This window comes from Roseateles sp. P1_C1_2, from assembly GCF_056406535.1.
Map to the genome: position 1 here is coordinate 57,363 of NZ_JBFUAB010000028.1, position 55,718 is coordinate 113,080.

Sequence of the window (55,718 nt, forward strand, 5' to 3'; positions counted from 1 at the left end):
CCTCGATCAGCGCGACGCCCTCGCCGGCCTCGGCCGCCTTGGCATTCTTGGGCGCGACGACGCCGAGCAGACGCAGCCGCGTCGACGCCGCGACTTCGGGCTCGGGCGCGGTCTCGGCCGCCGTGACGCCGAGCAGCCGGCTCAGGTCGACCTGGGCGCCGCGCGCCTCACCGGCCGGCAGCACTGAGGCCGGCATCGGCAGCGGCCGGGCAAACAGCTGCAGGCTCCAAAAAGCCACCGAGCCGCCCAGCAGCAGCCACACCGTAAACGCCATCGTTCGAGCAAGCATGGCCCATTATGATGGCCCGCTCACCGCAGCTCAGCGCTCCCACGCCCCCAGACATGCGTCGCTCCTCTTTCACAGGCACCGTTGCCCGCGGCTTCACGCTGATCGAACTGCTGGTGGTGCTCGTCATCATCGGCGTGCTCGCCGCCCTCGTCGTGCCCAATGTGCTGGACCGTGCCGAAGACGCCCGCGTCACCGCAGCCCGCACCGACGTCAACAACCTGATGCAGGCTCTCAAGCTCTACAAGCTCGACAACCAACGCTACCCGAGCTCGGAACAAGGCCTGGATGCCCTCGTGCACAAGCCCAGCGCCGGCAACCCGCCGCCGAACTGGAAGCCCTATCTCGAGAAGCTGCCCAACGACCCCTGGGGCCACCCCTATCAATTCGCCAACCCCGGCGTGAAGGGTGAGGTCGATGTCTACAGCTTTGGCGCCGACGGCCGCGCCGGCGGCGAGGGTCGTGACGCCGACATTGGCTCCTGGCAATAAGCCGCGCCGCGCAGCAAGCGGCTTCACGCTGATCGAACTGCTCGTCGTGGTGGCGTTGATCGCCATCACGAGCGCCACGATCACGTTGGCCCTGCGCGACCCGCAGGAACTGCAGTTGCAACGCGAGGCCCAGCGCCTGGCCGCACTGCTGGAGACGGCACGCGCCGAAAGCCGCGCGTCCGGCCTGGCTGTGCGCTGGATTCCCAAGGGCCTCAAGAGCGGCGACGACTTCCGCTTCGAGGGCCTGCCGCGCACCATCCAGTTGCCGACGCGCTGGCTCGGCGAGCCGGTGGCCGTGCAGATCGAGAACGCGACCGCCGCCAATCCCGGCCTCAGCCTCGGCCCCGAGCCTGTCATCCCGGCCCAGCGCCTGCGCCTGCAACTGGGCAACCAGCGCCTCCTGCTCGCTACCGACGGCCTCGGCGCCTTCGACGTCATCACGCCATGAAACACGAGCGCGGCTTCACGCTGATCGAGGTGCTGGTCGCCCTCGTCATCGTCGCCATCGCCCTGGGCGCCGGCATCAAGGCCGCGGGCGCCCTGACCAACAACGCCGAGCGCCTGGGCCTCGTCAGCGCCGGGCAATGGTGCGCCGAGAACCTGCTGACCGAGTTGCGCCTGTCGCAGCAATTCCCCGACATCGGCGAATCGCCCTTCGCCTGCGAGCAGCTCGGCCGCAGCTACACCGGCAAGCTCAGGGTCAGCCCCACGCCCAACCCGCTGTTCCGCCGCGTCGATGCCGACGTCATCGACGACCAGGGCCGGCCCGTGTTGTCGCTGTCCACCATCATGGGGAAGTTCTGATGCACCCCTCGCCCAGCCCGGCGTCGCTGAACGCGAGCCAGGCCAGTCGGTCCCCCGAGGGGACGGCGATGCTTGCCGGATCGACCGGCAAGCACATCGTCAGTGCGGGCCGGCTAGGGAGCGGCCCGGCGCTCGGCCCGCGAGTTTCATCAGCCGGCTTCACCCTCGTCGAGGTCCTCGTCGCCCTCGTCATCATGGCGACGATGGCGGCCATGGCCTGGCGCGGTATCGACGCCCTGGTGAGGAGCCGCGAGATCGCCCAGGCGCGCCTGGCCCAGACCGCCCGGCTGCAGACCGTGCTGGCGCAGTGGGAGGTCGACCTGCGTGCGCTGCAGGACAGCCACAGCAGCGTGCAGCCCATCGCCTTCGACGGCGGCAACCTGGTGCTGACCCGTCAGGCACCCACCGGTTTGCAGGTGGTGGTGTGGAGCCTGCGCGAGGGCAGCCTGTGGCGCTGGGAAAGCCCGGCCCAGCGCACCGTGCAGGACCTGGAAGACCAGCGCCAGCGCGGCCTGCAGCAGCTGGCGCAGCGCAACCCGGCCCTGCGCGCCTTCGACGGCGTGGCCGGCTGGCAGTTCTATTGCTACTGGGGCAATGCCTGGAGCAACTGCCAGTCCACCGGCGACCAGGGCCCCCAGAAGCCCGTCAACGGCCCGCCCGCCGGCCTGCGCGTGGCCATGCAGTTCGCCGAGGGCAGCGGCCTGGTCGGCACGCTGACGCGCGAGCTGGAGGTCACCGTCCGATGAAACCGCAGCCCATGAAACCAGGCATTCCGGGCCGAGCGCTGGGCCGCTCCCGAGCCGGCCCGACTGAGGCGGCTTGCGGCTCAATGCCGCGAGCAGCCTCGTCCCCGCAGGGGACCGGTCAGACGCACCGCGTTCAGCGGTGTGCGGCTGGACGAGGGGCTTCACTTCAGCATGGCGCCGCGCTGCTGACGGCCATGATCATCGTCACGCTGATCGCCAGCCTGGCCGCCGGCATGGTCTGGCAGCAGTACCGCGCCGTGCAGATCGAGGCCGCCGACCGCGCCCGCGCCCAGAGCGCCTGGATCCTGCAGGGCGCCCTCGACTGGGCGCGCCTGATCCTGAAAGAAGACAAGAAAAACATCGACCACCTCGGCGAGCCCTGGGCCGTGCCGCTGGCCGAAGCGCGCTTGTCCACCTTCCTGGCCGCCGACAAGAGCGCCACCAGCGACGACGAAGGTCCCGAGGCCTTCCTGTCCGGCAGCATCGAGGACGCGCAGAGCCGCTACAACCTGCGCGCGCTGACCACCGGCACCAAGGTGCCCGAGCTGGAACAGCGCGTGCTGGAACGCCTGTGCAGCCAGGTCAACGCGCCACCGGGGACAGCGGCGGCGATCATCACCGGCCTGCGCGCGGCCTTTCCGGCCCAGGCCGCCAGCGCGGCCAGCGGCCCTGGCGGTCAGAGCAGCGGGCCCCTCATCAGCGAATCCGGCCCCCTGCAACCCGCCGGCGTGGATCAACTGGCCTGGCTGGGCCTGGACGAAGCCACCATCAAGCGCCTGCAGCCCTATGTCGTGCTGCTGCCCAAGGCCACGCCGGTCAACCTGAACACCGCGCCGCGCGAAGTCATCGCGGCGCTGTTCGACGGCGTCGACCTCGCCTCGGCCGAACGCCTGGTGCAGGGCCGCAAGGCCCAGCCGCTGCAGACGGCGGACGACGCCAAGAAGTTCCTGCCTGCCAGTGTCGACATGGGCAGCGACCGCGCCTCGGCGAATTCCTTGTACTTCATCGTCACCGGGCGTTTGCGCCTGGACGAGCGCCAGCTGGAGCAGCGCTCGCTGGTCGTGCGCAACAACCAGAGCATGGACGTCGTCTCCCGCGAGCGCATCAACCAGCTGCTGGATCGGTGATTCCTTGAACTTGAACCCGGCTACAGACTTTCACCGCTCGCCCCACGCCCGGGCCGGGAAGGTCGCGTCCCCCTCCTAGAATGCGCCGCCTCCTGATTCCCCAATGAGCACCCTGCTGCTGTTCCTGCCCCCGCGGACGCGCCTGCGCGCCCTGGGCAAAGCCGCGTCCGCCGCGGCCGAGCTGCCGCGCGCCGACGCGCAGCGCGAGTACGACTACGCGCTGACGCCGGACGGCCGCCAGATCACGGCCGAGGGCCGCGCCGCCCCCGCGGGCCTGCCGGCGGCGGACAGCGTCATCGCCCTCGTGGGCGAGTCCGAGGTCAGCTGGCGCCGCGTCGAGCTGCCGCGCGCCGGCCGCCAGATGCGCGCCGCCCTCGCCGGCAAGCTCGAGGAAGCCCTGCTCGACGACCCCGATACGCTGCACTTCGCGCTCGAGCCCGACGCCCTCGGTGGCGACACCGCCTGGGTCGCCATCACCTCGCGCCCCTGGCTGGCCGAGCACCTGGCCCAACTGGAAGCTGCGCAGATCTTCATCGACCGCATCGCGCCGCTGTCCTGGCCCGACGAACTGGCGCGCGGCCACTTCTTCGAAGCCAACGGCGCGGGCGTCGCCCTGCGCTGGAGCCACACCGAAGGCGTCGCCACGCTGCCGCTGGACGGCGGCCTTGCGCGCCAGCTCTTCCCGCCCGGCCTCGTGCACGCGGCGCAGTGGACGGCCACGCCGGGCGTCGCCACGACGGCCGAGCGCTGGCTGGGCACCACCGTCACGGTGCAGACACCGGCGCAGCGAGCCCTGGCCGTCGTCGACAGCGCCTGGAATCTGCGTCAGTTCGATCTCGCACCGCGCGCCCGTGGCGTGCGCGCGCTGCGCCTCATCAGCCGCGGGCTGATGCGCAAGCCCTGGCAACCGGTGCGCTGGGGCCTGGCGGCCCTGCTCGTCGTGCAACTGCTCGGGCTCAATCTCTGGGCCTGGCACCAGAACCGCGAAGTGGCCGCGCGTCGCGAGGCCGTCACGACGACGCTGACCAGCGCCTTCCCGCAGGTGCGCGCCATCCTCGACGCGCCGGTGCAGATGCAAAAGCAGCTCGATCTGCTGCGCGCCAGCGCCGGCAGCGTCGGCGAACAGGACCTCGAAGCCCTGCTCGCGGCCGCGGCCAGCGCCTGGCCGGGCGACCGCCCGCCCACCGAGGCCCTGGCCTTCGAGCCCGGCCGCCTGACGGTGTCGGCCCAGGGCTGGGCCCAGCCCCAGATCGACAACTTCCGCAACCAACTGCGCAGCGAAGGCTGGCAGCTGGACGCCAGCGAGGGCAAGCTGACCATCAGCCGCGCCAACGCCCAAGGACGCCCCTGATGGCCCGCTTCAATTCCGGCAACGCTGACGGCCTCGCGGCCCAGCTGCAACAGGCCAAGGCCCAGGCCGCCGCGCATTGGAAGGCCCTGGGCGAGCGCGAGCGCCTGGCCGTCGGCGCCATCGGCGCGCTGCTCGGCCTGCTGCTGGCCTGGAGCCTGCTGCTGGCGCCCGCCCTGCGCACGCTGAAGACCGCACCCACCGAGCTCGAAAAGCTCGAGCTGCAACTGCAGCAGATGCAGGCCCAGGCCCAGGAGGCCCAGGCGCTGCGCGCGGCGCCGCCGGTGCCGCCCGACCAGGCCCAGGCTGCGCTGAAGGCCTCCGTCGACCACCTCGGCCCGGCCGCCCGCATGAACCTGGCCGGCGACCGCGCCGTCGTCACACTCAACGGCGTCGCACCCGAACTGCTGCAAGGCTGGCTGGGCGAGGTGCGCGCCGCTGCGCGGGCCCGCCCCGTCGAGGCCCAACTGACCCGCGGCCCCAAGGGTTATTCCGGCACCCTGGTGCTGAGCCTGGGAGGCGCCTGATGGCCTTGTTCAAGAAGCGCAGCGGCCACACGACGCAGCAGATGTCGGACTCGGTGCTGGGTGGCAGCAACTATGGCGGCCGCGCCGTGCGCCACCGCACGCCGCGGCGCTGGAGCGTGGCCGGCGCACTGGTCGGCATCCTGGCCGCGCTCATCGTCTTCGCGCCGGCGAGCTGGCTGGCGCGAGCGCTGGCCTCGGCCACCAACGACCATCTGCTCATCGTCGACACGCGCGGCAGCGTCTGGAACGGCTCGGGCGTGCTCGTGCTGACGGGCGGTACCGGCAGCCGCGACGCCTCGGCCCTGCCCGGCCGCCTGCACTGGCGCATGGCGGTGAAGGGCCTGGGCCTGCAGCTCGCGGCGCGCCAGGACTGCTGCATCAACGGCGACCTCCTGCTGGGCCTCAAGCCCGGCCTGGGCCGCATGGAGATCAGCGTCGACAACCAGGCCGACTGGCTGGTCCGCCTGCCCGCCGGCCTGCTGGCGGGCCTGGGCACGCCCTGGAACACGCTGCAGCTGGGCGGCTCGCTGCGGCTGTCGGCGCGCGAGCTGAAGCTGGAGTCGGTGCAGGGCCGCTGGCGCCAGTTCGGCGAGCTGCAGCTCGACCTGCTCAACCTGTCCTCGCGCGTGTCCACCGTCGCGCCGCTGGGCAGCTACCGTTTCACGGTGACGGCCGACACGGCCAACCCCGGCGTCAGCACGCTGCGCCTGTCCACGCTGGAGGGCGCCCTGCAGCTCTCGGGCGTCGGCACGCTGAACAGTGGTGGCAAGAGCCGCTTCACCGGTGAGGCCGGCGCCGCGCCGGGCCGCGAGGAAGCGCTGAACAACCTGCTGAATATCATCGGGCGCCGCCAAGGGGCGCGCTCCGTCTTGACGATCGGATGATCATGAATCTCCAACGCACCGCCGTCGCGTCGGCCACCGCGCTCTCCGTGCTGCTGACCTCCACGGGCAACGCGTTCGCGCAGCCCGACAGCGCCACCGTGCAGCGCGGCCGTCCTGGCTCCGGCAAGGGTCCTGCCGTCCGCGCCAGCTCACCGGTCACGCTGAACTTCGTCAACGCTGACATCGAGGCCGTGACGCGTGCCATCGGCGTCATGCTGGACCGCCAGATCATCATCGACCCGCGCGTCAAGGGCACGATCACGGTCTACAGCGAGCAACCGGTGTCGGTGGCCGAGGCCTACCGCAACTACCTCGCCGCGCTGCGCGGCCTGGGCTTCACCGTCGTCGACACGGCGGGCCTGCTCAAGGTGCTGCCCGAGCCCGACGCCAAGATGCAGGCCGGCTCGGTGGCCATCGAGACCAGCACCGTCCGCGGCGACCAGATCCTGACGCAGATCTTCCGCATCCAGCACGAGAACGCGAACAACCTCGTCGCCGTGCTGCGCCCGCTGATCAGCCCCAACAACACCATCAACGCCAACCCGGGCAACAACAGCCTGGTCATCACCGACTACGCGGACAACCTGCAGCGCATCGCCAAGATCATCGCGGCGATGGACACGCCGGGCACCAGCGACATCGAGATCGTGCCGCTGAAGAACGCCGTCGCGGCCGACCTGGCGCCGCTGGTGCAGCGCCTGGCCGATGGCGGTGGCACCGTCGGCGCGGCCGTTCCGGGCCAGAGCAGCAGCGCCGTCAACGTCCTGGTCGACCCGCGCTCCAACGGCCTCATCCTGCGCGCCAGCAACCCGGCCCGCCTCGCGGCCGTGCGCTCCATGGTCGACAAGTTGGACCAGCCCAGCAGCGACGGTGGCGGCAACAACATCCGCGTCGTCTACCTGAAGAATGCCGATGCGGCCAAGCTGGCCACCGTGCTGCGCGCGGCCTTCGGCGCCGCCTCCTCGGGCGGCAGTGGCGGTGGCAGCTCCTCGGGCACTTCCAGCCTCAGCGGCAGCGGCACGCTGACCGGGGCGTCGCCCTCGCTGACCGGCGGCAACAATGCCAACGCAGGCGGCAACAGCGGCATCTCCGCGGCGGCCACGACGCCCCTCAGCGCCTCGGCCAGCCCCTCCACCGGCGGCTTCGTGCAGGCCGACCCGTCGACCAACTCCCTCATCATCACGGGCCCCGAACCGCTGTACCGCCAGGTGCGCGCCGTCATCGAGCAACTGGACGCGCGCCGTGCCCAGATCTACGTCGAGTCGCTGATCGTCAAGATCGACAACGCACAGGCCGGCCAGATCGGTGTGCAGTGGCAGAACCTGTTCGGCAGCAAGGGCGACTCCACCATCACCGGCGCCGGCACCAACTTCGGTTCCGGCCTGGCCAACATCATCAACGGCACGGTGGCCGTGGCCGGCGGCCGCACCGGCGTCGGCTCGGCCCTGGGCTCCGGCTCGGCCCCCGCAGGCCTGAACATCGGCATCCTGAAGAAGGTCGGCAACTTCTACACCCTGGGCGCCATCGCCAACTTCTTCGAGAGCCAGACCGGCACCAATGTGCTGTCCACGCCCAATCTGGTGACGCTGGACAACGAGGAGGCGCGCATCGTCATCGGCCAGAACGTGCCCTTCGTGACCGGCTCCTACGCCAGCGCCGGCGCGAGCACGGGCGGTACGGTCAACCCCTTCCAGACCGTGGACCGCAAGGACGTGGGCCTGACCCTGAAGATCAAGAGCCAGATCGGCGAAGGCGGCACCGTCCGCATGCAGGTCTACCAGGAGAATTCCAACGTCGTCTCGGGCATCAACAGCACCACCGGCCCGACGCTGGACAAGAGCGCCATCGAGACCAGCGTGGTCGTCGATGACGGCGACATGATCGTGCTGGGCGGGCTGCTGAAGGACGAATACACCGACGGCGACGACGGCGTGCCGGGCCTGTCCAAGATCCCGCTGCTGGGCAACCTGTTCAGCAGCAAGAGCCGCAAGCGCGTGAAGACCAATCTGATGGTCTTCCTGCGCCCCGTGGTGCTGCGCAGCGCCGACGGTGCCAGCCAGCTCAGCCTGGACCGCTACGAGAGCATCCGCGCCCTGCAGCAGAGCGGCCAGCCGCAGAAGAGCTTCATGCTGCCCGACACCGGCGCACCCGTGCTGCCCGAGCCCAAGACCGCGCCGTCGAACAAGGCCCTGCCGCAGCCGTCGCTGCAGACACCCCCGCAAAAGCAATCGCCGCAGTAAGCGAACCATGGCCGCGATCCGCCACCCCCTGCCCTATGCCTTCGCCAAGGCCAACACCGTGCTGCTGGAGGACGACGGCAGCACGCTGACGCTGTGGGCGCCGCCCGAGGTGGGCTGGGCGACGCTGTCCGAAGTGCAGCGCCTGTATGCGGTGGACCGGCTCGAATCCGAAGCCGTCACGTCGCTGGCCGAACGCATCAACGCCGCCTACGCGGGCAGTGAATCGAGCGCGGCCGTCGTCGTCGGCGAGGTCGAGAGCGCGGTGGACCTGTCGCGCATGATGCAGGACCTGCCCGCCGTGGAAGACCTGCTGGAGGCCGCCAACGACGCGCCCATCATCCGCATGCTGAACGCGCTGCTGACCCAGGCGGCCAAGGACGGCGCGAGCGACATCCACATCGAACCCTATGAGCGCGCCTCCTCGGTGCGCTTTCGCGTCGACGGCACGCTGCGCGAAGTGGTGCAGCCCAACCGCGGCCTGCATGCGGCGCTGATCTCGCGCCTGAAGATCATGGCCGAGCTCGACATCGCCGAGAAGCGCCTGCCGCAGGACGGCCGCATCTCGCTGCGCATCGGCGGCCGTGCCATCGACGTGCGCGTGTCCACCCTGCCCTCGGCCCACGGCGAGCGCGCCGTGCTGCGCCTGCTGGACAAGAGCGAATCCAAGTTCACGCTCGAAGGCCTGGGCATGGACGGCAATGTGCTGTCGGCCTTCAAGAAGCTGGTGCAGCAGCCCCACGGCATCGTCCTCGTCACCGGCCCGACCGGCTCGGGCAAGACGACGTCGCTGTATGCCTCGCTGCAGACCGTCGACACCAGCACCACCAACGTGCTGACCGTCGAGGACCCGATCGAATACGAGTTGCCCGGCATCGGCCAGACCCAGGTCAACGGCAAGATCGACCTGACCTTTGCCAAGGCCCTGCGCGCCATCCTGCGCCAGGACCCGGACGTCATCATGATCGGCGAAATCCGCGACTACGAGACCGCGCAGATCGCCATCCAGGCCTCCCTCACCGGCCACCTGGTGCTGGCCACGCTGCACACCAACGACGCACCCAGCGCCGTCACCCGCCTGACCGACATGGGCGTCGAGCCCTTCCTGCTCAGCAGCTCGCTGCTCGGCGTGCTGGCCCAGCGCCTGGTGCGGCGGCTGTGCCCCGTCTGCAAGCGCCAGGACGACCACGGCCGCTGGCACCCGGTCGGCTGCGACGCCTGCGTCCACACCGGCTACAAGGGCCGCACCGGCGTCTACGAGCTGATGGTGGCCGACGACGCCGTGCGCAGCCTCATCCACAACCGCGCGCCCGAAAGCCAGCTGCAGGCCGCCGCCGAGGCCACCGGCCTGCGCTCCATGCGCGAGGACGGCGAGCGACTGATCAATGCCGGCGTCACATCGCTTGAAGAAGTGCTGCGCGTGACGCGCGAATAGCCGTGCCCGCCTACAAATACGAAGCCCTCACCGACGCCGGCCGCCAGAGCAGCGGCCTGATCGAGGCCGACAACCCGCGCGCCGCACGCGCCATGGTGCGCGCGCAGGGATTGACGCCGCTGAGCATCGAGGTCGTGCAGCAGCACGGCGCCCAGGAGAGCAGCCGCTTCACGCGCCGCGTCTTCAGCCCGACGGCGCTGGCCGTCTGGACGCGCCAGCTTGCCGGCCTGGTCGGCTCGGGCCTGCCCATCGAGCGCGCATTGACCGCGCTGGCCGACGAGAGCGAGGACAGCAAGCAGCGCGAGCTGATCAGCCAGCTCAAGGCCGAGGTCAATGCCGGCTCGGCCTTCGCCCGCGCGCTGGCCTCGGCACCGCGCGAGTTCGACGAGGTCTACCGTGGTGTCGTCGCCGCCGGCGAACAGAGCGGCGCGCTGGGCCAGGTGCTGGAGAAGCTGGCCGACGACCTGGAGGAACGCCAGGACCTGAAGGCCAAGCTCATCGGCGCCATGGCCTATCCGGCCATCGTGTCCTTCATCTCGGTGCTCATCGTCATCTTCCTCGTCACCTATGTGGTGCCGCAGATCGCGACGGTGTTCACCAGCTCCAAGCGCGCCCTGCCCGCGCTGACGGTGGCCATGCTGGCCGTCAGCGACTTCGTGCGCAGTTGGGGCTGGGCCATGCTCGCCGTCCTCGTCGCCGGCGCCGTGGCACTGCGCTACGCGTTGAAGGCACCGGCCTTCCGGCTGCGCTTTGACGCCGGCATCCTCGGCCTGCCGCTGGTCGGGCGCCTCGCGCGGGGCTACAACGCGGCCCGCTTCGCCGGCACGCTGGCCATGCTGGCCGGCGCCGGCGTGCCCATCCTGAAAGCCCTCCAGGCCGCGGCCGAGACCCTGTCCAACCGGGCCATGCAGGCCGATGCGCTGGACGCCCTGGTGATGGTGCGCGAAGGCGCGCCGCTGGGCTCGGCCCTGGCGGGCAAGAAGCGCTTCCCCGGCATCCTGGCCATGTTCGCCCGCCTGGGCGAGCAGACCGGCCAGCTGCCCGAGATGCTGGGCCGCGCCGCGCGCCAGCTTAGCGTCGAGGTGCAACGCCGCTCGATGGCCGCAGCCACGCTGCTGGAGCCGCTGCTCATCGTCGCGATGGGGGCGGTGGTGCTGCTCATCGTGCTGGCGGTGCTGCTGCCGATCATTCAGCTCAACACCTGGGTGAAATAGATCACCCCTACGCGCTGACGTGGACCCCTCAAGTGGGCTGAGCCCAGACACAAACAGTCCTGAGGACTGTTTGCGCCTGGCGAAGGACAAGGCCTCTGGCCTTCGCAACTCGCGGCTGACTGGCAAAGCCGGATCAACCCGAGTCGCTCGACGAGATGCGGCGCCAGGCGCGCATCCACATGGCGCAATGCCCTCCAGATTTCCTGCGCTGCTGACATTGACGGTAAGCGCGGGCGTCGTCGCGTGGATGGGTTGGCGCTGGTGGCCGCACTGGGGGCTGGCCTTTGCCGTCGAAGACGCGCCGCTGGCCTGGTGGCAGGCGGCGCTGCTCGTTGCCAATGCGAGCGCAGCGGGCGCGCTGGCCTGCGTGCACGCAGCCATCGGTGAACGACCGCACGCCGTGCGCTGGTGGACGCTGCTGGCCCTGGGCATGGTGTTCGCAGCGCTGGACGAGCGCTTCATGGCCCACGAGGCCGTGCAGGACTGGCTGGAGTTCGACAGGGGCGTGCCACGCCGCTGGGCCCAGGGCGTCATGCTCGTCTATGCGCTCGGCGGCCTCGCGCTGCTGCGCGCCGTGTGGGTGGCAGGCAGCTCGACGCTGCGGCGTTGGACCATCGCCGCCCTCATCGCCGGCGCCGCCGCCATCGCCCTGGACCTGACTTTTGACACCATCGCCATGCAGATCGTCGAGGAGTGGCTGGAGGCCCTCGCCGAGACGCTGCTGCTGGCCGGACTCTTCAGCGAACTGGGCAGCGCGGCGAGCCGGAAAGGCTGAGCGGCGGCAGCGACATCCGCTGCTGCTGTGCCTTCAGCAGCTCGGCATCCACCCAGGCCCGACTGCCCCAGGCATCGCCCAGCTTGCGCTGCGGCAGATTGCCTTTGGCATCGGGCTCGGCCAGAGATTCCGGCTCCCAGAACTCGTAGCGACTGGCACGCAGCCGCAGCGCCGGGAGTCCGCCAGCGCCGGGCCAGCTCAGGTTCAATTCGCCGCGTTGCGCCTCGGTCTCTCCTGGGGCGGCGGCCTGCCGCTGCACCACCGCGCCCAGCGCCCAGGCCGGGTTGGCGAGGGCCAGCATCGCCCACACCGGCGGCTCCGCCGCGCCGGACCAACGCAGTTCGACCCAGCTTTCGCAGGCCGCACCGGCGCCACCCCAATGCAGTCGCTGCAACCGCGCTTCGAACAGGCCGGCAGGGCTGACCACCCAGACGCGCGGCGCGCTGCCCTCGGCCTGGAAGGTCGCCCTCAGCGCGACGTCTGCCAGCTCCTGCGGCCAGACGCCATCGCGCAAGCGCCATTGCACCGCCCAGCCGAGGGCAGACGCCGCATCCATCCACAGCTGCGCCGTGTTGTCGTCGATGCCGATGCGTGCCACCGTGTCGGCACCTTCGCGCCGGTAGGCGGCCACGCCTTCCTTGACCGCAGGCCCCGCGATGACCCAGGCGGCGGCCCAGCGATCGGCGCCGTCGGAATCGGCCACTTGCCATCGCCGGCTCAAGTCCGGAGACGGCCCGCTTTCCGCCCAGCCCTGACGGGCCAGCCACTCCGTCAGCGGTGCCTGCAGCCAGTCGGGCATGACGGGCGGCGGCGGCGTGACATAGATGCCGTCACCCGGCCCGCTCCAAGGTCGCGACAGCGCGGCATGCAATGGCGGTGTCCAGAACCACTTGCGATAGACCTGCAAATGCAGTTGCAGCGCCGCCTGGCCGCGATGACGCACCTCCAGCGGTGCAGAGAAGTCCGCCAACGCCCGCTTGGCCTGCGCCTGCAGATCAGGCAGCGTGGCGGCAGCTGCACCGCCTCCCAGCATGACGGCCAAGGCCGCGACGAGCAGCCGCCTCATGTGCAGGTCGCCAGGTTGTAGCGCGACAGCACGCGCCACCAGCCCTGCTCGTTGGCTTCGAGCTGGTAAAGGTCTTCGGCATACAGGTTGTCGACTCGATGCAAATAGGCTGGCTTCCAGCCATCAGCCAGCATGCCCGCCGGGTCCAGCCATGGCGCCTGGCCGACCGTCCTGTGATCGGTGCTGACGACGGTGCGCAGGTCCGGCACCCCATCGCCATCCAGATCGACGCTGGCATCGACGCGATGGGCGAGCCAATCGCCGAAAGGGTTGGCACGCAGCCGCGTCTGCTTCTGCGGCGTCACGCGCGCCCGCGCGGCATCCACCGGAGCCGTGGTCGCCAGCACAGCCAGGATGCTGCCGCGCACCGGCTGCGGCAGCACGATCTCGGCCTGGCTTTGCAGATCGTCTGGTTTGTCGCTGGCACCGCAGGCGTCGCTGCCGTAGGTGGCGCGCCGCAGCACGGCGGGCAGCAGACCCGCTTCGGTGACGACCCAGACCGGCAGGCGCAGCCGCAGGTCGAGTTGAGCCACGCGGCGCTCCTCGTCAGTCAATGCACGGCTCAGATCGGCCTCGAGCGCAGCGTCATTCCAGCGCGCCTGCACCGCCAGGCCGCGCGCCTTGGCGATCTCATACAGATCGGCCAGTGCAGCGGCGCTGCGCGCGTCGTAGCGGACACGGTAGACCACGCCTTCCGCATCCCGCGCCTTCAGGCGGCTCACCAGCGGACCACCGGCGAAGCCGGCCAGCAACGTGCCGGGTTTGAAGAAGGACGCCGAGGGCGCCTGGCCGCCCCAACGACCCAGGCCCAGGGCCGTCATGCGCGCCGGGTCAAGCTGGAACTCGGTGCTGCTGCGCGCGGCCAGCTGCAGGTTGATGACCGTGCTCGGCGGGTGGCTCAGCACCTCGGCCGGCTGGCGCCCAAAGTCCCGACTCAAGGCCCTGCGCATCTGCCGCGACTGCTCGTACTCGGCCAACAGAAGCTTCTGCCAGGCAGGCACCTCGGGATCCTTGGCATCGCGCCGTTGAACCCCGAGCTTTTCCAGCAGGCCGGCGTGATCACCCCAGGCATGCAGGGAGGGCGTCAGCGTGAAATGTCGGCGCAGGGCCGCGAACTGGGCCGTGGCGGACTGCAGGCTGGGCTTGGCGACCAGAGTCGCCTTCGTGAGGTCAGCCTCGGCCTGGGCCAGCGCCGCCGAAGGCTCGGCCGCAGCGTGGCCGGCCAGCGTCAATGCCAATGCGCCAAAAAGACCTGCCAATTGCATAGCTCTCCCTGTCTCTTCGGGCCGCATTGTGGGCCCGGTCAGCGGGCCAGCCGCCCCTCAGCGAGCCGCGCCGCACGCGTCAGCCCGAAGCACATGACGAAGTAGCAGCCCGCCAGCGTCAGATAGATCTCCACCGGTTTCACCAGCACCTGGGCGTTGATCTGGTTGGCGATGAAGGACAGCTCCGAGAGGCCAATGATGGTGCCCAGCGACGTCTCCTTGATGGTGGCGACGAACTGGTTGATCAGCGAGGGCAGCATGTGGCGCAGCGCTTGCGGCAGCAGCACCGAGCGCAGCGCCTGAGCGCGCGTCATGCCCAACGACATCGAGGCCTGCAACTGGCCGCGCGGCAAGGCCTGCAGGCCGGCGTGCACGATCTCGGCGAGGTAGGCCGCATCGAAAAGGATGAGGGCGACCAGCATGGTGCTGAACTGGTCGGTCTTGTGGCCGGTCACCGTGGGCAGGAAGAAGTAGGCCCAGAACACCACCATCAGCAGCGGCGTGCCGCGGATGACCCAGACCCAGCCCGTCACCGGCAGGCGCAGCCAGCGGTTGGGGCTGAAGCGGGCCAGGCCCAGCAGCACACCCAGCGGCAGCGCCAGCACCAGGCCCAGCGTGGCCAGGATGACCGTCAACGCCAGGCCACCCAAGGGCCCATGTGGGTACTGGCCGACGAGGAAGTAGAGCCAGTAGGTGTCGACCAACTCAGTCATCGCCTGGCCCCCTGCGGCGACACCGCATGCTGTGCCCATTGCGCCAGGCCCGTCAGCACCAGTGACACCGACAGATAGGCGACTGTCACCAATGCAAAGGTCTCGAAGCCACGGAAGCTCGCCGACTCGACGCGCTGGGCCTGGGTCATCAACTCGGCCGCGCCGATGACGGTGGCGATGCTGGTGTTCTTCCAGAGATTGAGGGTCTGCGACAGCAGCGGCGGCAGCGTGATGCGCAGGGCCTGAGGCAACACGACGAGGCGCATGCCGGCCAGGAAACTGAAGCCCAGGGCCATGGCCGCGTCGAGCTGCGCGCCCGGCATGGCACGCACGCCGGAGCGGATGTCCTCGGACATATAGGCCGCCGTGTACAGCGTGAGGGCCGCCCAGGCGCTGAAGACCTCGATATTGCCGGCATAGAGTTTTTCCTTGATGCCGGCGGGCAGCAGCTCCGGCACGCCGAAGTACCAGAACAGCATGTGCACCAGCAGCGGCACACAGCGCACCGCCTCGACATAGGCTTCACCGGCGACACGCAGCGGCGCCCAAGGCGACAGGCGCAGCAGCGCGATGGCGATGGCCAGTGGCAACGCGGTCAGCAGCGTCAGGCCGGTCAGCAGCACCGACAGGCGCAGGCCTTCCAGCAGCCAGGTGAGGTAGTCGCCCTGCAGCGGCGGGGCAAAGGACAGGACGGGCATGAGGTTCACCGACAAACAAGACAGCCGCCGGCCCTCGTGAGGCGGCGGCTGCGATCAATACGACGAGTGACTTAGCTTTCGACCCTGTCGCTGTCGATCTTGAAGGTGCGCTTGGGGAACTTCAGGCGCGTGTCGGGGCCGTACCACTTCACGAACAGCTTGTCGGCGTCGCCGCCCTTCTCCAGGCCGGTCAGCGCGGCATCGACCTCGGCCTTCAGGCGCTTCTCGCCCTTGCGGATGCCGATGGCCAGCGGTTCGACGCTGATGTTCTGGTCGAGGATGCGGTACTGGCTTGAGGCCGCGCCGAGCTTGGCGTGCTGGTCCAGCAGCGAGACCTCATCGTTGACGAAGGCCACGCCCTTGCCCTGCTGCAGCGCCTGGAAGGCCTGCGGGCCGGTGTCGAAGGTGACGACGTCGACCTGCGGCACGGCCTTGCGGATATTGGGTTCCTGCGTGCCGCCCTTGATGGTGACGACCTTCTTGCCGCTGAGCGAGGCCACGTTCTGGATGCCGCTGTCGGCCTTGACCAGCACCTTCTGGCCGGTGACGAAGGTCGTCAGCGAGAAGTCGATGACGGCCTCGCGCTCCTTGTTGTGGGTGAGGGAGGCGGCCAACAGGTCGACATGGCCCTGCTGCAATTCGGGGATGCGCGCCGCGACGGCGAGCTGCTTGATCTGCAGCTTGACGCCGAGCTTGGCGGCAATGGCGCGGGCCAGGTCGACCTCGTAGCCGATGATTTCGCGCGTCTTGGGATCGATGAAGCTGTTGGGCTCGTCGGTGCCGAGCACGCCGACGACGAGCTCGCCCTTTTTCTTGATGTCGTCGAGCTGGTCGGCATGGGCGATCTGTGCGGCCTGAGCGGCGAGAAGGCCGGTGGCGATGAGGGCCTGGGTCAGCAGGCGGCGGGAGAACGAAGACATCTGGCTTCCTTGTGGGATCAACGTGACGTCATGCTAGGAATCGCATAAGCCGCCGTGAACGACGTTTTTCGCATTTGCTTGTGCAGCGGGACTCGCTCGAAAACAGCGCTTGCTCATGCGAAAAATGGGATTGCCGACGAAGCCTGCCTTCGTATCCTGCGAGGTCTAGCCTAAATTGGCCGCGCCCGACCCGCGGCCCGACTCGTCATGACCGCTCGACTCCCGCTCGAGGCCCGCCCCGCCGTGCTCGACCTCATCGGCAACACGCCGCTGTTGCCCGTGCAACGCCTGGACACCGGCCTCTGCCAGCTCTTCCTCAAGCTCGAATCCCAGAACCCCGGCGGCTCCATCAAGGACCGCATCGGCCTCGCGATGATCGAGACGGCCGAACGCGAAGGCCTGCTCAAACCCGGCGGCACCGTCGTCGAAGCCACCGCCGGCAATACCGGCCTGGGTCTGGCGCTCGTCGCGCGCGCCAAGGGCTACCAGGTGGCCCTGGTGGTGCCCGACAAGATGTCCGCCGAAAAGGTGCTGCAGCTCAAGGCCCTGGGCGCCCAGGTGCACCTGACGCGCTCCGACGTCGGCAAGGGCCACCCGGCCTATTACCAGGACGTGGCCGCCCGCCTGGTGCGCGAGATCCCCGGCGCCTGGTATGCCGACCAGTTCAACAACCCCGCCAACCCGCTGGCGCACGAGACGACGACGGCGCCCGAGATCTGGCAGCAGATGGGCCACGACGTCGACGCCATCGTCTGTGGCGTCGGCTCCGGCGGCACCATCACCGGCCTGAGCCGCTACTTCCAGCGCGTGCAACCGGGTGTCGAGATGGTGCTGGCCGATCCGGTCGGCTCCATCCTGAAGGACTACATCGACACCGGCAAATTCGGTGACGCCGGCTCCTGGGCCGTGGAAGGCATCGGCGAGGACTTCATCCCGCCCATTGCCGACCTCGGGCCGGTCCGCACCGCCTACAGCATCAGCGACGCCGACAGCTTCGGCACCGCCCGCGAGCTCTACCGCGCCGAGGGCATCCTGGCCGGCTCGTCCACCGGCACGCTGCTGGCCGCGGCCCTGCGCTACTGCCGTGAGCAGACCACGCCGAAGCGCGTCGTCACCTTCGTCTGCGACACCGGCACGCGCTATCTGTCCAAGGTCTACAACGACCATTGGATGTTCGACCAGGGCCTGTTGACGCGCCCACGCCTGGGCGACCTGCGCGACCTGATTTCGCGGCCGGTCACCAGCGGCGGCGTCGTGTCCGTCGGGCCGGACGACACGCTGCAGACGGCCTTCTCGCGCATGCGCCAGGCCGATGTGTCGCAGCTGCCGGTGCTCGACGGCGGCCGCCTCGTCGGCCTGCTGGACGAGTCCGATCTGCTGGCCCGCCTGCATGCCGATGCGGCTGCGTTCGGCGCCCTGGTGCAGAGCGCGATGAACACCGACGTCATCACGCTGGCACCCACCGCCTCACTCACCGAACTGAACGAGCAACTGCGCCGCGGCCTCGTGGCCGTCATCGCGGACGACGCCGGCTTCCACGGCCTTGTCACCCGCTTCGACCTCATCAACCATCTGCGCAAGGAAGTCACGCGATGAGCAACAACGACACCCGCCTGGACTTCAACACCCGCGTCATCCACGCCGGCCAATCGCCCGACGCCGTCACCGGCGCCGTCATGCCGCCCATCTCGGTCAGCTCCACCTACCGCCAGCACGGCCCGGGCGAGCACACCGGCTACGAGTACGGCCGCACCCACAACCCGACCCGCCAGGCCTGGGAGCGCGCCGTCACCGACCTCGAGGGCGGCGCCCAGGCCTATGCCTTCGCTTCCGGCCTGGCCGCGATGGCGACGGTGCTGGACACCCTGCCGGCCGGCTCGCACATCGTTGCGGGCGACGATCTCTACGGCGGCAGCTATCGCCTCTTCGAGCGCGTGCGCAAGCACAGCGCCGGCCTGCGCGTGAGCTATGTGGACAGCCGCGACACCGAGGCGGTGCGCGCCGCGCTGCAGCCCGACACGAAACTGATCTGGATCGAGACGCCCAGCAACCCCTTGCTGCGCCTGAGCGACCTGGCCGCCATCGGCAAGCTGGCCCGTGACCACGGCGCGCTGGCGGTGGCCGACAACACCTTCGCCAGCCCCTGGGCGCAACGCCCGCTGGAGCTGGGCTTCGACCTCGTCGTGCACTCGGCCACCAAATACCTCAACGGCCACAGCGACGTCATCGGCGGCATTGCCGTCGTCGGCGGCGAGCCTCGCCAGGCCGAGTTGCGCGAGAAGCTCGAATTCCTGCACAACGCCGTCGGCTCTGTGTCCGGGCCCTTCGACAGCTTCCTGGCGCTGCGCGGGCTCAAGACCCTGGCCCTGCGCATGGAGAGACACAACGCCAGCGCCGCCGAATTGGCCGCGTGGTTGAGCGCGCAGCCCCAGGTCGAACGCGTGCTCTACCCTGGCCTGGAAAGCCATCCGCAGCACGCCCTGGCCAAGCGCCAGATGCGCGGCGGCGGCGGCATGATCAGCGTCGCGCTGAAGACCGACCTGGCCGGCGCGCGCCGCTTCCTGCAGCGTGTCGAGCTGTTCACGCTGGCCGAAAGCCTGGGCGGCGTCGAGAGCCTGATCTCGCTGCCCGCCTTGATGACCCATGCCTCCATCCCGCCCGAGACGCGGGCGCGCCTGGGCATCACCGACTCGCTGGTGCGCCTGTCGGTCGGCATCGAGGCCACGGACGATCTGCGGCGCGACCTCGCCACCGCGCTGGCCGTGATCTAGCGGTAGAAGTAGTAGGTCGCCGTGTAGGTGACGCGCACGACCTGGCCTGCCGCCGTGCAGGCCTCGGCGGGCGCGACGCCACCGACCGTCGCGACGCGCTGGATGCTCTTCGTCGTGCTGAAGACGCCGCTGCCGCCATTGCTCTTGGCCGCGAGCAGCAGCCAGGGGATGGCCTTCGCGTCCGGGCCCGGGTCGCGGGCCTTGACCTCGCCGACGACCGTGCTGCCATCCAGCCCCTCCCAGGTCGGACCGGCGTAATGCTTGCCCAGCGGCCGCCCCGCGCGGTCGGCCAGCGTGGCCTCGGGCGCCTTGAAGACCCAGGCGGTGCCGCTGCCATCGGCCTTGGCCTGGCATTCGTAGATCTGCCAGCCCTGGGCCAACGCCTCGAGTTGCAGTTCCTGTCCGGCAGGAGGCTGCAACGCGGCGGGCACCTGAGGCGGCACCGGCTTGCTGGCGCAGGCGGCGAGGATGGGCAGCAGGGCAAGGGCAGCAGCGCGCATGGGCAGGTCTTTCGAGTTGAAAACGCGACGAGTCTAGGAAGGCGTGGCCCGGGCGTCGAGCCCTATCATCGACGGCCATGCCAGCCAGTCTCTCCGGTCAACTCGTCGTCGCCATCTCCTCGCGCGCCCTCTTCGATTTCGAGGCCGAGAACGAGGTCTTCGAGGCCGGCGACGACCATGCCTACATGGCCCTGCAGCAGCAGCGCCTGGACGAACCGGCCCCGCCCGGCGTCGCCTTCTCGCTGGTTGAGAAGCTGCTGGCCTTCAATGCCGGCGGTGCACCCCAGGTCGAGGTCGTCGTGCTGTCGCGCAATGACCCGATCTCGGGCATGCGCGTGTTCCGCTCGGCCAAGCACTACGGCCTGCCCATCGAGCGCGGCGTGTTCACGCGCGGCGCCTCGCCGTGGCGCTATCTGAAGCCGCTGTCGGCCCAGCTCTTTTTATCCACCAACGAGGCTGACGTGCGCCAGGCCCTCGGTGCCGGCGTGGCCGCGGCGCGCGTGATGCCGCTGGCGGCGCGCGCCTCGGCGGCCCACCCCAAGGAGCTGCGCATCGCTTTCGACGGCGATGCCGTGTTGTTCTCCGACGAAGCCGAGCAGGTCTTCCAGCGCGATGGCCTGGCCGCCTTTCGCGAGCACGAGCTGCAACGCGCCCATCTGCCGCTGCAGGCCGGGCCCTTCAAGCCGGTGCTGGAGGCCCTGCACCGCCTGCAGCAGTCCCGCGCCAGCGGCATGAAGGTACGCACCGCCCTCGTCACGGCGCGCAGCGCGCCGGCCCATGAGCGCGCCATCCGCACGCTGATGGACTGGCAGATCGAGGTCGACGAGGCCATGTTCCTCGGCGGCCTGGCCAAGGGCGAGTTCCTGCGCGAGTTCGAGCCCGACTTCTTCTTCGACGACCAGGTCGGCCACATCACCAGCGCCGCGGCCCATGTGCCGGCGGGCCATGTGGCCATGGGCATCGCTAGCTGATCAAGGCAAGGCCGAGGCTGCGCTCAGCAAGCCACACCAGGGCCAGCGCGGCAACGGCGCTCGATCCGGCCGGCACGATCCAGCGCCGATAGGCCGCGCGCCCGCGCAGCAGCAGCGCCGGGGGCAGCAGCACGGCGACGACGACGAGCTGCCCCAGCTCGACACCCAGGTTGAAGCCCAGCAAGGGCAGCACGAGTTCGCTGCCGCGCAGGCCCAGGTCCTTCAGCGGGCCGGCGAAGCCGACGCCGTGGACGAGGCCGAAGAGACCCACCATGCCCCAGCGCGGCCCCGGCACGAAGGGTCGCAGGTTGTCGATCGCGGCGAGCAGCACGGTCAAGGCGATCAGCGACTCGACGACGGCGGCCGGCGGGTTGATGGCGCCGCTGGCTGCCAGCGCCAGCGTGATGGAGTGGGCCAGCGTGAAGGCGGTGACGAGCTTGAGCGTCTCGGCCAGCGCGGCGCGGCCGCTGGCACGCGGTGCCCAGCCCCTGCCCTCGCGCCGCCAGACGGCGACGAGCAGCAGCGTGATGAGGAAGAGCACATGGTCCAGGCCGCTGGCGATATGGGCCATGCCTTCGATGACGAAGCCGCCGAAGCCACGGCTCTCGAGGTTGAGGCGCTGCGGGCCGGCGCCGGGCGTCAACACCAGCGGTTCGCCGGTCGCGCCTACGAGGCGGGCGAGGCCGCGGTGGGCGGCGTCGGTGGTGGCGAAAAGGCGGTAGTCGATGTCGAGTTCATGCACGGGCGCCGCGCAGTGCCAGTGGCTGATGAGCACGGCATGCGTGCCGTCGCTGTGCTCGTCGAGCTGCGGCTGGTCGCGGCCTTGCAGCGCGCAGGCCGCGCCATCGGCCGTGAAGCGCAGGCCGGCGTCGGCCAGGGCCTCGATGTCGGGCCAGCGCTGGCGCACCTCGCCCCAGCTCAGGTTGCCGTCGCCGTCGGCGTCCAGTGCGAGGTCGCGGTCGAGGTCGCGCAACGCGATGTCCAGGCGCTGCTCGACGGCCGCACCGTCGACGCGGTAGACGAGATAGGCCTCGCTGGCCTGGTGGGCGTGGGCCGCGCCGCACAGCAGCAGCGCCAGCCCCGACAAGCAACGGATCACGGCGCAAAGCTCCGATCAAGGGCGGCAAGGCGTGCATCCTGCCAGCCCTTGTCGCGCAGCACGCGCGCCAGCTGCTGGCGCGTCGCATCGCCGTCACGGCCAGCGGCCAGCGCCGCACGCAGCAGCAGCACGGCGTCGACCGGCTCGCGCTGCATCGCCCAGTTCAGCTGCGCCAGGCGCAGCGCCTCGCGCGGCTGCTGTTCGACGTCCAGCGCAAAGCGGGCCTGCTCGCGTGCATGCTTGCCCGGTTCGCGGCGGTCGGCGGCAGCCAGGCGCTCGCGCATCAGGGCGGCCGGCGTCGACGCATCGCGGCCGAGCTGGCGCAAGGCGATGACCTGGCGCAGCAGCAGCGCGTCGGCCTCGGCATCGGGGCTGCGCTCAACCAGCACCAAGGCCTCGGCCGCGCGCTGGCGTGCCAGCAGCCAGTCGGCCAGCGCGGCGCGCGTGTAGACCTCATCCTCGCCGGCCAGCGCGGTGCGGTAGAGGACCGGGGCCGTGGCCTCGTTGCCGAGGCGTTCGGCCAGCTCGGCACGCATCAGCGCCAGCCACGGCGCCATCGATCGGCCCGGGTTCAGCTGAGCCAGAGTTTGCTCGGCACTGGGGCCCTGGCCGGACAGGCTGGCCAGCTCGGCCAGGCAGGCGGTGGCAGGCAGCGTCGCCAGGGGTTGCAGCTGCTCGCACAGGGCGCGCGCCTGCGGCAGTTCGGCGCGCAGCTGGTGCAGCGCGGCCGCATCGAGCAGGGCCTGGGCGCGGTGGTCGGGCGCCAGGTCGGCGCGCGCCAGCAGGCGCTTCAGCTCGGCCAGGGCAGGCTCGAACTCGTGCCGCGCCTGCAGCACACGGGCGCGCAGCAGCACGGCCTCGGCGGGCGCCTCGGCCTGTGTCCACCAGGGCGCGAGCGCCGCCTGCGCGGCACCGAGCTCGCGAGGGTCGCCATGCACGCGGGCGCGTTGCAGGGCCGCCCGCGCGGTGGCGACGGCCAGCGGCAATTGCGCCGGGTCGCGCGCCAAGGCCGCACGACGCGCGCGCTCGGCGGCGTCAATGCGGTAGGGCAGGCGCTGCACGATCTCGGCGTCGCCCTTCGGCACGAAGGGTTCAGCCGAGACCGCCAGCGGGAATGCCGCCAGCAGCAGCGCGATCAGGCGCCTCACAAGCTCACGGGCTCTTCGGTTTCGCTGACCGACACCGCCACCGTCGGCAGTGTCAGCGCCTCCGTGGTCTCGTCGTCGGCCTTCTGCGCCTTCAGATAGCTCACCAGGGCCGTCGACGAAGCCACCGCGCTGTCGGGCACCGCGGTGGGAGCCGGCGGCGGCGGGGGCGGCGGGCCGATGATTTCGGTGTCGCTGTCACTGCCGCCACWGGCGGCGAGCACGATCACGGCACCGACGGCAACCGCGGCAGTCTTGCGGGTCAACATGGCGGCCCCTTTCACTTGGTGCCCGGAATGGGCGTGTTGAGATAGGGGAAGCCGCTCAGCAGCGGCACGACGGCCTGGTCGACCGCGTCATGCAGCTTGAAGCTGGTGGCGCCCAGGGGCACGGCGCTGGGCTTGCAGGCCGCGCCGAAGCCGAGCTTGTCGGTGTCGCCATTGGCCACGCACAGGCCGCCCATGACGGCCACCAGCGAGATGTCGACGACGTCGTCCTTGGGTCGACGGCCATTGGGGAAGCCGGCGTTGTCATTGCCCGCGGCCAGGATGTTGCCGACGATGCCCAGGCGGTTCTGCTGGGCGAAGGGCACGGCGGCGATGGCCGTGTTCAGGCGCAGCATCTCCGAGGCCGTGACCGTCTTCTGCTGGTTGACGCCCTTGATGCCGGTCAGGAAGGTCGTGACCAGGTCGTTGCGCGGGAAGTTGGTCGGCGCCGTGTTGGGCAGGGCCAGCGCGATCTCCAGCAGGGCCGGCAGCGTCGGGTTGGTCACGTAGTCGGCGAACTGGCCGTCGCCCGAGGGCTTGGACGAGTTGAACTTGTCCTTGTCCTTCAGGCCGATGACGACCTCGTTGACCAGGGGCATGCCCAGGCGCGAGACCTGCACCCAGGCGCCGCCGGCCTTCTCGCTGGCCTGGTGGCCACTGCCCGGCTTGGGATCGAGCAGGCGGCCCTGGCGCAGGCTGGCCGTCGTCCAGCCGCCGATGACGTCGTCGGTGGCCGTCTTCAGGCAGTCCTTGTGCACTTCCAGCGCCAGCGTCGTGACGTTCTTGTCGCCGATGACGTTGGGCGCCGCATTGATGAGGCTGGGGTCGGTGATGACCGAGACCGGCGCGTTGACCAGGTCGAAGATGGTGCCGAGGTTGACGGCAAACGGGTCCTGGCGCTGGCCGACGAAGACCTTGGCCGGCGTGCTGCAGCCGGGGATGTTGACCGGGTAGACATGCTTGGCCGCGTAGGCCGCGTAGTCGGCGATGGTCTTCTTGCCGATGTTGTCGACCGGCTTGTCGAAGGTCGTCGCGCCGCTGGTGGCGTGCGCAACCGCCTGGGCCGTGCCGCTGCGGCGGTCGCCGCGCACCACCGTGACCGTGTAGCTCTCGTTGAGCTGCAGGCTGGCGTCCTTGACATTGGCCACCACGCCCGACTGGATCAGCGGAATGCCGACCATCTTGCCGCCGACGCTCAAGGACGTGCCGGCACCGCTGTTGGACAGGGTGTTCTTGAAGCGGAACTGGAAGGTGATGTGTTCCTTGGCATCACCGACGTTGTCGACATGGATCTCGTAGAGCGCATTCGGGTCCATCGAGAAATAGTTCGGGCCGCCGTAGCCGTCCTGCAGCGGCTGGTAGTTGGCGATCAGCGTCACGTAGCCGGCGCGGCCGGTCTCGTAGCTGTTGAACATGTAGAAGTCCGTCGCGTCGACCTTGGGCACGGTCGTGATGAAGGGGGCTTCGCGGTGGCTGGAGGCCTGGGCCGCAGCGGCCAGGCAGAGCAGGGCAACGCCCAGGGCGCTGCGGGTGAGACGAGCTTTCATCGAGGGCATCCTGTATGGCAATGCCGGCATGGCATCTGGGCGGTGTTACGCGCCCAGTCGCCCTCCGGATTCACCCGATGTGACGAATCGCCCCCCTTCCCCCTAGCAACACAATGGCAGCCCTGATCAGGAGAGCCCCATGCCCCGCTACCGTCTCGCCGCGCTCGCCGCGGCCCTGTGCGCCACCAGCGCCTGGGCCGGCACCAGCGGCTTCTATCGCCAGCCCACACTGCGTGGCGATGTCGTCTATCTTGTCGCCGAGGGCGACCTCTGGCGAGTCAATTCGCAAGGCGGCGAAGCCCAGCGGCTGACGACGCACAACGGCCAGGAGACCCAGCCCGCCGTGTCGCCCGACGGGCAATGGCTGGCCTTCACCGGCCAGTACGACGGCGGCACCGAGATCTATCTGATGCCCGTCGCCGGCGGCCCGCCCAGGCGTTTGACCTGGGAAGGCGGCGGCATGCGCGTCTGGGGTTTCACGGCGGCGGGTGAAGTGCTCTACACCAGCCTGGACGCCCGCCCCGGCAGCCAGCTCTTCGCCATCGACGTGAAGACCGGCCAGCGCCGCCAACTGCCCGTCGGCCAGGCCAGCGATGCGGCCCTGAGCGCCGATGGCAAGACCCTGTACTTCACGCGCAGCGGCCTGCGCGGCGACAACGCCCGCCAGTACCGCGGCGGCGCCATCGCGCGGCTGTGGTCGCTGGACCTGACGGACCGGGCCGAGGCCAAGCCGCTGATCGCCGAAGGCAACAACGACCGCCGCCCCCTGCCCTACCGCGCGGCAGGCGGCGAGCGCATCGCCTTCCTGTCGGACCGCGACGGCAGCGTCAACCTCTGGTCGGCCAATGCGCAAGGTGGCGACCTGCGACAGCACACCACGCACAAGGGCTGGGACATCCGCCACGCCTCCATCGACGGCACACGCGTCGTCTACGCGCTGGGGGCCGACCTCTTTCTCGTCGACCTGGCGCAGAACGCCGCCGCCAGGAAACTCGACATCGGCCTGGGCGGCGACTTCGACCAGCAGCGCGAGCGCTGGATCAAGAAGCCGCAGGACTTCCTGACCGATACGTCCTTCGCGCCGAACGGCGAGCGCGTGCTGCTGGCCGCGCGCGGCCATCTCGCGACGCAGGGCGTGCAGCAGCTGCGCCGCGCCGAGCTGCAGCAGCCCGTCGATGGCCGCTGCAAGAAGGGCGAGTTCAGCAGCGACAGCAAGAGCGTCTTCGCCACCTGCGACTTCAGCGGCGAGACCGAGATCTGGCGCTTCGCCGCCAATGGCAACGGCCAGCCCGAGCGCATCACCAGTGGCGCCACGACCCAGCGCCGCGACCTGCTGCCCTCGCCCGACGGCCGCTGGCTGGCGCACACGGACAAGGAAGGCCGCATCTGGCTGACCGACCTGAAGGCCCCCAAGGACAAATCAGCCACCAAGGAAGTCGCCCGCAGCGGCCTCGGCGAGACGCCCCAGCTGCAGGGCTGGAGCCCCGATGGCCAGGCCCTGGCCTGGACGCTGTCGCTGCGCCATGCCGACCGCAGCCAGCTGCAGCTCTACAGCACCGCCGACGGCCGCACCCACACGCTGACCAGCGACCGCTACGACAGCGACAGCGCCACCTTCAGCCCGGACGGGCAATGGCTGTACTTCGCGTCCAACCGCAACTTCGCGACGACCGGCAATGGCAGCCCCTGGGGCGACCGCAACACGGGACCGTTCTTCGGTTTCCGCAGCAAGCTCTATGCGCTGGCCCTGCAGCCGGGCCTGCGCTCGCCGTTCGCGGCCAAGGACGAACTCGAATCGGTCACCGAGAAGAAGGCCGACGAGCAGCGCGCCGAGGACAAGAAGGCCACCGACAAGGATCCGACCGAGCGCAAGCCTGATGCAAAGGACACCAAGGACGCCAAGGACGACAAGAAGCCGGCGGCCGACAAGAAGGGCAAGCCAGCCATCGTCTATGAAGGCCTGGCGGCGCGCCTGTACGAGCTGCCCACGCCGGCCGGGAGCTACCGGGCGCTGCGCGCGGACGGCAAGCGTCTGTGGTTCCTGGACCAGGACCTGGACCGCAAGACCCAGCTCAAGTCCATCGCCGTCGACAACCAGGGCGGCCCGGCCGAGATCCTGGCCCACGATGTGCGCGCCTACGACATCAGTGCCGACGGCAAGAAGCTGATGCTGGTGCGCAACCAGGGTCAGGGCGCGCCCGAGGTGCTCATCGTCGAGGCGGCGCCCAAGCTGCCGGCCGAAACCGCCAAGCTGCAGGTGCGCTGGAGCGACTGGCAGATCGCCACCCAGCCACGCGCGGAGTGGAAGCAGATGTTTGCCGACGCCTGGCGCCTGCACCGCGACCACTTCTACGACGTCAAGATGCACGGCGTCGATTGGACGGCCGTGCGCGCCAAGTACGAGCCGCTGGTGGACCGCGTGACGGACCGTTTCGAACTGGCCGAGCTGATGGCGCAGATGGTCAGCGAGCTGGGCGCCCTGCACAGCCAGGTCGGCGCCGGCGACACCCGCCCGGCGCCGGACGAACCGGGTCTTGCCGGCCTCGGCGGCCGCTTCGCGCGCGGGCCCGATGGCTGGCGCATCGAGGCGATCTACGCGCATGAAGCCGAACTGCCCGCCGAGGCACCGCCGCTGGCCGCGCCGGGTCTGGGCCTGAAGGTCGGCGACGTCATCACGAGCGTGAACGGCCGCCCGACGGCCGCCGCACCGCACCTCCTGGAGCTGCTGCGCGGCCAGGCCGGCCGCCAGGTGCTGATCGAGGTCAAGCAGGGCGACAAGACCGTGCAGCGCATCGTCACGCCGGTGGCCCAGACGCGCGAGAACCAGCTGCGCTACAACGACTGGCGCGTCAGCCGCGCCAAGGCCGTCGAGCAGGCCGGCCAGAGCCGCATCGGCTATGTGCATCTGCGCGCCATGGGCGCGGCCGACATCGCCGACTTCGTGCGCGAGTTCTACGCCGCCAGCGACCGCGACGGCCTCATCATCGACGTGCGCTACAACAACGGCGGCAACATCGACAGCTGGATCCTGGAGAAGCTGCTGCGCCGCGCCTGGGCCTTCTGGCAGCCGCGTTCACCCGGCGGCGCACCGGTCTACGCCAATATGCAGAACGTCTACCGCGGCCACACGGTGGTGCTGATGAACGAGGACACCTACAGCGACGGCGAGACCTTCGCCGAAGGCTTCAAGCGCCTCAAGCTCGGCCCCGTCATCGGCAAGCGCAGCTCGGGCGCGGGCGTGTGGCTGTCCGACCAGAACCGCCTCATCGACAACGGCATCATGCGTGCCGCCGAGACGGGGCAGATGGACGCCGAGGGGCGCTTCCTCGTCGAGGGCGTCGGCGTGACGCCGGACATCGAGGTCGACAACCTGCCACGGGCGACGGCGATGGGGCACGACGCGCAGCTCGATGCCGCCATCGCCGAGCTGAAGCGGCGCATCGCCGCGGAGCCGGTCAGGGAGGTGAAGCCGGGGCCGTATCTGCGGCCGGTCAAGCCGTAAAACAAAAAGGGAGGCCGCGGCCTCCCTTTTTTGATGCGCCGGGGAAGTCAGGCCGCGCGGACGAAGCGGTGCACCGCCGTGGCCCGGGCCGCGAAGGCGCCGCTGAACAGCCCCAGGGCCGCGCTCACCATGGCGATGAACCAGACTTCCTGCAGCACATGGGCGCCCATGCCGGTAGCGAAGCCCAGGCCGAACTTGGTCATGAAGATGCCGAGCATCAGGCCCATCGGCACCCAGCTGCCGGGCATGCGCACGGCGGCGCCTTCCTTGGCCAGGCCGCGCGGTGCCAACAGCGGGCCGCCAATGAAGACGGCGGCCGCAAAGGCCGTGGCCCAGGCGAGCACGGGCACCATGTGCGCGCCGAAGGCCGTCGTGACGCCATACAGCGACAGGGCCAGCATGGCCAGGGCGATCTTGGCGAGCATGCCGGGTCGGACGACACGGTCACGCGACTGGCGATAGCCCAGCATGACGAGACCGGCAAGCACAGCGAAGGGCCAGAAGGGGATGGAAGAGGCAGTCATGGGCGGCATCCGGTGGGTGTTGCGATGCCTGGACTGTGCGGATACCTCGCCCTCGGGGCGAACGGCTTGCGACGAATGGACAGCCCGTGGCGGGAATCGCCAGCGGGTGGCGGCGAAAGGCTGTCTGCCGGATGCTCAGCTCAGCACGACCCGCGCGAACTTGCGCTTGCCGACCTGCAGCACATGCTCGCCAGCATCGAGCTTCAGCCCCTTGTCGGAGATCACTTCACCCGAACGGCGCACGCCACCCTGCTCCACCATGCGCAGGCCTTCGCCGGTCGAAGCGACGAGGCCGGCCGCCTTCAGTACCTGGGCAAGGCCCATCGGCGCGCCGCTGAGCTGCACCTCGGGGATGTCGTCCGGAATGCCGCCCTTGGCGCGGTTGTTGAAGTCGGCCTCGGCTGCATCCGCCGCCGCGGCACTGTGGAAGCGCGCCGTGATCTCCTTGGCCAGCATGACCTTGGCGTCCTTCGGGTTGCGGCCACCGCTCACTTCAGCCTTCAGCGCAGCGATCTCGGCCAGCGACTTGAAGGACAGCAGCTCGAACCACTTCCACATCTGCACGTCGCTGATCGACAGGATCTTGGCGAACATGGTGTTCGGCGCTTCCGTGATGCCGATGTAGTTGTTCTTGGACTTGGACATCTTCTCGACGCCGTCCAGGCCCTCCAGCAGCGGCATGGTCAGGATGCACTGCGGCTCCTGGCCGTATTCCTGCTGCAGGTGGCGGCCCATCAGCAGGTTGAACTTCTGGTCGGTGCCGCCCAGCTCCAGGTCGCTCTTCAGCGCCACCGAGTCATAGCCCTGCATCAGCGGGTAGAGGAACTCGTGCACCGAGATCGGCGTCTGGGCCGCGAAGCGCTTGGTGAAGTCGTCGCGCTCCATCATGCGGGCCACGGTGTACTTGCTGGCCAGCTGGATCATACCGGCCGCGCCCAGCGGCTCACTCCACTCGGAGTTGTAGCGAATCTCGGTGCGCGCCGGGTCCAGCACCAGCTTGGCCTGGGCGTAGTAGGTCTCGGCGTTGGCCTGGATCTGCTCCTTGGTCAGCGGCGGGCGGGTGGCGTTGCGGCCGGACGGGTCGCCGATCAGCGAGGTGAAGTCGCCGATCAGGAAGATGACCTGGTGGCCCAGGTCCTGCAATTGGCGCATCTTGTTCAAGACCACCGTGTGACCGACGTGGATGTCGGGGGCCGTCGGGTCCAGGCCCAGCTTGATGCGCAGCGGCACGCCGGTGGCGGCCGAGCGGGCCAGCTTCTTGGTCCACTCCGCCTCTGGCAGCAGCTCGTCCACGCCGCGGCGCGTGACGGCCAGGGCTTCGAGAACGGCATCGGTGATGGGGAATTGCGGAGCGTCGGACATGGCGCATCGGCGCCTGGCAGCTAACCAGACGAAACGTTAAGTTATTGATCCATCGGGGTTAACCGGCATGCCAGGTAGGACAAAGCCGTTAGAATTCACCCTTCGTTTTGGGGGTGTTGTTTCAACACAACCAATCCAGGGATTTTAAGGGCCGCCCACGAGCGGCCTGCGCGCGGAACCGGCTCGGCCGGGATTGCCCCAGCGACAACCCCGGGAAACTGAGAGTGACCGTTCAGAATCGTCTTCAGCAAGTCCAAGCCAGCCTGCAGCGCGCCGAGGCCTTTGCCGCCCGGCACCCGCGCGCACTGACGGCCACCGTCGTCGGTCTGCTGAGCTGCTTTGCCGTGACCGCCTTCGGCATTGCGCCGCTGGCCCCCGATGCCGCCGAGCTGCCCAAGCGCACCTTGGTCGAAACCCTCGCCACGCCCGACATCGAGAGTCAACTCGATGAGCTGGCCGCCCACGCCATCGGCCTGACCCGCGCCGAAGCCACCCGCTCCAGCGACACCCCCGACAGCCTGCTCAAGCGCGCCGGCGCCTTCGACCCCGCGGCTGCCGCCTTCCTGCGCGCCGACCCGCTGGGCCGCCGCGTGCTGCAGGGCCGCGCTGGCAAGATGGTCCACCTGACGGCCGATGCTTCGGGCCAGGTGGAGAAGATCGTCGTGCGCTCGCCCGCCGAGAAGGCCGAGCAGCAGGGAAGTCATTTCACCCGCCTGACCATCGAGCGCGTGGGCAACCGCTTCACCGCGCGCACCGAGACGGCACCTCTGCAGGCCCAGGTGGCCCTGGGCAGCGGCACGATCCGCACCTCGCTGTTCGCCGCGACGGATGACGCCAACATCCCCGACGCCATCGCTTCGCAGATGGCCGACATGTTCTCCGGCGACATCGACTTCCACCGCGAGCTGCGCAAGGGCGACCGCTTCAGCATCGTCTACGAGACGCTGACGGCCGACGGCGAAGCCATCACCTGGGACGGCGGCGTCGGCCGCCTGCTGGCCGGCGAGTTCACGAACAACGGCCGCACCTACTCGGCCGTCTATTTCAAGGACAACGCCACCGGCAAGAGCAGCTTCTTCGGCTTTGACGGCACGAGCAAGCGCCGCGCCTTCCTGGCCAGCCCGATGGAGTTCTCGCGCATCACCAGCGGCTTCGCGATGCGCCTGCACCCCATCATGAACACCTGGCGCCAGCACAACGGCGTCGACTACGGCGCGCCGACCGGCACGGCCGTGCGCTCGGTGGGTGACGGCACCGTCGAGATGGCCGGCTGGCAGAACGGCTTCGGCAATGTCGTGCAGGTGCGCCACAGCGGCGACCGCAGCACGGTCTACGCCCACCTGAGCCGCATCGATGTCAAGAAGGGCCAGCGCATCGAACAGGGCATGAAGTTGGGCGCCGTCGGCTCCACTGGCTGGGCCACAGGCCCGCATCTGCACTTCGAGTTCCGCGTCGGTGGCCGCCACATGGACCCGCGCACCATCGCGAAAGCCTCCGAGGCCGTCACTCTGCCGGGCTACGCCAAGTCGCAGTTCCTGCAGACCGTCGCCAGCGTCAAGACCCAGCTGGCCGTCGCCGAAACGATGGATGGCGTCTCTGCCGCCGACTGACGCCCGCCAGCTCTACATCGGGCTGATGTCGGGCACCTCGCTCGACGGCGTTGATGGCGTTCTCTTCGACGCCGAGGCCCTGGTCGTCACCGGCCATGTGCATGCTCCCTTCAGCCACGCGCTGCGCGACGAACTGCTGGCGCTGAACACGCCCGGCGACAACGAACTGCACCGCGCCGCGCTGGCGGCCAACGCCGTCGCCCGCGCCTACGCCGATGTCGTCTCCCAACTGCTGGAGGCCACCCGCACGCCGCGCGAACAGGTTTGCGCGATCGGCGCCCATGGCCAGACGGTGCGCCACCGCCCCGACGGTTTCGACGGCTACACCAGCCAGTTGCTGAACGGCGCCCTGCTGGCCGAGCAGGCCGGTATCGCCGTCATCTGCGACCTGCGCAGCCGCGACGTGGCCGCCGGCGGCCAGGGTGCGCCGCTGGTACCGGCCTTCCACCGCGCTGTCTTCGGCGCCGCGGGCCGGGACACGGCGGCGCTCAATCTCGGCGGCATCAGCAACCTCAGCCTGCTCTTTGCCGATGGTCGCACCGGTGGCTTCGACTGCGGCCCGGCCAACTGCCTGATGGACGGCTGGATCGCCCGCCACCGCGGCCTGGCCTATGACGCCGATGGCGCCTGGGCAGCAACCGGCCGGGTACTGCCCGAACTGCTTGCGGCATTGCGGGCCGAGCCCTGGTTCGCGCTGCCGCCGCCCAAGAGCACGGGACGGGATCTCTTCCATCTGCGCTGGCTGGACGCGAAGCTCACGCCCGGCCTCGCGCCGGAGGATGTGCAGGCCACGCTGCTGGAACTCAGCGCCCGCTGCGTCGCCGACGCCTTGCAAGCCAGCATGCCAAAGGCCCAGACCTTGATCGCCTGCGGCGGCGGCGCCTTGAATGGCCGGCTAATGCAGCGCCTGGCGGCCCTGCTGCCCGGTGTGGCCGTGCAGAGCAGTGCCGACCGCGGCCTGCCGGTCGACCAGGTCGAGGCCGCCGCCTTTGCCTGGCTGGCGAATCGATTCATCGCACGCCTGCCCGGCAATCTGCCAAGTGTTACCGGTGCAGCCGGGCTGCGCGTGCTCGGCGCGCTGCACCCAGCCTGAGCCGGGGCTCACCGTCGCGCTAGCATGCGCGCCCCACCTCACGGAGTACGCGCTTGAGCCCCAGTTTCCGTGCCACGACAGCACCGGTCGCGGCCGCGTTCTTCCTGTCCGGCTTTGCCGCCCTGGTCTACCAACTGGCCTGGCAGCGCCTGCTGTTCGTCGTCGTCGGGGTCGACATCGAGTCGGTCACCATCATCGTCTCGACCTTCATGCTGGGCCTGGGCGTGGGCGCGGTGCTGGGGGGGCAGTTGGCCGACCGCTGGCCCCACCGCATCCTGGCCGCCTTCTGCGTCTTCGAGGCCTTGATCGCCTTGTATGGCCTGGCCAGCGTGGACCTGCTGCAGGCCTGTGCCACGCTGTTCGCCGGACTGTCGCGCCCGGCGGCCGCCGCGCTGAGCTTTGCGCTGCTGATCCTGCCCACCGTCTGCATGGGCGCGACGCTGCCCATGCTGGTCGCCCACGGCTGGCAGCGCTCGGGCAATGTCGGCGTGTCCACCGGCACGCTGTACTTCATCAACACGCTGGGCGCGGCCTGCGGCGCCTTTGCGATCGGCTTCGTGCTGCTGTATTGGCTGGACCTGCGCCAGGTCGTCTGGCTCGCGGCGGGGCTGAACGCAGCGGCCAGCGCGGTGGTGGCGCTGAACCTGCGCGGAAAGGCTGCCTGATGCGCCGCCTCGCCCTGCTGCTGTCCTTCAGCGTCGGCCTGCTGTCGCTGAGCCAGGAGATCCTCTGGGTGCGCCTGCTGAGCTTCGGCCAGCAGGGGCGGCCCCAGGCTTTCGCGCTGGTGCTCGTGGCCTTCCTGGTGGGCATCTCTGCCGGCTCCGTCATCGGGCGGCGCATCTGCGAACGCAGCACGCAGTTGCTGGCGTCCGCGGCCCGCGTGCTGAGCTGGGCCGCGGCCCTGGACATCATCGCGCTGCAACTGGCCGCGCCCTTGCTGGGCTACACGCCGCTGCGCCTGGCTGCGCTGCTGCTGCTGATCGCGCTGACGGCCGGCGCCAAAGGCGTGCTTTTTCCCATCGTGCACCACCTCGGCTCCAACACCTCGCGAGAAGCGCTGGGGCGCTCGGTGTCCAAGGTCTATCTGGCCAATGTGATGGGGTCGGCCCTGGGGCCGCTGATCACGGGCTTCTGGCTGCTGGACCTGCTGACTGTCGAGAGTGCCTGGGCCGTCGTGGCCACCGGCACCGCCGCGCTGGCCCTGGTCTGCCTGAGCGCCGCACCGCAGCGCCAGCGCAGCTGGTTCACGCTGCCGGCGCTGCTGCTGAGCCTGGGCGCCGTGCTGGTGATCCTGCCCCTGCCGGTCATCCAGAAGGCCGCCACCGATGTGGAGGACACGCGACCGATCCGCCAGCTGATCCAGAACAAGCACGGCATCCTGCACACCCTCGTGCACGAGGACGGCGACATCACCTACGGGGGCAACGCCTACGACGGCCGCGTGAACGTGGACATGACCCTGAACTCCAACATGCTAGACCGGGCCTATCTGATGGCGGTGCTGCACCCCGGGCCGAAGCGCGTGCTGGTGATCGGCCTGTCCACAGGCGCCTGGACGCAGGCGATCCTGGGCGTCCCAGGCATCGAGCAGGTTGACGTCGTCGAGATCAACCCCGGCTACCGGGACCTCATCGCCAGCCACCCCAACGTGGCGCCACTGCTGAACGATCCGCGCGTCAAGCTGCATTTCGACGACGGCCGGCGCTGGTTGCGGGCCCACCGGGAGGCCCGCTACGACCTGATCTTCCAGAACACCACCTTCCACTGGCGGGCCTATACCAGCCTGCTGATGTCACGCGAATACCTGCAGGAGATGTCACGGCATCTGGCCCCCGGCGGCATCGTGGCCATGAACACGACCGACAGCCTGGACGCCTACGCCACCGCCCTCGATGTCTTCCAGCATGTGGCGCGCTACGTCAACTTCGCCTACATGAGCGACCGGCCGCTGCAGCGCAGGCCCGATGCCGAAGCGGTGCTGCGCGCCTGCCGCACGCTGGGCCAGCCGACGTTCCCCGACGCCTTGTTCGCCGAGTCGGCCGTCGCGCGGCGCCTGCTGGACACGCCGTTGATCGAAGCGCGCGACTATCTGCGCCGCCAGCCTGCCGGTGATCCGCCTGGCGTCATCACGGACCTCAACATGATCAACGAGTTCCGGCACGGCGAGCCGCCGCTGTTCGGCTGGCTGAGGCCCATCCTGCCGGCCTCGCCCAACGACGTGGCCAAATGAATCCGGCCGGGCGGCACTCGCCTGGCTAGGCTTCAGGCGGCGACGTCACGGATTTTCCGGGCCCGCTGTCGGCGGGCGCCAGCTGCCAGAAGATGCCGGCCGAGGCGATGGTGATCAAGGCCATGCAGGCGAAGGTGGCGCGGAAGGTTTGCAAGGTCTGCACACCATCCATGCCGAAGTGGGCCGTGAAGGCCGCCAGCACCGCGCCCGCCGCCGCGACACCCATGCCCATGGCCAGCATCTGCACCATGGACAGCAGGCTGTTGCCGCTGCTGGCCATGGTGGGCTCCAGGTCCTTCAGCGTCAGCGTGTTCATCGCCGTGAACTGCATGGAGTTCACCGCGCCGAACAGGGCCAGCTGCACGAGGCGCACGGCCAGGGGCTGATCCGGTGACGAAAACACGAAGCTGGCCATGGTCAGGCCCACCAGCAGCGTGTTGACGGTCAGCACGCGGCGGTAACCGTGGCGCGTGATCAAAGGCGTCGTCAGCTTCTTCATCGACATGCTGGCGAGGGCGACGGGCAACATCATCATGCCGGCCTGGGCGGGCGAGTAGCCCATGGTCACCTGCAGCAGCAGCGGGATCAGGAAGGGCATGCAGGAGCTGCCCAGGCGCGAGAACAGATTGCCCAGCAGGCCGATGCGCAGGGAGCCGACCTGAAAGAGTCTTGGCGAGAACAGCGGGTCCGGTCGGCGCAGCGCATGCAGCCAGTAGGCCGTCAGGCTGGCGAGACCGAAGATCATCAGCACGAGGACGGAGGCCTGGCGCAGGCCCAGGCCGGACAGTCCGTCCAGGGCCAGCGACAGCGCCATCATGCCGAAGGCGAGCATCAGGTATCCCGGCAGGTCGAAGCGCCCCGTGGAGACCGGCGCCGGCACGGGCATGTAGCGCAGCGTCGCCAGGGCCCCGACGACGCCGACCGGCACATTGATGAGGAAGATCCAGTGCCAGGACGCCACCTCGACGAGCCAGCCGCCCAGGGTCGGCCCGATGAGCGGGCCGACGAGGCCGGGGACGGCGACGAAGCTCATCGCCTGCAGGAAGCGCTCGCGCGGGAAGGTCCTCAGCACGACGAGGCGCCCGACTGGCAGCAGCAGCGCGCCACCCATGCCCTGGACGACACGCGCGGCGACCAGACCGGTCAGATTGCCGGCAACCGCGCACAGCACCGAGCCCAGCACGAACAGCGCGATCGCGCCGACATAGATGCGGCGCGTGCCGAAGCGGTCGGCCATCCATCCCGAGGCCGGGATCAGCATGGCCATCGTCAGCGAATAGGCGACGACGACGGACTGCATGCGCAGCGGGCTCTCGCCCAGGCTGGCCGCCATCGCCGGCAGGGCGGTGTTGACGATGGTGGCGTCCAGCGTCTGCATGAAGAAGCCCAGGGCCACCAGCCACAACAGCATGCGCTGGTCGCGGTCTTGCTGGAGGTCGGGCGTGAGCAAGGGAGATGCCATGGCTCAGAAAGCAAAAAACCGCCCGGAGGCGGTTTTCGTAAAGGCGGTCAGTGCACGCTCAGACCGAGAAGCTGGAGCCGCAGCCGCAGGTCGTCGTGGCGTTCGGGTTCTTGATGACGAACTGGGCGCCCTGCAGGTCTTCCTTGTAGTCGATCTCGGCGCCCATCAGGTATTGCAGGCTCATCGAATCGATCAGCAGCGTCACGCCATTCTTCTGCATCTGCGTGTCGTCTTCGTTGACGGCCTCGTCGAAGGTGAAGCCGTACTGGAAGCCGGAGCAACCGCCGCCCTGCACGAAGACACGCAGCTTCAGGTCCGGGTTGCCTTCCTCGGCCACCAGATCGCGCACCTTGTCGGCGGCGCTGTCGGTGAACACCAGGGGCACGGGGATGTCAGTGACGGGGGTATCAAGCACGGCGCTCATGGCGGGCTCCTGTGAATCTGTCCAGAGAGGGATATGGGGATTGTCGGCCCAAAAACAAAAGGCCGCTTGGAGCGGCCTTTTGCTGGAGCAGCGTAGAAATTAACGCTTGCTGAACTGCTTCCTGCGGCGAGCGCCGTGCAGGCCGACCTTCTTACGCTCGACTTCACGCGCGTCACGCGTGACGAAGCCGGCGCGGCTCAGGTCGGGCTTCAGGGTTGCGTCGTAGTCGATCAGCGCGCGGGTGATGCCCAGGCGCAGCGCGCCGGCTTGACCCGATTCGCCACCACCGTGCACGTTCACCTTGATGTCGAAGGCTTCGCCATTGTTCGTCAGCAGCAGGGGCTGCTTGGCGATCATGATCGAGGTCTGACGACCAAAGTAGGTGTCGATGGACTTGCCGTTGACGATGATCTGGCCCGTGCCCTTCTTCATGAAGACGCGAGCGACCGACGACTTGCGACGGCCCGTACCGTAATTCCAGTTTCCGATCATGGCCGTTCCTTAGATCTCGAGAGCCTTGGGCTGCTGGGCGGTATGCGGGTGCGTCGGGCCTGCGTAGACCTTCAGCTTCTTGACCATGGCGTAACCGAGCGGGCCCTTGGGCAGCATGCCCTTGACGGCCTTTTCCAGCGCGCGGCCGGGGTGCTTGGCTTGCATGTCCTTGAACTTCGTGGCGTAGATGCCGCCGGGGAAGCCGCTGTGACGGTAGTACACCTTGTCGGTGGCCTTGTTGCCCGTGACACGGAGCTTTTCGGCATTGACGATGACGATGAAATCACCGGTATCCACGTGAGGCGTGTAAATGGCCTTGTGCTTGCCGCGCAAACGGAGTGCCACTTCGCTGGCAACACGTCCGAGCACCTTGTCGGTGGCGTCAATCACAAACCACTCGTGCGTCACTTCGGCCGGCTTGGCGCTGAAGGTCTTCATGAGAGTGCTTTCGCTGCGCCGGTCTCAAACTGCTGAAACCGGCAATAGATGGCTGAACTTCGACCGGTCTCGGTGCTTGTGTCTGATGCACAGCCTCTCAACACGGCTCTTTCCCGCAGCCTTTGACGGAAAAGCCCACGAGTGTAGCAGCGAAGCCCTTGGTTTGAAAGCGCGCAGGGCGTTAACCTTGGCACAGGCCATGCAAGGCCACCTCATGCCCAAAACCCCGCCCATCGCCCCTGACAACCCGCCCGCCGAGCCCGCAGCGGACTGGGATCATGAGTTGTCGGCTTTTGGCCCCGACCCGAATGTGCCGGCCGCGCCCCCGCCCGAATCGGCTGGCCCGCTGGCCAATGCGCGCGCCGCGCTGGAGCGCTTGTCGACCTGGGTGCCCATCCGCTCCCTGGCTCGCCGCCATCGCCGCCGCATCATCGACCACCTGCTGGCGCTGGAGCCGCAGGACCGCTATCTGCGCTTCGGCTATCCGGCTTCGGACGAGCAGATCCGCAAGTACGCCCTCAGCATCGACTTTGCCCGTGACGAAGTGCTAGGCATCTTCAACCGCCGCCTGCAACTGATCGCCCTGGCCCATCTGGCCTATGCCCAGCCACTGATCGGCGGCGAGCCCGACCGCGCGATGGCCGAATTCGGCGTCTCCGTGCTGCCGCAGTCGCGCAGCCGCGGCCTGGGCCGGCGCCTTTTCGATGCCGCCGGCCTGCACGCCCGCAATCGCGGCGTCGACACCCTCTTCATCCACGCCCTCAGCGAAAACCGTCCCATGCTGCGCATCGCCGCGGCGGCCGGTGCCATCGTCGAGCGGGATGGCGGCGAATCGGCGGCCTATCTGCGCCTGCCGCCCGATTCGTTCACCTCCCAGGTCGAACAGGCGCTGGAGCGTCATCTGGGCGAACTGGATTTCCAGTTCAAGCGCCAGGCTCAGGTGCTGAGCGAGTTCGTCGACAGCGTTGCCGAGGTCAAAGCCCATTTCGAATCCCCGGGTCGCGCCGCCAAGGAATAAATGACGGGATAACGACCGTTTTCCCAGGCCTGCTCCCCCTCAGGCCCGGGGGAATCGGGACTAGCGAGTAATGTCTTTTAGGGACGTTGCGCTACATTGCCCGACCATTGCGCCGCGAGAAAACAACGCTGGCGTCTCCCCGCCGAAATCCCTGAGGGATATGCCGTACGCCATCTATTGGATCGCCGCGCTGGCTGTTTGCGTCCTGGGTCTGGCCATCAGCCTGATCTGGGCGCTGCGTCGGCCTGCGTACGCCAATAAAGGCCTGCCGGCGGAGTGGTCACTCACGGCACGGCCGGTGTTCACGACCGACGAGCGCCGCGTCTTCCGCCTGCTGCGCGAGGCCCTGCCCCACCACGTCGTGCTGTCCAAGCTGCCGCTGGTGCGGTTTTGCCAGCCGACCGAGGCCAAAGAGGTCCGCTACTGGTTCGATCTGCTTGGCGCTTCCCATGTGACCTTCGCCATTTGCAGCCCCAACGGTCGCGTGCTGGCCGCCATCGACCTCGAAGGTGAGCGCGGCGTCACGCCACGCAGCCTGCAGATCAAGCACGCCGTGCTGTCCGCCTGCCGCGTGCGCTATCTGCGCTGCGCCATGGACCAGTTGCCCAGCGTCGCCGAACTCCAGCTCCTCGTGCCCCAGAGCAGCAATTCGCGCGGCCCGCTGCCGGCACCAGCCGCCTCGTCGGGCCTGTCACGGCGCCGCTCGAGCAGCAGCGAGGACGAGTTCGGCAGCGACTGGGGCCAGTTCTCCCAACCCCTGCCGCTGTGGCAGGACGCCGGCGTCTTCGGCGGCAACACCGACGGCTATGGGGAGCGCGACCGCGACCGCGAGCCTCGCCATGGGCGCATGCCGAGCCACCCGGCGGCACCGCAGTCGCAGCGCCGCCTGCCCTCGCGCAACCTCGATCCGGCGCGCTACAACCCGCGCAGCCTGCCGGTGCTGGATGACGCCGACGAGGAGGCCATGATGGACGATGTCGTCGGTGTCGTCGTCGATGCCCCGCGCTACGCGACCCAGCGTCCGCGCCGCAGCTAGGGTTGGCGCAGTCCGGCGACACTCGCCGGATGCATGACACGACCCCTGATCTCAGTTTCGGCGACCTGACGCCGGAGTTCATGCTGGATGCCCTGGACGCCGCCGGCCTGCGCGCCGACGGCCGGCTGCTGCAGCTCAACTCCTTCGAGAACCGCGTGCTGATGCTGCATCTGGAGGACGGCGGTGCGGCCGTAGCCAAGTTCTACCGGCCAGCGCGCTGGAGCGATGCGCAGATCCTGGAGGAGCACGCCTTCGCCACCGAGCTCGCCGCCGCCGAGGTGCCCGTGGCGGCGCCATGGACGCTGGAGGGTGGCTCCACCCTCTTCCACTACCAAGGACAGCGCCTGGCCGTCACGCCCCGCCAGGGCGGCCGCGGCCCCGAGCTGGAAGACCCCGACGTACTGCGCTGGATCGGCCGCTTGCTGGCCCGCCTGCACGGCGTGGGCCGCCAGAAGCCCTTTGCCGAGCGCCTGGCCTGGGCCAGTGCGGCGCCCGCCCAGGCGGCGCGCGACTGGCTCATCAACAACGACGCCATCCCACCCGAGATCGCCCCCTCCTGGGACGAGGCCGCGCGTCGCTGCATCGATGCCATCCAGGCCGCCTTCGACAGCCTGCCCGACCTGCAACTCACGCGCCTGCACGGCGACTGCCACCCCGGCAACATCCTGTGGACACCCGACCGCGGACCGCATTTCGTCGACCTGGACGACGCCGTCACCGGCCCGGTCGTGCAGGATTTGTGGATGCTGCTGCCCGGCGAGCCGGAGGCCTCACGCCAGTTGCTCAATGCCGTGCTGGATGGCTACGAGCAGATCGCCGAATTCGACGACCGCGAACTGCGCCTCATCGAGCCGCTGCGCACCATGCGCATGATCCACCACAGCGCCTGGCTGGCGCGCCGCTGGGGCGACCCGGCCTTCCCGCTCGCCTTCCCCTGGTTCGGCACGCCCAACTACTGGCTGGACCAGGTCGCCAAGCTGCGCGAGCAGCTGGAGGCGATGAAGCCCAAGGACGCGGCGCCGACGCTGACGCGGGACGAAGACGCGGTGAACTTCGACGGCGACGGCTTCGCCTAACGCCACGTCGAAGGTGTCTCGTTGGTGGCCACCGCCACATCGGCGCGGGAGGCATCCAGCGGGCGGATTTCCATGGTCAGGCCAAACTGCAGGCAGGGGTTCTCGGCCGCAATCGCCGCGGCCTGCTCCAGCGTCTCGGCGACGATGAACCAGTAGCCGCCGACCCATTCCTTGGTCTCGGCAAAGGGGCCGTCGGTGATGAGGCCGCTCTTGGCCACGACGCGAATGCCGGGTTCCAGGCGGCTGCCCGGCTTGAGACGGCCCGCGGCCAGGCCTTGCTCGTACCAGACGTAGAAGGCGTCGATGGCGCCCTGCACGGCCTGGGGGCGGGCGTCGGCATCCCACTGGCCACGGGAGAGCACCAGGTAGTCGTTCATCGGCATCGAGAAATCTCCTGCAAGCTGGGGCGCATCATCAGGGCAAGGGGCTGGTCAGCACCACTGCGTAGCCGTCGGGGTCACGCAGCCAGAACTCCCAGTTGCCGTTCTCGCTCCAGCGCTTGGGCCTGACGACGTCGACGTTCAGGCCTTCAGCACGCGCCACGGCGGCATCGAAGCCCGGCAGCTCGAACCACAGCAGCACGCCGTTGCCATGGGGCAGCGCCGGGTCACCCAGCGGCCCGTGGTCGTGGTCGACGTCCCAGCGGTGCAGTTGCAGCAGCAGGCGCCCGTCGGCGTCGTTCAGGCGCTCATATTCGGCGCCGCCATGACCACTCTGGGCGCCCAGCAGGCGTTGATACCAAAGGCTGCTGGCGGCCACATCCTGGACACAGATCAACGGGGCAAGTTGCATGGTGGCTCTCCCGAGAAGACGTGAAATGCTAGCGGCTGGGCCCGATCGATAGGCGGAAAATACTGGATGTCCATACAGTATTGTGGTCTCATTCAAGCTCCGGTTTCTTCCCTCCGCCCCATCTGTCTTCCGGCCATGTTGCCCGCCGCCGTCGCCACGTCCACCCCCACTGTTCCGCCGCCTCTCGGTCGCCTGCCGCTGGATGACGCGCGGCTGCAGGGGCGGCTGTGGCGCGGCAGCAGCCTGAGCACCACCGCCGACCCGACGCTGGCCAGCGGCTTCGCAGCGCTGGACGCGGAGTTGCCGGGAGGCGGCTGGCCGCTGCAGGCCGTCACCGAGCTGCTGACGCCACAACCCGGCGTGCTGGAGTGGCGGCTGCTGGCGCCGGCCCTGCGCGGCTGGTGGGCCGCCCAGGCCTTGCCGGCGGCTGCCCCGGGCCGTCGCGGGCGTGCGGCCACGCCGGCGCTGCGTTCGCTGCTGCTCATCAATCCACCGCACACGCCGCATCTGCCGGGCCTGCAGGCCCTGGGCCTGCCGCCCTCGGCGCTGATCTGGGTGGAGGCCGGCACGCCGGCTCAAGCACTCTGGGCCGCCGAGCAGGCCATCAAGTCGCGCGTGGCCGTGCTGGCCTGGCTACCCGAGGCCAGGCCCGAGCAGATCCGGCGGCTGCAGGTCAATGCGCTGAGCTCCGATGCGCCGGCCTTCCTGATGCGGCCGGAGCGCGCGCAGCAGCAGTCCTCGGCCGCGCCGCTGCGCCTGCTCGTGCAACCCGGCGATGGCTGGGAGCTGGCCGTGCATCTGCTCAAGCGCCGCGGGCCAGCGCACGAGGGCTGGCTGCAACTGCCCGCCGTGCCGGGCGCTGTGGAGCCTCTGCTGACGGCGGCGAAGCGCAAGCCTCTGCCTGCACCACAGCCGTCCCCGATCCCGGTCAGCCCACCAACGGAGCACGCGCATGCGCTGGCTCGCCCTGTGCTGCACGTCTGATGCGCCGGCTGGCGATGTCGACGCCCTGGGCTGGCTGGCGCTGAGCCTCACGCCGCGCGTCGCGCGGCTGGAAGAGGCGGTCGTGGCCGAGGTGTCCACCAGCCTGAAGCTGTTCCGCGGCGCACGGGCGCTGCGCCAGCGGCTGCAGGCGCAGGCGGCCGAGGCAGGGCTCGCCCTGGGCCCCATGGCCTGGGCGCCAACAGCGCTGGGCGCGCTGGCCCTGGCTCGCAACGCCGACATCAACCCGGGCCGCCACAGCGAACGCCTGGATGCCTTGCCACTGTCGGCCCTGAGCGCCGCCCAGGCCCATCACGCCATGCTGGCCCGCCTGGGCTGCACGCGCCTGGGCGAGCTGCGCCGGCTGCCGCGCCCGGCCCTGGCCCGGCGCTTCGGCCCGGCCCTGCTGACGGCGCTGGACCGGGCCTATGGCGACCTGCCCGAAGTGCACGAGTGGCTGACCCTGCCCGACCGCTTCGACGCGCGGTTGGAGCTGCCCTACCGCGTCGAGCATGCGCCCGTGCTGCTGCATTTCGCCGAGACCCTGCTGCGCCAGCTCTGTGCCTTCCTCGCCGCTCACCACGCCGGCGTGCGGACGCTGCGCCTGGCCTGGCAGCACGACGCGATGCGCGCGCGGGATGTGGCCGACGGCGGTGAGCTGAGCATCGCCACCGCCGACACGACACGCGACCTGACCCGCCTGACGCGCCTGCTGGGCGAGCACCTGGCCCGCACCGAACTGGCCGCCCCAGCCGGCGAGATCAGCCTCAGCGCCGACACCGTGCTGCCGTTGGAGGAAAGCAGCGCCAGCCTGCTGCCCGGGCCCACCGACCCGGCCGAGCGCACGACGACGAATGCGCTGCTGGAGCGGCTGTCGGTGCGCCTGGGCGCAGCTCATGTGCGCGAAGGCCGGCTGCGCGAGGACCATCGCCTGGACCATATGCAGAGCTGGCGGGCCTGGCCTGCGCCAGCGCCCACGCCCAAGCGTCGCCCATCCGGCCCCCAACCCACCTGGCTCGTCCAGCCACCACAGCCGCTGCGCTCCGATGCGCGCGAGCAGCCGATCTACTGCGGCCCCTTGGCGCTGGTCAGCGGGCCGCACCGCGTCGAAGCCGGCTGGTGGGAGGGGCACGGCGGCATGCAGGCGCGCGACTACTTCGTCTACCGCAGCGCCGCGCGCGGGCTGCTGTGGGTCTATCACGAGCGGCCTTCATCGACCGCATCCGCCGTCCCCGGCTGGTTCCTGCACGGAGTGTTTGCATGAGCGCAGCGCAGGGCCGCCCCAAGCAAGCTCGCTCCCGCTTGGCGGGACAGGCCGCAGGCCGAAGGGTGCATCAATGACGCCTCCCATGTCAGACCGCGACGAGAGGCTGGCGATGCTGCGCCAGCAAGGCATTGACTCGGAAGCCGAGCTGCGACGTGCGGCGGATGGCTGGCCACCCTCGTCCGCGTTGCCCGGCGCGGGCGATGGCCTGCCGCGCTACGCCGAACTGCACTGCCTGTCGGCCTTCAGCTTTCTGCGCGGGGCCTCGGAGCCGACCGAGTTGGTGGAGCGCGCCTGCGAGCTGGGCTATGAGGCCCTGGCCATCACCGACGAATGCTCACTGGCCGGCGTCGTGCGCGCACAYAAGCAATTGCGGGAAATGCGCGAGGCGGCACATCACGCGCTGAAGGAGGAGGCGCAAAAGGCCGGCCTGCCTGACGAGGACATCGAGCAACCGCAGCTGATGAAGCTGCTGATCGGCAGCGAATTCCTCGTCCGCGACGACGCCGGCACGCCGCGCTTCAAGCTCGTGCTGATCGCGCAGAACCTGAATGGCTACGGCAACCTCAGCCAGTTCATCACCCGGCTGCGGCGCGCCAGCCCGGTCAAGGGTGAATACACGCTGCCCTGGCGCCAGATCGCGCCCGAGAAGCTGACCGACTGCCTGGCCCTGCTCGTGCTGCCGCGCGAGGCCCCCGATGTCGAGCTTGCGCCGGCCGCGCATTGGGTGCTGCGCCATTTCGCCGGCCGCGCCTGGATCGCCGTCGAGCTGATGCGCGAGGCCAGCGACGCGCTGTGGCTGCAGCGTCTGCAGGCGCTGTCCGAGCAGACGGCCCTGCCGCTGGTGGCGGCCGGCGATGTGCACTTCCACGTGCGCTCGCGCAAGGCCCTGCAGGACGTGATGACGGCCACCCGCCTGGGCCGCACGGTAGCGGAATGCGGCTTCGACCTGCAGCCCAATGCGGAGCGACATCTGCGCAGCAGCTACCGGATTTCGCGCATCTATCCGGAAGCTCTGATGCGAGAGACGCTGCAGGTGGCGGCGCGCTGCAGCTTCAGTCTCAACGAGATCAGCTATCAGTATCCAAGCGAGGTCGTGCCAGCCGACCGCACGCCGCGACAGCATCTGCGCGACCTCACCTATGCAGGCGCCTACCTGCGTTGGCCCCAATCCAAAGGCGGTGTGCCTGACAAGTTCAAGCGCCGCATCGAGGACGAACTCGAACTCATCGAGGAACTGGGCTACGAGCACTACTTCCTGACCGTCGCCGATGTCGTGCAGTTCGCGCGCGGCATCCAGATCCTCTGCCAGGGGCGTGGCTCGGCCGCCAACAGCGTGGTCTGCTACTGCCTGCACGTCACCTCGGTAGACCCGGACCGCAGCACCTTGCTGTTCGAGCGCTTCATCAGCCGCGAGCGCAACGAGCCGCCTGATATCGACGTCGACTTCGAGCATGAACGTCGCGAAGAGGTGATCCAGTACCTCTACGGAAAATATGGCCGCGATCGCGCTGCGCTGACCGCCGTCGTCATCTGCTACCGCCCCAAGAGCGCCATCCGCGACGTGGGCAAGGCGCTGGGTTTCAGTGAAGAGCAGCTGGATGTGATGAGCCAGGACCACAGCGGCTGGTCCACCCAGGTGCTGCCCGAGGAGCACCGCCTCGAGTTGCTGCAGAAACTCGGCCTGCAGGCGGACGACCCGCGCCTGCAACAGCTCATCACGCTCGGCCGCCAGCTCAACGGCCTGCCTCGCCACCTCAGCCAGCACGTAGGCGGTTTCGTGCTGACAGAGGGCACGCTGGAACGCCTCGTACCCATCGAGAACGCAACGATGAAGGACCGCAGCGTCATCGAATGGGACAAGGACGACATCGACGAGCTGAAGATGATGAAGGTCGACGTGCTCGCCCTGGGCATGCTCAGCGCCATCCGGCGCTGCTTCGATCTCGTCAACCCGATGCGCGGCACGGCCATCGACCTGACCATCCCGGATAACGACACCGCCACCTACGACATGATCTGCAAGGCCGACACCATCGGCGTCTTCCAGATCGAGTCGCGCGCCCAGATGTCGATGCTGCCGCGCTTGCGGCCACGCACCTACTACGACCTGGTTGTCGAAGTCGCCATCGTGAGGCCGGGGCCCATCGAAGGCGGCATGGTGCATCCCTATCTGAAGAACCGCGCCCTGCCCGAAGACCAGGTCGAGTACCCCAGCGAGGCCTTGAAGGAAGCCCTGTGGCGCACCCGCGGCGTGCCCATCTTCCAGGAGCAGGTCATGCAGGTGGCCATGATCGCCGCGGGCTTCAGTGCCGGCGAGGCCGACCAGCTGCGCCGCGCGATGGCGGCGTGGAAGCGCCCCGGTGTGCTGGAGAAGTACTACGACAAGGTCGTCAAGGGCATGCGCGAACGGGGCTACGAGGACGCATTTGCCGAGCGCATCTTCAGCCAGATCAAGGGCTTCTCCTCCTACGGCTTCCCCGAGTCCCACGCCGCCAGCTTCGCGCTGCTGACCTACGTCAGCTCCTGGCTCAAATGCCATGAACCCGCAGCCTTCCTGTGTGCGYTGCTGAACTCCCAGCCGCTGGGCTTCTACACGCCCAGCCAGCTCATTCAGGACGCGCGCCGGCATCACGTCGAGGTGCGCGCCATCGACGTCAACCACAGCCACAAGGACAGCAGCCTCGAACACCGCGACGGCGAGCACCAACCGGCGGTACGCCTGGGCCTGCGCCTGGTCAGCGGCCTCGGCGAGGAGGCGGCCGACCGCATCGAGCAGGCCCGCGCCCGCGACGGCGATTTCGCCCACCCTCAGGACCTCGCCTTCCGCGCCCGCCTGACGCAGCAGGACATGCAGCAGCTCGCCGCCGCCGACGCACTCACCTCACTCGCCGGCCACCGTCGCCAGCAGGTCTGGCAGGCCTCGGCCCTGCACGCCATGCCCGAGCTGCTGCAGGGCAGCCTGCTGCCCGAGGACGACCTCGAACTGCCCGCCGCCGCCGAGGGCGAGGAGGTGCTGTGGGACTACGCCGCCACAGGCCTGACGCTGCGCCGCCACCCGCTGGCCCTGCTGCGCCCACGCCTGGCCCAACAAGGCCTGCTGAGCGCCCAGCAGCTCGACGGCGTCAAGAGCGGCCGCCGCGCCAAGGCCTGCGGCATCGTCACCGGGCGCCAGAAACCGCAGACGGCCAAGGGCACCCTCTTCGTCACGCTGGAGGACGAGACCGGCAACGTCCAGGTCATCGTCTGGCCCAAGGTCTACGAGGAACACCGCAGCACCATCCTCGGCGCACGGCTGTTGGCCGTCGAAGGCGTCTGGCAGCGCGGGGATGGCGATGTGCGGCACCTGCTGGCGCAGGGGTTCAAGAACCTCAATCCGCTGCTGGGGAGGTTGCCGACGGAGAGCCGGGATTTCAGGTGAGGGTGCCAGTCATGCGGCGGCTATCGACCCTGAACCGACATCCACGGCCCCGATCTCACCGCCCTGAAGCAGCCGGTCGAACACCTTCGCAGTCACCCATCGGAAGTCCCGCGGACGACGTCACAGGTTGATGGCAGCAGTCAAGGCGACTGAGGCTGTCACCGCGGGGCCCGTGGCTGCTCACCACAGTTTCACGCGCTGCTCAGGTGGCCGGTACATCTTGTCGCCCGGCTTGATGTCGAAGGCCTCGTAGAAGCCGRCCTGGTTGGCCAGCGTGCCCTTGACGCGGAATTCGCCCGGCGAATGCGGATCGCTCTTGAGCTGGACGATGGCGGCCTCTTCGCGCTGCAGCGTGCGGAACTTGACCGCCCAGCCGATGTACAGCCGCTGCTCGCCGGTCAGGCCGTCGATCAGGGGCGCAGGTTTGCCGCCCAGGGACTTGCGGTAGGCCTTGTAGGCGATGGTGACGCCGGAGTTGTCGCCGATGTTCTCGCCGAGCGTGAACTGGCCGTTGACGTGGTAGCCCGGCACCGGGCTGAAGGCGCTGTACTGCTGCACCAGGCCGTTGGCGCGCGCGGTGAAGGCGGCGCGGTCCGCCTCCGTCCACCAGTTGCGCAGGTTGCCATGGCCGTCGTAGCGGCTGCCCTGGTCGTCGAAGCCATGGCTGATCTCGTGGCCGATGCTGGTGCCGACGGTGCCGTAGTTGATGGCGTCCTCGGCCCTCACGTCGAAGAAGGGCGGCTGCAGCAGCGCGGCCGGAAAGGTGATGGCGTTCTGCAGCGGGCTGTAGCTGGCGTTGACGGTCTGCGGCGTGAAGCCCCATTCGCCACGGTCCACCGGCTTGCCCAGCTTGGCGATGCCGCGGTCGAAGGCATGACGGCGGCCAGCGCGCACATTGGCGATCAGGTCGGTGCTGCTGGTGGCCAGGGCCGTGTAGTCGCGCCAGACATCGGGATAGCCGATCTTGGGGGTGAACAGAGCCAGCTTGGCCTGTGCCTCCTTCTTTGTCGCCGGGCTCATCCACTCCAGTTCATCGATGCCTTCGCGGAACGTGGCGAGGAAATTGTTCACCATGGCCAGCACGCGCGCCTTGTTCTCGGGCGGGAAGTGCCGAGCCACGTAGAGCTTGCCCACCGCCTCGCCCATGATGGAATCGACGAACTGCTGGGCCTGGCGCCAGGGCGGTTCGTTCTCGGGCACGCCGCGCAGCACCGTGCCGGTGAATGCGAAGCGCTCATCGGCCACGGCGCGCGCGAGGTAGGGTGCGTAGGCCTCCAGCACGTGCCACTTGAAGTAGCTGTGCCACTGCTCCAACGGCACCTCGGCCACCAGCTTCGCCAAGCCCACGAAGTAGCTGGGCTGGCGCACCACCAGCGACGTGGCCTTGCCCGCGATGCCTGCGGTCCGCAGGTACGCCGACCAGTCCAGTCCGGGCGCCTCTTCGGCCAGTTGTGCGAAGGTGCGTGGGTTGTAGGTCTTCAGGGCTTCGCGGCTCTCCACGCGGGTCCATTGCAACTGCGCCAGCCGGGTCTCCAGGGCCAGCACGTTGGCCGCATGGCGCTCGGCCTGCGCGTCGCCCTGCATCGTGAACAGCCGGGTGATGTGCTGCACATAGGCCTGCCGCACGGCCGTCAGCTTCTGGTCCGTGTCGTTGAGGTAGTAATCGCGATCGGGCAGGCCCAGCCCGGCCTGGGCCGCATAGACGACGTAGCGCTCAGCGTTCTGGGCGTCCTGCCCGACGAAGACAGCGAAGGGCACGGTCACGCCCTGGCGTTCCAGTTCGGCCATCAAGGCGGCCAGGTCCTGGTGGCGGGTGACGGCGGCGATGCGTTTGAATTCGGGTGCCAGCGGCGCGAGGCCGCGCGCATTGCGCGCCGCCTCGTCGATGAAGGTGGTGTACAGGTCGGCGATTTTTCGGGTCTCGCTGCCGGCCGCGCCCGGGTTCTTCAGCACGTCTTCCAGGATCGCCCGCACCTGCAAGGCTGCCGTCTCGCGCAGTTCGTCGTAGGTACCCCAGCGCGCCTTGCTGGCGGGGATCTTCGTGCTGCTCGCCCAGCGGCCGTTGACGTAGGCGTAGAAGTCGTCCTGCAGCCGCACGGCCGGATCGAAGGACTTGACGTCGACGCCCGAGATCAGGGGCGTGCCTGCCTGCGCTGGTGTATCGGCCGCGAGCGCAGGCGCGCCCAGGCCTGACGCGGCCATGAGCAGGAAACTGATGCAGATCGACTTCATGACGGTCCTGGATGGCGCCTTTGATTCCGGTCATTCTTGCAGACGTCATGGACCGTGCGGGGCATGGTCTGAGCCTTCACGGGCCCTCTGTCGCCGAGCACGCCGAAGGCCCCAAAACACCGTGGCGCGATGGAACTGCTCTGGAGCAATCTATCGCGGCGGAGCGCTTGTGGCCGATTGCGGCCCCTTGAAGACACCCAGCCAAAACTGCAATCCATCAACAGCGCTCCGGCTCGAACGCGAGTGAGCATCGGCCCAACAGTTGTGCCACATCGGCATGCGGATACCTCGGATCGCAGACAGGTTGACTGTCCCCGCAATCAAAACCCCACCTGCCCGCTCCACCGTCGCTCCAACTTCGCCCGCGCCCCCGGCTGCACATTCGCCCTTTGCAGCTCCCCGCCGTAATGCGCCATCACCCTCCGGTCCATCAACCGGAACCACAGCGGCGGCACATAGGCCACCAGCAGCAGGCCGGCATAGCCGCTGGGCAGTTGCGGCGCCTGCTCGAAATGCCGCAGCGCCTGGTAGCGGCGCGCGGGGTGGGCGTGGTGGTCGCTGTGGCGTTGCAGGTGGTACAGGAAGAGGTTGGACATGCGGTGGTTGCTGTTCCATGAGTGCTCGGGCGCGCAGCGCTCGTAGCGGCCGTCGGGCCCGCGCTGGCGCAACAGGCCGTAGTGCTCGATGTAGTTCACCACCTCCAGCAACTGGGCGCCGTAGGCCGCCTGCACGAGCAGGAAGGGAAGCACCGCCCAACCCAGCCAGATCACCAAGCCGGCATAGAGCACCACCGTCATGGCCCAGGCCTGCAGGCATTGGTTGCGCCAGTGCCAGGGGCCGTGACCGCGGCCAGCCAGGCGCTCGCGTTCGAGCTGCCAGGCTGAGAGCAAGCTGCCCCACGTGGTGCGCGGCAGGAAGGCCCAGAAGCTTTCACCCAGGCGCGCGCTGGCCGGGTCCTCGGGCGTGGCGACGCGCCGGTGATGGCCGCGGTTGTGCTCGACGAAGAAGTGGCCATAGGCCACCGGTGCCAGCACCAGACGCGACAGCCAGCGCTCCCAGGCAGCGTGCTTGTGGCCCAGCTCGTGAGCCGTGTTGATGGCCACGCCGTTGATGCCGCCTACCGTCAGCACCAGGCCCACGAATCCCACCGCGCCCAGCCCGCCATGCACCGCCAGCCAGGCGCCGTGCAGCGTCAACCCGAACTGCAGCGGCACGAAGAGCAGCAGCACGACCAGATACCAGCGGTCAGCCTCGAGCACGGGCACCTGGGCCTCGGGCGGGTTGCTGCGGTCCTCGCCCAGCAGCGTGTCCAGCAGCGGGATCAGCGTGTACATGACGCCCGGCATCAGCCACAGCCAGAACGCCTGGCCGCTGCGGTCGGCCTGCCAGACGTTGAGCCAGGCCAGCCCCGGGAACAGGCCCGACAGCAGCCAGGCGTAACGCTTGGCGTCGCGCCATCGCGTGGGGGCAGGCGCGGGAGCGGGGGCCGACAGGGAGACAGGCATGGCGGCATGCTCGGCGGCCGGGCTGCGGCAGTCAAGGACAGCGGCGCTCGGGTTTACACATGACCTCGTACGGGCCGGCGCCTGCCGGTGTAAGTTCCGACTATCCCTGGCCGACCGAACCGCCAGACTCACCGAATCGCACACCCCATGCTGATCAAGACCCCCGCCGCCCACGAGCCCCTTTCCAGCGAGATCACGCCCCGCCGTGTCTACCTGAACCGCCGCACGGCCCTGGCCGGCCTGGGCCTGGCGGCCGCGTCGCCGCTGGCGCTGTCCCAGGCCGCACCCGGCGGCGGCAAGTTGCCCAAGTTGCCGGGCGCCCGCTCGGCCGTGGCCGGCGCCCTGGTCATGGACAAGATCACCAGCTACACGGACGCGACCTCGTACAACAACTTCTACGAGTTCGGCACCGACAAGTCCGACCCGGCCGCCAACGCCCATACGCTGAAGCCGCGGCCCTGGACGGTCAGCATCGAAGGCGAATGCGCCAAGCCTGGCCGCTATGACCTCGACGCCCTGCTCAAGCTCAGCGCCATCGAAGAGCGCGTCTACCGCCTGCGCTGCGTCGAAGGCTGGAGCATGGTCATCCCCTGGGAGGGCTACTCGCTGGGTGAGCTGCTCAAGCAGGCCCAGCCGACGTCCAAGGCCAAATACGTCGAGTTCACCAGCCTGGCCGACAAGACCCAGATGCCCGGCGTGCGCTCCGGTGTGCTGGACTGGCCCTATGTCGAAGGCCTGCGCATCGACGAGGCCATGCACCCCCTGGCTCTGCTCGCCTTCGGCATGTACGGCGAGGTGCTGCCCAACCAGAACGGCGCGCCGCTGCGCCTGGTGCTGCCCTGGAAGTACGGCTTCAAGTCGGCCAAGAGCATCGTCAAGATCCGCTTCGTCGAGAAGGAGCCCGTGTCCAGCTGGACCAAGGCCGCCCAGCAGGAATACGGCTTCTATTCCAATGTGAACCCCAACGTGGCCCACCCGCGCTGGAGCCAGGCCACCGAGAGACGCATCGGCGAGGACGGGCTGTTTGCCAAGAAGCGCCCGACGCTGATGTTCAACGGTTACGAAGCCCAGGTCGGACAGCTCTACGCAGGCATGGACCTGAAGCGCAACTACTGATGAAGGCGGCGTTGACGCGCGCGCTGCTGCACCCAGCGGCGAAGGTGGTGCTGTTTCTGCTTTGCTTGGGCCCGCTGGCCTGGCTGGTCTACGGCGCTATCGCCAACCAGCTCGGCGCCAACCCCGCTGAGGCGCTGATCCGCCGCCTGGGCGACTGGACGCTGCGTGGCCTGTGGCTGACGCTGGCCATCACACCGCTGCGCGAGCTGACCGGCCTCGCGGCGCTGGCGCGCTTTCGGCGCATGCTGGGCGTGTTCACCTTCAGCTATGCGACGCTGCACCTGCTGGCCTATGGCTGGCTGGACCAGGGCCTGGACCTCGCCGTCATCGCCACCGACATCGCCAAGCGGCCCTTCATCCTGATGGGCTTCACGGCCTGGGCGCTGATGCTGCCGCTGGCCGCCACCAGCTTCAACAAGGCCATCAAGAGGCTGGGCGCCAAGCGCTGGCAGACCCTGCACAAGGCCATCTACGCCATCTCCGTCATCGCCCTGATGCACTTCATCTGGATGCGCGCCGGCAAGCACAACTTCGCCGAGCCGGCCGTCTACGGCGTGATCCTGGCGGCGCTGCTGGGGTGGCGGCTCTGGAAACGGGTCGGCAGGAAATAGTCGTGGCGGGGATAATTCGCGGCTTTGCTCCGGCCGCCCCATGCCCAGCCCCACTTCCATCGACGTAGCCATCCTCGGCGGCGGCCCTGCCGGCTGCAGCGCCGCGTCCTGGCTGGGCCAGATGGGCATGACGGCCCTGCTCGTCGAGCGCGAGCCGCGTTTGTGCGCGGCGCTGGCCGGCCTCAACTTCGCCCAGGACTGGGTGCTGGGCGAGCCCGCCGCCCGCCTGGCTGCCCTGGGCGAGCACTACGCCGCCCAGGCCCAGGCCACGCCGGGCATGACGCTGCGCCTGGGCACGCGGGCCGAATCCGCCCGCCACACGCCCGCGGGCTGGACGCTGCAACTGGCCACCGGCGAGCATGTGCAGGCCCGCGCCCTGCTCGTCGCCACCGGCCTGCGCCTGCTGCGACCGGCTCGCTATTTCGCCGTGCCGCACGACCGCGTGCTGGACGCCTCCCAATTGACCACCCGCCGCGAGGCACTGCCCCCGGGCCGCGTGCTGCTGCTGGGTGCCGGCGACAACGCGGCCGAGAACGCCCTCTTCCTGGCCGAGCGCGGCCATGACGTGACGCTCTGGTCGCGCGGCAGCTGGCGCGCCCAGATCCACCTGGCCGAGCGCGCCACCGCCCACCCGCGCATCAGCGTGCGCCTGGCCACGCCGCTGCCCGAGGCCCTGCTGCCCGACGACAGCGGCGTCACGGTCGGCAGCGAGCGCTTCGACTTTGTCGCCGCGCTGCTGGGATTCGAGCCCGAGCCCTCGGCCTTCGCGCTGCTGGACGAAGCCTCTCGCCAGCGCGCCTTCGTCGCCGGCGACGCCAGCCGCCGCTGGCACCCCTGCGTGCAGACGGCCCTGGCCGACGGCGTGCAGGCGGCCAAGCAGATCGAGCTGGCCCTGCGCCCTCAGGTCGCCGCCGCGCCGCAGCGCTATAACAACCGTCAGGTCATCCATCTGCAGGGCCTGCGCTTTCGCGCCAACCTGGGCGTGCTCGACTTCGAGCGCACCGGGCCCCAGCCCATCCAGGTCGATGCCGAAGTGAACCTCGGCGCCATGCCTGTCGTCGCCCGCGACGCCGACATCGGCCACGTGCTGGACTACCGCCGTGTGCGCACGGCCATCATCGACGAGTGCACGGCCGAGCACACCGACCTCGTCGAAGCCCTGCTGGGCAAGCTCTGCAACCGCCTGATGAGCCTGCCCGGCGTCGTCGGCGTGCGCCTGAAGCTGACCAAGCTCGAAATCTTTCCCGACTGCGAAGTCGCAATCAGCACCGAACTGGGTGCATGGTGAACAACATGTCTGAACTTGATTTGCCCCCACGCTCGCATGGCGAGCTGCCCCCCGAGGGGGCTGTCAGCGGTTTCGGGCGGCCGGGCACCGCTGACGTCCTCGATTTCGCCGAACAAGCCGCCGCCGACAAGAAGGCCGCCTACGAGATCAACAAACTGTCCAAGCGCCTGCACCGCCAGGTGGGCCAGGCCGTCACCGACTTCAACATGATTGAAGAAGGCGACAAGGTCATGGTCTGCCTGTCGGGCGGCAAGGACAGCTACGCGATGCTGGACATCCTGCTGAACATGCAGCAGCGCGCGCCGATCAAGTTCAGCCTCGTCGCCGTCAACCTCGACCAGAAGCAGCCCGGCTTCCCCGAGGAGGTGCTGCCCAACTACCTGCGTTCGCGCGGCGTGGACTTCCACATCGAGAACCAGGACACCTATTCCATCGTCAAGAAGCTCATCCCCGAGGGCAAGACGACGTGCAGCCTGTGCTCGCGCCTGCGCCGCGGCATCCTCTACCGCGTGGCCGGCGAACTGGGTGCCACCAAGATCGCGCTGGGCCACCATCGCGACGACATGGTCACGACGCTGTTCCTGAACATGTTCTTCGGCAGCCGCATGAAGGGCATGCCGGCCAAGCTGGTCAGCGACGACGGCAAGAACGTCGTCATCCGCCCGCTGGCCTATGTGAAGGAGCCCGACCTGGTGCGCTGGGCCGAGCACCGCGAGTTCCCCATCATTCCTTGCAACCTCTGCGGCAGCCAGGAGAACCTGCAGCGCGTGCAGGTCAAGGCCATGATCAACGAGTGGGAGAAGCGCTACCCCGGCCGCATCGACAACATCTTCACGGCCATGGGCAACATCGTGCCTTCGCACATGATGGACAAGAAGCTCTTCCCCTTCGAGACCATGCGTGCCACCGGCCAGGCCGAGCCCGACGGCGACATCGCCTTCGACGACGATGAGTCTTGCGCCACGCCGTCGCCAGCCAGCTCGGTCATCACACTGCAACGCTGATTTACATAAGGGCAATCTAGCCGGGTCAGAATGACGGCATCACCAAGATGGAGGTGTTCCATGAACCGCCGCCTGATCCTCACCGCGCTTGCCGCCGCCTCGGTCGTTGCCGTCACCGGCTGCGCGGGCCCCTACACGGTCTCCGCTGATGTCTCCAGTTATGGCAACTGGCCGGCCGACCGCAAGCCCGGCAGCTATGCCTTCGACCGCCTGCCCTCGCAGCAGCAGAGCGAGGAAGCCGCCAAGCGCCAGAACACGCTGGAAGAAGCCGCCAAGGCCGCACTGGAAAGGGCCGGCTTCAAGCCCGCCGCCGATGCCAAGAGCGCCGACGTACTCGTCACGCTGGGCGCCCGCGTCACCGCCTACGACCCCGTGCCCTGGGATGACCCGCTGTGGTGGCGC

At 69.1% G+C, this 55,718-nt stretch carries 52 protein-coding genes and 1 pseudogene (2 of these 53 cut by a window edge); 32 read left to right on the forward strand and 21 right to left on the reverse strand.

Annotated features, from left to right (window positions below; all coding sequences use genetic code 11):
* A protein-coding gene (locus AC1D2H_RS24975; protein ID WP_477930502.1) for a hypothetical protein crosses the window boundary here: on the reverse strand, positions 1–289 show its 5' portion. 317 nt of this gene lie to the left of the window's left edge; 289 of the gene's 606 nt are visible here — the first part of the coding sequence; the start codon lies at positions 287–289; its stop codon lies off the left edge, out of view.
* 53 nt (positions 290–342) lie between these two features.
* Here AC1D2H_RS24975 and gspG point away from each other — a divergent pair, with 53 nt between their 5' ends.
* From gspG to AC1D2H_RS25035, 12 genes are all read left to right on the forward strand, one after another.
* Positions 343–777 carry a type II secretion system major pseudopilin GspG gene (gene gspG / locus AC1D2H_RS24980; protein ID WP_477930504.1) on the forward strand — a complete coding sequence of 145 codons (435 nt, stop codon included), beginning with the start codon at positions 343–345 and terminating at the stop codon, positions 775–777.
* Complete coding sequence (locus AC1D2H_RS24985; RefSeq protein ID WP_478012790.1) at positions 761–1,225, forward strand: pilus assembly FimT family protein; 465 nt, start codon at positions 761–763, stop codon at positions 1,223–1,225. Before gspG ends, AC1D2H_RS24985 begins: the two co-directional genes overlap by 17 nt.
* On the forward strand, positions 1,222–1,581 hold the full coding sequence (gspI, locus tag AC1D2H_RS24990; RefSeq protein ID WP_477930507.1) for a type II secretion system minor pseudopilin GspI: 360 nt from the start codon (positions 1,222–1,224) through the stop codon (positions 1,579–1,581). Before AC1D2H_RS24985 ends, gspI begins: the two co-directional genes overlap by 4 nt.
* Before the next feature lie 68 nt (positions 1,582–1,649).
* A complete protein-coding gene (locus tag AC1D2H_RS24995) occupies positions 1,650–2,327 on the forward strand; it encodes a PulJ/GspJ family protein (RefSeq protein ID WP_478012791.1) in 678 nt (225 codons plus the stop codon).
* A gap of 83 nt (positions 2,328–2,410) precedes the next feature.
* Entirely contained in the window at positions 2,411–3,454 is a 1,044-nt protein-coding gene (gene gspK / locus AC1D2H_RS25000) for a type II secretion system minor pseudopilin GspK (protein WP_477930510.1), read from the forward strand.
* Positions 3,455–3,557: 103 nt separating this feature from the next.
* A complete protein-coding gene (gspL, locus tag AC1D2H_RS25005; protein WP_478012792.1) occupies positions 3,558–4,805 on the forward strand; it encodes a type II secretion system protein GspL in 1,248 nt (415 codons plus the stop codon).
* Positions 4,805–5,329 (forward strand): type II secretion system protein GspM, encoded by a 525-nt coding sequence (gene gspM, locus AC1D2H_RS25010; RefSeq protein WP_477930514.1) that lies wholly within the window; start codon positions 4,805–4,807, stop codon positions 5,327–5,329. The genes gspL and gspM overlap by 1 nt, the downstream gene beginning before the upstream one ends.
* On the forward strand, positions 5,329–6,213 hold the full coding sequence (gene gspN, locus AC1D2H_RS25015; RefSeq protein ID WP_477930516.1) for a type II secretion system protein N: 885 nt from the start codon (positions 5,329–5,331) through the stop codon (positions 6,211–6,213). Before gspM ends, gspN begins: the two co-directional genes overlap by 1 nt.
* Before the next feature lie 2 nt (positions 6,214–6,215).
* Positions 6,216–8,453 (forward strand): type II secretion system secretin GspD, encoded by a 2,238-nt coding sequence (gene gspD / locus AC1D2H_RS25020; protein ID WP_477930517.1) that lies wholly within the window; start codon positions 6,216–6,218, stop codon positions 8,451–8,453.
* A gap of 16 nt (positions 8,454–8,469) precedes the next feature.
* Positions 8,470–9,885 (forward strand): type II secretion system ATPase GspE, encoded by a 1,416-nt coding sequence (gene gspE, locus AC1D2H_RS25025; protein WP_477930604.1) that lies wholly within the window; start codon positions 8,470–8,472, stop codon positions 9,883–9,885.
* Positions 9,886–9,887: 2 nt separating this feature from the next.
* Positions 9,888–11,099, forward strand: coding sequence for a type II secretion system inner membrane protein GspF (gene gspF / locus AC1D2H_RS25030; protein ID WP_477930519.1), 1,212 nt, complete (start codon positions 9,888–9,890; stop codon positions 11,097–11,099).
* Positions 11,100–11,286: 187 nt separating this feature from the next.
* Positions 11,287–11,874 carry a hypothetical protein gene (locus AC1D2H_RS25035; RefSeq protein ID WP_477930521.1) on the forward strand — a complete coding sequence of 196 codons (588 nt, stop codon included), beginning with the start codon at positions 11,287–11,289 and terminating at the stop codon, positions 11,872–11,874.
* Here AC1D2H_RS25035 and AC1D2H_RS25040 read toward each other — a convergent pair.
* The 5 genes from AC1D2H_RS25040 to AC1D2H_RS25060 form a co-directional block, all read right to left on the reverse strand.
* Positions 11,837–12,940: a hypothetical protein gene (locus AC1D2H_RS25040; RefSeq protein ID WP_477930523.1), complete on the reverse strand. Its 1,104-nt coding sequence runs from the start codon at positions 12,938–12,940 to the stop codon at positions 11,837–11,839. The genes AC1D2H_RS25035 and AC1D2H_RS25040 overlap by 38 nt on opposite strands.
* Positions 12,937–14,205 carry a hypothetical protein gene (locus tag AC1D2H_RS25045; RefSeq protein ID WP_477930524.1) on the reverse strand — a complete coding sequence of 423 codons (1,269 nt, stop codon included), beginning with the start codon at positions 14,203–14,205 and terminating at the stop codon, positions 12,937–12,939. The genes AC1D2H_RS25040 and AC1D2H_RS25045 overlap by 4 nt, the downstream gene beginning before the upstream one ends.
* Before the next feature lie 38 nt (positions 14,206–14,243).
* The gene (locus AC1D2H_RS25050; protein WP_477930526.1) at positions 14,244–14,918 is read right to left on the reverse strand and encodes an amino acid ABC transporter permease; all 675 of its coding nucleotides are present in this window, start codon (positions 14,916–14,918) and stop codon (positions 14,244–14,246) included.
* A complete protein-coding gene (locus tag AC1D2H_RS25055; RefSeq protein ID WP_478012793.1) occupies positions 14,915–15,616 on the reverse strand; it encodes an amino acid ABC transporter permease in 702 nt (233 codons plus the stop codon). The genes AC1D2H_RS25050 and AC1D2H_RS25055 overlap by 4 nt, the downstream gene beginning before the upstream one ends.
* A gap of 71 nt (positions 15,617–15,687) precedes the next feature.
* The gene (locus tag AC1D2H_RS25060; RefSeq protein WP_477930530.1) at positions 15,688–16,536 is read right to left on the reverse strand and encodes an ABC transporter substrate-binding protein; all 849 of its coding nucleotides are present in this window, start codon (positions 16,534–16,536) and stop codon (positions 15,688–15,690) included.
* A 207-nt stretch (positions 16,537–16,743) separates the two neighbouring features.
* Between AC1D2H_RS25060 and AC1D2H_RS25065 the strand changes: the two genes are divergently transcribed.
* Together AC1D2H_RS25065 and AC1D2H_RS25070 are read left to right on the forward strand one after the other, a co-directional pair.
* On the forward strand, positions 16,744–18,132 hold the full coding sequence (locus tag AC1D2H_RS25065) for a pyridoxal-phosphate dependent enzyme (RefSeq protein WP_478012794.1): 1,389 nt from the start codon (positions 16,744–16,746) through the stop codon (positions 18,130–18,132).
* Positions 18,129–19,307, forward strand: coding sequence for a trans-sulfuration enzyme family protein (locus tag AC1D2H_RS25070; RefSeq protein ID WP_477930534.1), 1,179 nt, complete (start codon positions 18,129–18,131; stop codon positions 19,305–19,307). Before AC1D2H_RS25065 ends, AC1D2H_RS25070 begins: the two co-directional genes overlap by 4 nt.
* On the opposite strand, the gene AC1D2H_RS25075 is transcribed toward AC1D2H_RS25070, so the two are convergent.
* Positions 19,304–19,807, reverse strand: coding sequence for a DUF3455 domain-containing protein (locus AC1D2H_RS25075; RefSeq protein ID WP_477930535.1), 504 nt, complete (start codon positions 19,805–19,807; stop codon positions 19,304–19,306). The genes AC1D2H_RS25070 and AC1D2H_RS25075 overlap by 4 nt on opposite strands.
* Before the next feature lie 77 nt (positions 19,808–19,884).
* On the opposite strand from AC1D2H_RS25075, the gene AC1D2H_RS25080 reads away from it, so the two are divergent.
* Positions 19,885–20,778: a 5'-nucleotidase gene (locus AC1D2H_RS25080; protein WP_477930537.1), complete on the forward strand. Its 894-nt coding sequence runs from the start codon at positions 19,885–19,887 to the stop codon at positions 20,776–20,778.
* On the opposite strand, the gene AC1D2H_RS25085 is transcribed toward AC1D2H_RS25080, so the two are convergent.
* The 4 genes from AC1D2H_RS25085 to AC1D2H_RS25100 are packed head-to-tail and all read right to left on the reverse strand — an operon-like array spanning position 20,771 to position 24,835.
* Complete coding sequence (locus AC1D2H_RS25085; protein WP_477930539.1) at positions 20,771–21,877, reverse strand: HupE/UreJ family protein; 1,107 nt, start codon at positions 21,875–21,877, stop codon at positions 20,771–20,773. The genes AC1D2H_RS25080 and AC1D2H_RS25085 overlap by 8 nt on opposite strands.
* Positions 21,874–23,025 (reverse strand): hypothetical protein, encoded by a 1,152-nt coding sequence (locus tag AC1D2H_RS25090; RefSeq protein WP_477930541.1) that lies wholly within the window; start codon positions 23,023–23,025, stop codon positions 21,874–21,876. Before AC1D2H_RS25090 ends, AC1D2H_RS25085 begins: the two co-directional genes overlap by 4 nt.
* Positions 23,022–23,291, reverse strand: a complete 270-nt coding sequence (locus AC1D2H_RS25095) for a hypothetical protein (protein WP_478012795.1) — start codon at positions 23,289–23,291, stop codon at positions 23,022–23,024. Before AC1D2H_RS25095 ends, AC1D2H_RS25090 begins: the two co-directional genes overlap by 4 nt.
* An 11-nt stretch (positions 23,292–23,302) precedes the next feature.
* Complete coding sequence (locus AC1D2H_RS25100) at positions 23,303–24,835, reverse strand: DUF4331 domain-containing protein (protein ID WP_477930545.1); 1,533 nt, start codon at positions 24,833–24,835, stop codon at positions 23,303–23,305.
* Between the two features lie 139 nt (positions 24,836–24,974).
* Between AC1D2H_RS25100 and AC1D2H_RS25105 the strand changes: the two genes are divergently transcribed.
* The gene (locus AC1D2H_RS25105; protein WP_477930547.1) at positions 24,975–28,337 is read left to right on the forward strand and encodes a S41 family peptidase; all 3,363 of its coding nucleotides are present in this window, start codon (positions 24,975–24,977) and stop codon (positions 28,335–28,337) included.
* A 47-nt stretch (positions 28,338–28,384) separates the two neighbouring features.
* Here the strand turns inward: AC1D2H_RS25105 and AC1D2H_RS25110 are convergent, their stop codons facing one another.
* Together AC1D2H_RS25110 and tyrS are read right to left on the reverse strand one after the other, a co-directional pair.
* Positions 28,385–28,861, reverse strand: coding sequence for a DUF6622 family protein (locus AC1D2H_RS25110; RefSeq protein ID WP_477930548.1), 477 nt, complete (start codon positions 28,859–28,861; stop codon positions 28,385–28,387).
* Between the two features lie 135 nt (positions 28,862–28,996).
* Complete coding sequence (gene tyrS / locus AC1D2H_RS25115; RefSeq protein ID WP_477930550.1) at positions 28,997–30,223, reverse strand: tyrosine--tRNA ligase; 1,227 nt, start codon at positions 30,221–30,223, stop codon at positions 28,997–28,999.
* Positions 30,224–30,447: 224 nt separating this feature from the next.
* Between tyrS and AC1D2H_RS25120 the strand changes: the two genes are divergently transcribed.
* The 4 genes from AC1D2H_RS25120 to AC1D2H_RS25135 are packed head-to-tail and all read left to right on the forward strand — an operon-like array spanning position 30,448 to position 35,156.
* A complete protein-coding gene (locus AC1D2H_RS25120) occupies positions 30,448–31,833 on the forward strand; it encodes a peptidoglycan DD-metalloendopeptidase family protein (RefSeq protein ID WP_477930552.1) in 1,386 nt (461 codons plus the stop codon).
* Complete coding sequence (locus AC1D2H_RS25125) at positions 31,811–32,926, forward strand: anhydro-N-acetylmuramic acid kinase (RefSeq protein ID WP_478012796.1); 1,116 nt, start codon at positions 31,811–31,813, stop codon at positions 32,924–32,926. Before AC1D2H_RS25120 ends, AC1D2H_RS25125 begins: the two co-directional genes overlap by 23 nt.
* A 53-nt stretch (positions 32,927–32,979) precedes the next feature.
* Positions 32,980–33,591 (forward strand): fused MFS/spermidine synthase, encoded by a 612-nt coding sequence (locus AC1D2H_RS25130; protein ID WP_477930556.1) that lies wholly within the window; start codon positions 32,980–32,982, stop codon positions 33,589–33,591.
* Positions 33,591–35,156 carry a fused MFS/spermidine synthase gene (locus tag AC1D2H_RS25135; RefSeq protein ID WP_477930557.1) on the forward strand — a complete coding sequence of 522 codons (1,566 nt, stop codon included), beginning with the start codon at positions 33,591–33,593 and terminating at the stop codon, positions 35,154–35,156. The genes AC1D2H_RS25130 and AC1D2H_RS25135 overlap by 1 nt, the downstream gene beginning before the upstream one ends.
* A 25-nt stretch (positions 35,157–35,181) precedes the next feature.
* Here AC1D2H_RS25135 and mdtD read toward each other — a convergent pair whose 3' ends face one another.
* The 4 genes from mdtD to rplM all read right to left on the reverse strand — a co-directional run bounded on the left by mdtD (position 35,182) and on the right by rplM (position 37,972).
* Positions 35,182–36,618, reverse strand: coding sequence for a multidrug transporter subunit MdtD (gene mdtD, locus AC1D2H_RS25140; protein WP_477930559.1), 1,437 nt, complete (start codon positions 36,616–36,618; stop codon positions 35,182–35,184).
* Between the two features lie 58 nt (positions 36,619–36,676).
* Positions 36,677–37,042, reverse strand: a complete 366-nt coding sequence (gene erpA, locus AC1D2H_RS25145; RefSeq protein WP_310263403.1) for an iron-sulfur cluster insertion protein ErpA — start codon at positions 37,040–37,042, stop codon at positions 36,677–36,679.
* 99 nt (positions 37,043–37,141) lie between these two features.
* Positions 37,142–37,534: a 30S ribosomal protein S9 gene (rpsI, locus tag AC1D2H_RS25150; RefSeq protein WP_477930561.1), complete on the reverse strand. Its 393-nt coding sequence runs from the start codon at positions 37,532–37,534 to the stop codon at positions 37,142–37,144.
* A gap of 9 nt (positions 37,535–37,543) precedes the next feature.
* Entirely contained in the window at positions 37,544–37,972 is a 429-nt protein-coding gene (rplM, locus tag AC1D2H_RS25155; RefSeq protein WP_056203159.1) for a 50S ribosomal protein L13, read from the reverse strand.
* 214 nt (positions 37,973–38,186) lie between these two features.
* Here rplM and AC1D2H_RS25160 point away from each other — a divergent pair, with 214 nt between their 5' ends.
* The 3 genes from AC1D2H_RS25160 (at position 38,187) to AC1D2H_RS25170 (ending at position 41,102) form a co-directional block, all read left to right on the forward strand.
* Positions 38,187–38,990, forward strand: a complete 804-nt coding sequence (locus AC1D2H_RS25160) for an N-acetyltransferase family protein (protein ID WP_477930562.1) — start codon at positions 38,187–38,189, stop codon at positions 38,988–38,990.
* Positions 38,991–39,150: 160 nt separating this feature from the next.
* Positions 39,151–40,026 (forward strand): DUF2726 domain-containing protein, encoded by an 876-nt coding sequence (locus tag AC1D2H_RS25165; RefSeq protein ID WP_477930563.1) that lies wholly within the window; start codon positions 39,151–39,153, stop codon positions 40,024–40,026.
* Positions 40,027–40,055: 29 nt separating this feature from the next.
* On the forward strand, positions 40,056–41,102 hold the full coding sequence (locus tag AC1D2H_RS25170) for a serine/threonine protein kinase (protein WP_478012797.1): 1,047 nt from the start codon (positions 40,056–40,058) through the stop codon (positions 41,100–41,102).
* On the opposite strand, the gene AC1D2H_RS25175 is transcribed toward AC1D2H_RS25170, so the two are convergent.
* Both AC1D2H_RS25175 and AC1D2H_RS25180 read right to left on the reverse strand, forming a co-directional pair.
* Positions 41,099–41,485, reverse strand: a complete 387-nt coding sequence (locus AC1D2H_RS25175) for a YciI family protein (protein ID WP_477930567.1) — start codon at positions 41,483–41,485, stop codon at positions 41,099–41,101. The two genes, AC1D2H_RS25170 and AC1D2H_RS25175, sit on opposite strands and share 4 nt — an antisense overlap.
* A gap of 31 nt (positions 41,486–41,516) precedes the next feature.
* Positions 41,517–41,894, reverse strand: a complete 378-nt coding sequence (locus AC1D2H_RS25180; RefSeq protein ID WP_477930569.1) for a VOC family protein — start codon at positions 41,892–41,894, stop codon at positions 41,517–41,519.
* 135 nt (positions 41,895–42,029) lie between these two features.
* On the opposite strand from AC1D2H_RS25180, the gene AC1D2H_RS25185 reads away from it, so the two are divergent.
* The 3 genes from AC1D2H_RS25185 (at position 42,030) to AC1D2H_RS25195 (ending at position 47,560) form a co-directional block, all read left to right on the forward strand.
* The gene (locus AC1D2H_RS25185; RefSeq protein WP_477930571.1) at positions 42,030–42,878 is read left to right on the forward strand and encodes a translesion DNA synthesis-associated protein ImuA; all 849 of its coding nucleotides are present in this window, start codon (positions 42,030–42,032) and stop codon (positions 42,876–42,878) included.
* Positions 42,847–44,139 carry a Y-family DNA polymerase gene (locus AC1D2H_RS25190; protein ID WP_478012798.1) on the forward strand — a complete coding sequence of 431 codons (1,293 nt, stop codon included), beginning with the start codon at positions 42,847–42,849 and terminating at the stop codon, positions 44,137–44,139. The genes AC1D2H_RS25185 and AC1D2H_RS25190 overlap by 32 nt, the downstream gene beginning before the upstream one ends.
* 85 nt (positions 44,140–44,224) lie before the next feature.
* Complete coding sequence (locus AC1D2H_RS25195) at positions 44,225–47,560, forward strand: error-prone DNA polymerase (protein ID WP_478012799.1); 3,336 nt, start codon at positions 44,225–44,227, stop codon at positions 47,558–47,560.
* Between the two features lie 180 nt (positions 47,561–47,740).
* Here the strand turns inward: AC1D2H_RS25195 and AC1D2H_RS25200 are convergent, their stop codons facing one another.
* The gene (locus AC1D2H_RS25200; RefSeq protein ID WP_478012800.1) at positions 47,741–49,792 is read right to left on the reverse strand and encodes a M13 family metallopeptidase; all 2,052 of its coding nucleotides are present in this window, start codon (positions 49,790–49,792) and stop codon (positions 47,741–47,743) included.
* A 320-nt stretch (positions 49,793–50,112) separates the two neighbouring features.
* Positions 50,113–51,297, reverse strand: coding sequence for an alkane 1-monooxygenase (locus AC1D2H_RS25205; protein WP_477930578.1), 1,185 nt, complete (start codon positions 51,295–51,297; stop codon positions 50,113–50,115).
* Positions 51,298–51,444: 147 nt separating this feature from the next.
* On the opposite strand from AC1D2H_RS25205, the gene msrP reads away from it, so the two are divergent.
* From msrP to AC1D2H_RS25235, 6 genes and pseudogenes are all read left to right on the forward strand, one after another.
* A complete protein-coding gene (msrP, locus tag AC1D2H_RS25210; RefSeq protein ID WP_477930580.1) occupies positions 51,445–52,413 on the forward strand; it encodes a protein-methionine-sulfoxide reductase catalytic subunit MsrP in 969 nt (322 codons plus the stop codon).
* Complete coding sequence (locus tag AC1D2H_RS25215) at positions 52,413–53,024, forward strand: protein-methionine-sulfoxide reductase heme-binding subunit MsrQ (protein ID WP_477930581.1); 612 nt, start codon at positions 52,413–52,415, stop codon at positions 53,022–53,024. The genes msrP and AC1D2H_RS25215 overlap by 1 nt, the downstream gene beginning before the upstream one ends.
* Before the next feature lie 40 nt (positions 53,025–53,064).
* Positions 53,065–53,604, forward strand: a pseudogene (locus AC1D2H_RS25220) (FAD-dependent oxidoreductase); the annotation flags it as partial.
* Positions 53,605–53,916: 312 nt separating this feature from the next.
* Positions 53,917–54,312: a dihydroneopterin aldolase gene (locus AC1D2H_RS25225; RefSeq protein ID WP_056203616.1), complete on the forward strand. Its 396-nt coding sequence runs from the start codon at positions 53,917–53,919 to the stop codon at positions 54,310–54,312.
* Between the two features lie 5 nt (positions 54,313–54,317).
* The gene (gene ttcA / locus AC1D2H_RS25230; RefSeq protein ID WP_477930582.1) at positions 54,318–55,316 is read left to right on the forward strand and encodes a tRNA 2-thiocytidine(32) synthetase TtcA; all 999 of its coding nucleotides are present in this window, start codon (positions 54,318–54,320) and stop codon (positions 55,314–55,316) included.
* A 60-nt stretch (positions 55,317–55,376) separates the two neighbouring features.
* Positions 55,377–55,718: the 5' portion of a DUF4136 domain-containing protein gene (locus tag AC1D2H_RS25235; protein ID WP_477930584.1), read on the forward strand. The gene runs 282 nt beyond the window's last position; 342 of the gene's 624 nt are visible here — the first part of the coding sequence; its start codon is at positions 55,377–55,379; the stop codon falls past the right edge of the window.

What these genes read in the sequence shown, in the direction of transcription:
- gspG (WP_477930504.1), top strand. Translation starts at nt 343, where the DNA reads ATGCGTCGCTCCTCTTTCACAGGCACCGTTGCCCGCGGCTTCACGCTG.
- gspI (WP_477930507.1), top strand. Translation starts at nt 1,222, where the DNA reads ATGAAACACGAGCGCGGCTTCACGCTGATCGAGGTGCTGGTCGCCCTC.
- AC1D2H_RS24995 (WP_478012791.1), top strand. Translation starts at nt 1,650, where the DNA reads ATGCTTGCCGGATCGACCGGCAAGCACATCGTCAGTGCGGGCCGGCTA.
- gspK (WP_477930510.1), top strand. Translation starts at nt 2,411, where the DNA reads ATGCCGCGAGCAGCCTCGTCCCCGCAGGGGACCGGTCAGACGCACCGC.
- gspL (WP_478012792.1), top strand. Translation starts at nt 3,558, where the DNA reads ATGAGCACCCTGCTGCTGTTCCTGCCCCCGCGGACGCGCCTGCGCGCC.
- gspM (WP_477930514.1), top strand. Translation starts at nt 4,805, where the DNA reads ATGGCCCGCTTCAATTCCGGCAACGCTGACGGCCTCGCGGCCCAGCTG.
- gspN (WP_477930516.1), top strand. Translation starts at nt 5,329, where the DNA reads ATGGCCTTGTTCAAGAAGCGCAGCGGCCACACGACGCAGCAGATGTCG.
- gspD (WP_477930517.1), top strand. Translation starts at nt 6,216, where the DNA reads ATGAATCTCCAACGCACCGCCGTCGCGTCGGCCACCGCGCTCTCCGTG.
- AC1D2H_RS25035 (WP_477930521.1), top strand. Translation starts at nt 11,287, where the DNA reads ATGCCCTCCAGATTTCCTGCGCTGCTGACATTGACGGTAAGCGCGGGC.
- AC1D2H_RS25040 (WP_477930523.1), bottom strand. Translation starts at nt 12,940, where the DNA reads ATGAGGCGGCTGCTCGTCGCGGCCTTGGCCGTCATGCTGGGAGGCGGT.
- AC1D2H_RS25045 (WP_477930524.1), bottom strand. Translation starts at nt 14,205, where the DNA reads ATGCAATTGGCAGGTCTTTTTGGCGCATTGGCATTGACGCTGGCCGGC.
- AC1D2H_RS25050 (WP_477930526.1), bottom strand. Translation starts at nt 14,918, where the DNA reads ATGACTGAGTTGGTCGACACCTACTGGCTCTACTTCCTCGTCGGCCAG.
- AC1D2H_RS25055 (WP_478012793.1), bottom strand. Translation starts at nt 15,616, where the DNA reads ATGCCCGTCCTGTCCTTTGCCCCGCCGCTGCAGGGCGACTACCTCACC.
- AC1D2H_RS25060 (WP_477930530.1), bottom strand. Translation starts at nt 16,536, where the DNA reads ATGTCTTCGTTCTCCCGCCGCCTGCTGACCCAGGCCCTCATCGCCACC.
- AC1D2H_RS25065 (WP_478012794.1), top strand. Translation starts at nt 16,744, where the DNA reads ATGACCGCTCGACTCCCGCTCGAGGCCCGCCCCGCCGTGCTCGACCTC.
- AC1D2H_RS25070 (WP_477930534.1), top strand. Translation starts at nt 18,129, where the DNA reads ATGAGCAACAACGACACCCGCCTGGACTTCAACACCCGCGTCATCCAC.
- AC1D2H_RS25075 (WP_477930535.1), bottom strand. Translation starts at nt 19,807, where the DNA reads ATGCGCGCTGCTGCCCTTGCCCTGCTGCCCATCCTCGCCGCCTGCGCC.
- AC1D2H_RS25080 (WP_477930537.1), top strand. Translation starts at nt 19,885, where the DNA reads ATGCCAGCCAGTCTCTCCGGTCAACTCGTCGTCGCCATCTCCTCGCGC.
- AC1D2H_RS25100 (WP_477930545.1), bottom strand. Translation starts at nt 24,835, where the DNA reads ATGAAAGCTCGTCTCACCCGCAGCGCCCTGGGCGTTGCCCTGCTCTGC.
- AC1D2H_RS25105 (WP_477930547.1), top strand. Translation starts at nt 24,975, where the DNA reads ATGCCCCGCTACCGTCTCGCCGCGCTCGCCGCGGCCCTGTGCGCCACC.
- AC1D2H_RS25110 (WP_477930548.1), bottom strand. Translation starts at nt 28,861, where the DNA reads ATGACTGCCTCTTCCATCCCCTTCTGGCCCTTCGCTGTGCTTGCCGGT.
- tyrS (WP_477930550.1), bottom strand. Translation starts at nt 30,223, where the DNA reads ATGTCCGACGCTCCGCAATTCCCCATCACCGATGCCGTTCTCGAAGCC.
- AC1D2H_RS25125 (WP_478012796.1), top strand. Translation starts at nt 31,811, where the DNA reads ATGGCGTCTCTGCCGCCGACTGACGCCCGCCAGCTCTACATCGGGCTG.
- AC1D2H_RS25135 (WP_477930557.1), top strand. Translation starts at nt 33,591, where the DNA reads ATGCGCCGCCTCGCCCTGCTGCTGTCCTTCAGCGTCGGCCTGCTGTCG.
- mdtD (WP_477930559.1), bottom strand. Translation starts at nt 36,618, where the DNA reads ATGGCATCTCCCTTGCTCACGCCCGACCTCCAGCAAGACCGCGACCAG.
- erpA (WP_310263403.1), bottom strand. Translation starts at nt 37,042, where the DNA reads ATGAGCGCCGTGCTTGATACCCCCGTCACTGACATCCCCGTGCCCCTG.
- rpsI (WP_477930561.1), bottom strand. Translation starts at nt 37,534, where the DNA reads ATGATCGGAAACTGGAATTACGGTACGGGCCGTCGCAAGTCGTCGGTC.
- rplM (WP_056203159.1), bottom strand. Translation starts at nt 37,972, where the DNA reads ATGAAGACCTTCAGCGCCAAGCCGGCCGAAGTGACGCACGAGTGGTTT.
- AC1D2H_RS25160 (WP_477930562.1), top strand. Translation starts at nt 38,187, where the DNA reads ATGCCCAAAACCCCGCCCATCGCCCCTGACAACCCGCCCGCCGAGCCC.
- AC1D2H_RS25165 (WP_477930563.1), top strand. Translation starts at nt 39,151, where the DNA reads ATGCCGTACGCCATCTATTGGATCGCCGCGCTGGCTGTTTGCGTCCTG.
- AC1D2H_RS25170 (WP_478012797.1), top strand. Translation starts at nt 40,056, where the DNA reads ATGCATGACACGACCCCTGATCTCAGTTTCGGCGACCTGACGCCGGAG.
- AC1D2H_RS25175 (WP_477930567.1), bottom strand. Translation starts at nt 41,485, where the DNA reads ATGCCGATGAACGACTACCTGGTGCTCTCCCGTGGCCAGTGGGATGCC.
- AC1D2H_RS25180 (WP_477930569.1), bottom strand. Translation starts at nt 41,894, where the DNA reads ATGCAACTTGCCCCGTTGATCTGTGTCCAGGATGTGGCCGCCAGCAGC.
- AC1D2H_RS25185 (WP_477930571.1), top strand. Translation starts at nt 42,030, where the DNA reads ATGTTGCCCGCCGCCGTCGCCACGTCCACCCCCACTGTTCCGCCGCCT.
- AC1D2H_RS25190 (WP_478012798.1), top strand. Translation starts at nt 42,847, where the DNA reads ATGCGCTGGCTCGCCCTGTGCTGCACGTCTGATGCGCCGGCTGGCGAT.
- AC1D2H_RS25205 (WP_477930578.1), bottom strand. Translation starts at nt 51,297, where the DNA reads ATGCCTGTCTCCCTGTCGGCCCCCGCTCCCGCGCCTGCCCCCACGCGA.
- msrP (WP_477930580.1), top strand. Translation starts at nt 51,445, where the DNA reads ATGCTGATCAAGACCCCCGCCGCCCACGAGCCCCTTTCCAGCGAGATC.
- AC1D2H_RS25215 (WP_477930581.1), top strand. Translation starts at nt 52,413, where the DNA reads ATGAAGGCGGCGTTGACGCGCGCGCTGCTGCACCCAGCGGCGAAGGTG.
- ttcA (WP_477930582.1), top strand. Translation starts at nt 54,318, where the DNA reads ATGTCTGAACTTGATTTGCCCCCACGCTCGCATGGCGAGCTGCCCCCC.